Here is a 41,784-nt window from a genome sequence, read left to right as displayed (position 1 = left end):
ACCACCGATTTGTGAGACCATTTCAGGGAGCAGATTCTTTACCGCATAATACGGCAGGTAAATGAATCCAAGGGAAACACCGATCATAATTGTCACTATTGTCAGCAAGCTCGTGCCAACATCGCTATACGCGAGTGGGAGTTCTATGAGAAGTCGAAGCCAAACCGCTTGAATAAGCTTCAACACAATAAGAGTCCCAAACGCAACGACGCCGCTCTCTCCATATGGACGGATATAGCGATTACCAGACGCTAAGCAGACCGCAAACAGCGGCCATGCTGCAACAATCAAGAACGTCAACACCCACTGGACGAAGACGCATACAAGGCCAACAAATATAAGACCAGATTCAACCAGTGTGATGAACCCACCAACGAGCAATCCAAGGCCGAATTTAGCGATATTCTCCGGAGTCTGTATGAACGTGTTACCATCCGGAACAATGCCCGCTGCCAACTCGTTCGACAGGTGGAGAATGAGCGGGAGGACGACGAGCCCGCCAATAATCATTCCTACGGACTGCGCCATCTGGTGCAAATACTGCTCGCGCTCGCGTTGTGTTCCCGTGTTCCGTGACCATGCGTAAACCCACGAGACAAACATTGGCAGCGCGACAAGGGATGTCAGACCGCCATAAATCGTCCACACAGCATCCCACCATCCATCAGTGTTGTTCACTGGTGGCGAACTCGCGTTCGTAGCGTTAGTCGAGTTTCCCTGTGATCCCAATGCTGATTTATTTTCAATCAGAGACGACGTATTATTTGGAGAGGTTGTATTATTGATCGGAGTGGCCGAATTTGGGAACCATGTTGATGGTTTGAACGGTTCCCCTGGTGCAGGAAGCGAGAGCACAAACCCATGGAATGCATCAATTAAGTCAGAGACTCCATTAGTGGCGGAATCTACGATCCATTTGTAGATGTCTTTTGCCGCCTTGACTGGACCTGGTAGGTTGTAGATAGGATTTTCTTCATTTAATTCCCGTTGGTATTGTTTACGGCCTTCAACACCAGTTTTCTTGCCAGATTTACCAGACCTTATATAAGGCCTCATTTCGTTTTTAAAGACATTCGTTTTCTCGATTTCTGCACCGAGTAAGTTTTTTAAGGTTGGATTTTCAGTGCCATCGCCAGATAATGTATGGTGATTGACGACGTTATCCGCCGTCGTATGCCATGTTTTGGTCGTGTTGTTATGCTGGTAGACAATGGCAACTTTACTTTCATTTAATTTTTTCACATCCACATTGAATGGTAGCGGTGGATCACCCTTTTCGTAGGTTAGCCGCACATCTTCCACGACGGTCATCGGCTTAGCCGATGTCGAGTTGGTAGCAAATTGATTTGAAGATGAAACCTTGTTCGTTGTGTCTGACGCTACCATGGCTGCACTAACCGAAGAAACGGTGAGCAGTGCAACACAGAACGCGATAATAGCGATGCGACTAATGGGGGACGAATCAACCGATGGAATAGTTCGTTTCATGGTTCGTTAATGAATCAAATCCAAGTTTTGTTGCTTAGGAACAGTGCTTTTTATGAAAAGATCTGCACGACTGAGACACAATCGAGAAGATTGAATCCGAGTGCCGTGAGGAAATCTGGAGAGCTGGCGATGAAGACCGAACCGACGATCTTCTTAAAGGCAGATTGGTAATCGTTGCCTGCTGTCGCTCGCTTTTGCGAATCCTTCGAATTCCCCTTTTTAAATCCATTATAGAAATCGAATATCGAATAGTAAGCAAGCCCCAGTGCTAGCAATGCGATTATCATAGCAAGCAGATCACCGACTCCCGTACTGCATACCGCATCTCTCATTTGTGCGTTCGCTGGAGCCACCATCACCGAAAACGTCGCCATGAACACTGCTAGCGGCTGCAACTTACTCACCGAGATGGGTAGGGACCGGGCTTTACCTAGGACTTCGACAATTTGTTGTTGTACCATAGACAATACTCCCTTAATCGGTTTAACACCAAGCTCCATGTGATCTAAGTCATATCTAAACGGCAATATAATTTACGGTGTTACATAGACATTCGATTAAACATTGTACATAAGACCGTCTACAGAATGATTGCGCAATCACAACAACATAATCAGAGTTAAACTGTCCACCGATATCCGTATTAATATACACATGGCTTATTATAAACAAACTCAATAACGACGATATGGTAGATCTAAACGAAGCAGATCACGAAATACTAGATCATCTACAAAGGGGACGATGCACACAAGCTTACCTCGTTGATGAACTGGACTGGTCTCGGCAGCATATTCATAAACGGCTCCAGATCCTCAGTGCAGCTGGTTATATTACCAAGATACACGCCACATCAGCATTATATGAATTAATTAGCGATCCGAGAGTCACGGACTAATACCCATGAATCGCCTATTGCAGCTGTTCTGCTAAAAGAGTTCTCGACCGAGAGCATATCGTTCGATGCTGTAACGGCCATCACCGTTCACAATCAGAATAAGAAACGCAACGATATAGAGCAATCCGAGTTCTCCTCCATTCTGAATTGGAACAACTCCTTCAGGGATATGAGCAATGAGCTGGGCAATGATCATCTGACCGGTTGTGATGAGAGCAATGAGCCGAGTGAGCACTCCGACAGCAATAAGAAGACCTCCTAACAGTTCAATGACGCCAGCAAGCCCATACATTCCCATCAGCGGTGCGGTACCACCGCTCCCGTCTATGCCACCGAAAAGGCCAAACAACTTCTGAGCGCCGTGCTGCATGAACAGAGCTCCAACGAGCACGCGAAAGACGAAATAAATTGAGTCATCGAACGATTCTGCTACACGACCGATCGGTGCTGTCATCGTGAGAGCATACTCACCCCTGATATTCAATGGATTGGAAGTTGGCCGACTCAAATAGCAATAAAGTCCACCACTCTCTGTGGCAGTCAGATCACACACGGAAGAACACGAACAAGGCGACTCCGACGATAATGATCCCTCCTACGAAACCGACCATCACTGATTTGAGGGGCGAAGATTGTTCCGGCGATGATGCGGTTGTTTGAGATTTAGCGGGAGAAGTCGACTCGGTGGGTGAATCTATTGGTACCGGTGTCGAGGTTGGTGCTATTGTTGATGGCGGTGTCGACGTTGATACTGATGTTGTTGGTGGTGGTGTTGGAGGGGGATTCGAGACGAACACGCTCGCGTTTTGGCCGTTGATCGTGACGTGTGCCGACCCTGTGAGTGACAGCGAGTCGTTCATGATATTCCCCGTGAAGTAAAATGAATCTGCACGGTCGCTAACATTTCCACGAATCTGGCCCTTTGTCGCGGTGTCGTTCTGGTCGGCCAGTTCACCTTGACTGACTTTCCCTGTTGTGGCAAGCTGATAGCGGGTTGGTGGAGAAGAGTTGTTTTGCCGTGTGATCTGAATATGTTGCCCAGAAAGAACATCGGGTTCGATTTGCGTCCCGTCGAGACGAATCTGGATCTTATCATTCTGCGATTCAAAGCTCTCGATGAATCCAGTGTAGTGGACAACATCCCTTGAATCGTGCTTTGAGCCAACTGTTCCAGCTAGACGGTATTCTCGTGGAGCATAATCATCGGGTTCAGCACTCTTGACCGTGAGATTACCAGATGTTGTTACCACATACGAAACAGAACCAGATTCGTTGGTTGAGGAAATTATTAGCGTGTGTGTTTGAGGTGATTCCTCGACTGCCGACGAAACGGGCGCACCTGCGATCGGCGCGATCAGGAAACAAACAACACTCACAAGCACAAGCCAGTGTCTCATCAATGCGAGCCTCCAACAGGTGTAAGTTCTGTCCCGGTCAGAGGGTTGGCGCGTTTCGATTGTGAGGCAAGTGATGAAGTTTCCATTGTGTTGTTTGATGTCGAATTTGGAGTTGTGGTTGTATTCCCTGTTCTGGAGAGAATAGGTGGTGCTGTTAGCGAGAGCGAGATCGAGAGTCCTGTAGGTGACGGTTGGGTCGGAAAGATCTCTGGGTCCTTTATAAGCTGTTTCTGAAGGTCCTTGAGCCATTTGCGGCCCTTTTGGAGTGCTGCTTTATTTTGTCCATAGACGTTTTTATTGACACGGACCGCTGCTCCATCGGGATAAAATACAACCCCTTCCGGATCTCCAGAACTCGCACCCTCTTTTGGCTCAGCACACCAATTGTAGGCGAATCGAGCGTGCTGCTTCGGAATTCCTTGGATTGAGAACGCAGAGTTCGATGTGAGCTCGAAAACGTTGTGGTGGACATTTACATATTTTCCAGCAACCATCCCCTGCTTCGATCGACCAAGATCGTCGCGGTTCTCTCCCAAATAATGCATATCAAACGCGTGTTGGATTGCATTTGGACCGACGACATTGAACCGAGCTTCGTACCCGTTATTCGGATAGCCAAACCCCGCGATGGAGTGACGATTATAATCAAAATAATTCCACTCGATCAAATGCTGGCCATTGTACAGATCCATCGGATAGCCAAGACGATTCATCTGATTGTGATGCATCGAGTTGTGGTGGAACCATCCCTGTGTTTGAGTGTCTTTTGTCCCTGGGATGAACGCCGCGTTCGTCCATCCAAACACTTCGCAATTATCGACGATAATCGACCTGCCATAGGCTCGAAAACCAGTCACAGTGTAGTCATGAAGACTCCGCCCTTGAGCAACTGGATCGAAGTGATCAGTACGAGGCCCCTTCAAGCGGACTCCAGTCACTCGAAAATGGACTTTCGGACTCTTAGTGATGAATACGCCGTAATTTTGGCGATCGGTCGTTTTGATCAGCCCTCCTTTGCCGCCCTTCAAATTTCGATTACTGGCAATTGTGACGTTATTGGCGATTTTGATCTGACTTTCACCAGTCATATCGATTGTCGCATCGCCAGGAATCCAGATGGTCGTATTTGGCTGACCGACGGCGTTGATCAGTTTTGAGCGGGTTGTCACTTTCAGATCTGCCTGAGCAGGCGTGATTCGATTGCGTTGTGAGGCAAATGAGATCGGGTTGGCAGAGATTCGTTGCTGTTGACGCGCTTCCCGCTGTCGAGTTCCCATAAGGTATAAACAGCCGCTCATCCCCGTGCTTGCGCCGGTTGCGCCGACGGCTCCTAGTCCACGCATGACTGCTCGACGTGATAATTGACGGTTATCGCTATCGGAGATTGTCATGATAAACCACCTCCACCACCAAATGTCCATCCCACATGATTACGGAAGAGCACCAACCAGGAGTTCACTTCTTCGATATTGATGATCATATGGTCTTAATATTGTTCCACTCGACTAAAATATGTTCGTATAGCATCTATACGATTACGTACTCAGTATGATTACAAACGACAACACGTAGTCTTTTGTCCACATCCTAATTGTGAATGAATATGCAGCCCGTTACGATTCGCTTTGATGAGGACGAAATTGAGGATTTGGATGATGAAGCAGAGAATCGAGGATTTGCAAACCGGACAGAATATATCCGCTGGATTGTCCACAATCGCAACGGAATTTCCGAGAATGCAGCGGATGAGCTTCAAGATCACGAGCAACGACTCACACAAATCGAACAATTCATCGAAGAACTGCGAGACGAGTAGTTGAGCAACGATTAAGTGTGTCTATGCCAGTCATCGATATGGCGGGTCCTGGACTCCGCGTTCTCACGTGTTGGACCTGCCATTACTACAACTATCATCCTGCTGTGAGACACTTCTCGGAGTAGATTTGAAGCGGAGTCGGCGTCAAACGGTTGTTTTTCTGGCTGTGAGGCAGAAACGAAAATCAATCATTGCCGCGACAACCAATAGCCCTGCGACAATCAACAGGAATGCAGAGACCAACGATTGATCTCCAGGTGCCAGATAAGCAATTCCTGTGGCCTCCATGACAATCGCCGACACGTCACCGAAACGCGGGCTGATCTGGGTCAAGGATAAGTCGATCCCAAGCAGCCTGCATAGTTGCAGTATGGCCACGATGACGCCTGCGATTCCACATTTTATCAAGCCACTCCGTGCTCGGACTGAGACCGCTGGAGATGTCATTGGCATATTCGATCACTTGTCTTCGAATCAGTCCACATCATACAGACCAATAGCATATCATGCATTATATATCTTGTTTCCATTAGTTCTCAAATGTCGTTCTGGTGTGGGAACTATGGAAGCATAGACCGTTATTCGTGGAAACAAGAGCATTCCTTGTGTATCAGTCTATCAGACCAGTACACTTTTCTGACATGCAATTCAATGACATAGATATGGGAGATATGTATGAGGAGACTGGATTGATGGTCATCCTCTCAATAGGTGCAATCGGCTTAATTGGCATCTTTCGCTTCAAATCCGCAGTGGGAATAACAATCGAACAAGTAACTACCTTGCTCTGGGCAGCTCTTATCAGCGGGATTGTTGTCGGTGGAGGGATTTTCACCGTACTTTATAAATACGATAGGTGGACACAGGGTCTCGCGGCAGCCGTGGCGGGAGTTACGACCCCTCTCATCGGCTCAGGGATATGGCTGAATACCGGTCTCTCGATCGATTTGTCAATGATTAGTGGTGGTCTGCTGGCAGTGATAGGCCTCTATCTCGGACGTGCTGCACTTATAGTAGGTGTGAAATGGGTGGTCAAAAAAACAATGCGATCATCATCGCAACGATCGCTTTCGAGTGGATCGGCCAGCGCTAGACGAAAAACGACAGCAGACCACATAATAGACCATCATCAAACGGAGGACTCAGCATCTCCGACTAAACAGCAAAATCGGATTGAGGCAATGAAACGAGAACAAGAACGGATCAACCGTCGTAATCGAAAGAGATAGAGCGATGGTCTGGTCATCCAGATAGCTTCATTCGATTTCTTCTAACACTCCTCAATCGATGTGTGATAGCGATCTTAGAACCTTATGTAATAGAAGGTGGTCAGTGTGGATCCAAACACTACATAAGGCGATGCAAGAACGCGTCAACGCGTTCTCTCAAAATGATAGATTTAGACCAGAATCAATTGAAAAACGGTAGTTTGTGTCGGTAGTTGTAGCGATAGTGCAATTTAGCTGTCTCGATCAGTTCCGAGAGCGAGTTGATCGTTTTGCACTGGATGTTTTCCAACTTGTATGATATGAGCGCGTCTGTGGAGATGGCGAGTTTCACCTCTCCGTCTTTGATAAATTGACGTTTGCCGTCAACGTGTTTCGTTTCGTCACATTTGATCTGTTTTTCCCTCCGTTCGCCGTTGTCTTTCCAGACAACTTGATAGGTAATGTATTTGATCCGCATGATTCGATTTTGCGTGCCTATTGAATGAATCTTTCCGTTAAACGACTCTTTTCATCGTAAGGCAGGAGTGGAGCGTGCCGATCGCGCCGGAACCGAAGTCGATCACTTAACAGCTATCTCAGAAACATCTGGCAGGGCTTCGTGCTGGTTCTATGACTTACTCCGCCACACCACGGAGATCAATCGGGAGCCACTGTCGATCACACTCCTCAAACGCCTCACGGATCTTCTGGATGGTGAGATCGTCACTGAGTTCGTGTTCGTTCCACTGCCCTCCACCAGCACCCTTGTTCCGGTCAATCGTCCGCACAAAGCCGAACATAACCAATTTCGAGAGATGATTAAACATCCCCCGTTGGGTGAGTGGCTGTTTCCCACTATTATAGGCAGAAACCACGCGAGCGTATGCAGTGTGGACGGTTCGCGTCCGAGCAGGTGTGAGTCCTGCTTCATCGAGATGACCAATTGCTTTCAGAATGTTGAGTTTCTCCTCGTCCTGATCTGCGATGGATTCAACGATATTCCCGTACTCCAAATCCTCATCAGCCTGCCGGATATGAGGTGGTTCGATCTGCTCGGAGCTATTTTCCTCAGCAACCTCCGCAGAGCGACGAAGCAAACGGATTGCACGTCGAGCACTTCCCGAGGCTTCCTTGTAGGCGAGTGCCGAACACAGCGAGATTGTTTCTTGGGTGTACGCCTCCTCATAGAGAGCCTGTTCAGCCCGATCACGAAGAATCATCGCTAGCTCGTCTGCATCATAGGCTGGGAATTTTATCTCGGTCTCGCAGAGGCTGTCCTTCACCTTTGGCGAGAGCGTTTTTCGAAACGTGTAGTCGTTGCTGATCCCGATCACTCCTACTCGGACGGAGTCAAGATACCCTATGTCTCGTGAGCGAGGCAGCTCGTACAGAAGCGTATCGTCGGACTCGAGTTTGTCGATCTCGTCGAGGATGATCAACACGGTTCCCTCAAGCGCATCCAACTCCTCGTAAAGGATATCATAGACATCTTGTGGGGCATACCCCGTTGCGTTGATTCGGTTCCCTGACTCCCGAAGCCGATTAACGATCCCAACGGCGACCTGATAGGAGGAAGTGGTGTGATCGCCCGAGGTGAAGTTCTCACAGTTGATCCACAGAGCGGTCAGATCGATCTGGTCGCTCGCCGGTAGCTGCTCGTTCTTCTCTTCGAGATCGTGTTCGAGCACCTGGCGGAGATACTTCGTCACAGCGGTCTTTCCCACGCCTGTATCGCCGTAGAGGAACGCATTCTGTGGAGGACGGCCCTTGTAAATCGGCTTGAAGACGCTCGTATATTGGGACAGGACCTCATCACGGCAGAGAATCTGATCGGGGGTGTAGTCCTCTTCGAGGACTGTCGCATCCTTTATCAAATCAACGTCATCCGCGAATATCGAATCGACGTCGTCCATTCTAGTAAAACCCGACGTATCGACTTGCCTTATATTTTCCTGAGTTTCCTGAGTTTCCCGAGTTACCCACCTCTCACACAGCGGTTTTCCTGAGTTATTTACTCGAAACCGAGGTTGGATCGGATTGTGGTGACCTCTACACAGCGGTTTTCCTGAGTTAATCACGGGACGGAAGGACGATGGTTTCGGATCGAGTGCAGTCTTCAGGGTAGTGTATTATATCTATTGGTATAGGCAATAACTAACTAACACTAGGAAGACGAAAGTCGAAGACAGGTCCTTGATGAACAGCAGGTTTCCCGAGGTCTCAACCCGATCAGTGGGATCGTTTATAGTGTTCCGTTGGAAGCACGGTCTAGTTCGGTCGGTGTTCCACGCTAGTCTAGGAGATAACTCGGGAAAACCGCTGTGTGAGTGGTGGCTCACCATCGAGAGAGATTCATCAGCGGAATCGAGCTAGGAATAACTCAAGAAAACCGCTGTGTGAGTGGTGGTGAGGTCTCAGCAGCGTGGTCAGACGCCGAGCTGGGCCTGTCTCGTCGCTGGCTCGGTTCCGAACCGGCTCGTGAACTCAAACGGTCCCTCGATCCACTCACTCGGTCCCTGGAGGCTGCCACCACCCTCGACGCCAAGCAGCCGAGCGATCACGTCGCACCACGGTCGGAGCCATGACCAGCGCTCGATCACTGGCTCTAGGGACGGCGGCCACCCGACAAGCCCATCTGAGATCGCCTGATCGTCGAGCGCATCCTCAAAGAGTGCTCGCGCTTCCAGCAGGTCACAGACCACATCTCGAATCGAGCGAGACTGTGACTCGTCTTCTGGAGCCACGAGATGGGTCGGGCGGGGTGCGTCGTCATCACCACGTTCATCCCTGAACGGCAGTCGGAGCCGGTAGAACGTCGCCCTTCCCGCCCCACGATCGTCGATCTCCAGCAAGCCGAGCACTGTGAGATCGTCGCGGTGGGTCCGAATCGACTCTTCCGAAACGCCCGCTTTCTCGGCCCACTCACTGGTCGTTAATGGGGTGCTAGCCGTCAACTGAGCGTGTAGCAGCTTCGACCGAGCTGATTTCCGACGTGTTCCTTCCTCGTCCTCATCGAGCTCGGGGAGTAGGGATGCGGGATCGAGCGTGGCCAACGCGAAGCGCACCTCGTCGAGTGTGATCGTCCGGCGGCTCGGGTCGGTCTCGGCGGCCAAGCCCGAGAGTGCTGTCGCCGTCTGGTAGACGCTGCCGGTGAGGGCGTAGAGCAGTGCCGTCGCCGGACGGGTTGGCTCTAACTGCTTCATGTGACAGAGTCGTCTGGCCGTCTCTCGAACACTCTCTAAGCGAGTGGCCTGCCCGATCTGGATATCCGTGAAGAACGCCGCGAAATTCGCACCCTCGTCCTGAACATCCAGATTGGCATACGCTTCGAGATTCGATAGCTCAGACGCCATCCGGTCGATTCCTGGACCTCGCAACACCCACGAGCCGATGAGATCACCCGATGGATCGATGTCGTCAACGGCGGGTGCTCCGAGTGAGCCGTCCCGTTTGTCGGCACGCTCCTCATAGACGATCCGTGACATCGGATAATGCCCGTACCGTGACGTGATCGCCACCTGTGTTGCGAGTGTCTGCAAATGTGTCGAGCGATCCTCGTGGAAGTGGCGGCTGTATTCAGGGAACGTGAGTTCGCGGATCACATTCCACCCGAGGAGATCGTAGATGTGCGTAATCGTTCCGGCGAGACCCTGACCACGCCGACACACCGACCGAGCCAACTCGGGATCAAAGTCCTCCCCACTGCCGATGTCATCAACGTCGGAGAAGAGTGTCTTCATCGCCGAGATGAGTTGCTCCGGATAGTCCTCACCCGTCGCGGCTCGATCGGGCAGCCAGCCGAGTTGGCGTGCGGCTCGGAGGACCGCCGGACTCACTGCGTCATCCAGCAGTGAACCGAGGTCCTCGCCATCTGCACCGTCCAACCGTTCCGGCGTTAACAGCGTGTTGATGAGGCGTGGGTCGAGTAAGGCAGCGCACAACCGAGTCACTGTCCGAGCAGCCAGCGGCGACGGTTGGAGGGACACGACGATTTCCTGCTCGGCCTCATTATAGCCAACCTGGTAATCACCACAGTGATCACGAGTCGGAGCGGGTTCATCAGCGAGGGCAATGTCGAAATCATCCGACACAGCACTCGATACGGCGGTTTGCTGATCAAGCGACAACCACTCCCCAGCGGCAACAACGTCATCATCCACACCAGCAACGGCAAGCGGCTCTTCCTCACTCATTGCGCCATCCCCACCAACCCCCCTTCCCGTGCTTGCGCCGGTATACACGGTTCCGTGGGAGTGTTTTGGGGGGTCAGTTAGATCGGTCGAAGCAGCCGACTCAGCCGCTGAATCGTCGGTTTCAGCCGATGAAAATCCGTCGAGCACCGTTTGCACATCTTGAGCGTCCAGTTCCTGCTCGCGTCGGTCCAAGAAGCGTGAGCCCGCTGGGAGCAACTGGATATAGTTCGTCGTATTGAACTGATCCTTACTCACCAAACGATGTTCGATCAGCGTGCGCACTCGTTTACCGACCGCCGCCTCGGAGACGGAAAACACGGTATCAGCTTTGAGCACACCGTACGCGAGCCGTTCGCTGGATTCGTCTGCCAGTCGTTCGAGCACCGTGATGGCCGGGTGATCGAGGCCGAGGTCTGTGAGTGCAGCCTCGGCGACCTCCCGTGGTGCTGCGCCAGCCTGCTTCGCTGCGTCATGGTACGGCTGTGGGGCCTCAGTTACACAGCGGCTCGGCAGATCCGCCTCGTGCAAGCGCAGGAGCTTCTTCGGTGCCAGCGAACCATGACAGACGATTCGGATATCCATCCCTCGGCTCAGCTCAACGAGGAAGTCGAGCAATCGCACGCGTTGAATGCGCTTGTGCTCGAAAAAGTCGTGGGAGAGATGAACCGCAATACGTGGCGTCACGTCGCACGCAGCGAACAGTGCGACGGGGCCGTTGATGATGTCGTCACGCTCGGTATTGCCGAATGGCGTGCTCCCACCAAGCTGGCGAGTCACACGCAGGCTATCGAACCACGTCTCGTCTGTCGGTCGCTTCAATCCATCCAGAAGGTACTCTGCGTAACTCGGTGCCGGTGTGCTCGCAGGGGCCGTCACACCTCCGTCTTCGACGAGTGTCGCCCACGCCGACTGGTACGTTTCACCAGTCAGCGTGTGTAGCGCATCGCAAAAACGGGTCTGTAAGCGGTCGTTTTGCCAGAGGGACTTCCAGAGATCGGTCGCTCCAGTATCGGGCTCACGCACGCGCACGTCGACATCGGCAGGCAATGTCTCGGGTGTCGTCAACGTGAGATTCGACTCAGCGGCTGCTGTGCGCTCCTGAAAGGGGGTGACCTGCGTCGTGGCGGTCTCGGTGTTACTGGCTTCGACGATCTGCTTGCGTTCTCGCCTCCGGCGTTCGAGATAAGCTGCTGCCGCCTCCTGATACGGCTCGGATTGGTCGAGGTAGCGCTCGGCAGCAGGTGCGAACAACTCGCGCTGGCGGCGTCTCTGCCGTGCTGCGGCGTCATCAACAGCTGATCCGAATAGATCATCATACCGCGTCAGGTGTTCCTCCGCGCGCTCGGCGAGCTGGCCATAGTCGTCTTCGTCAGCGTAGGCGTCGTACTGTCCGGCGCGATCGGCAGCGATCCGCGCGCGTAACTCACAGGCGGCTTCCCACTCGTCGGCCTGTGCGAACGCCCGAAACCGGTCGGTCGCAAACGCTGAGCCACATTGTGGACAGGTGGCCGTGTCGTGCGTGTGGCGGTCTTCGATGATCCACAGCGCCCGACAGCCCTTCGTGAGACAGCCAACGACCGCAAAGCGAGCCTCGTTCATTGACCATCCAGAGTGAACCGCTTAGGCTCGCCTTGTTCGGGATTGAACAACACTAGCGAACTCTCAGTTTCTGGTTCGTGATGTCTGAAGAACGTATAGATCGCTTCTTCGACGACCTCCCACTGCGGAAGTGGTGGGGTGAAGGTCTCGATACGGCGCCAGGCTGTTTCGTCCTCTGCCCAGGCAACGAGGTGGTTGCGTTCCGTGTTGGGATCTCCCAGGAGGAACGCATAGACGTTCTGATCGGTGTTCTGTGCGAACACAAGCGTGATGAACATCTCGCATTGCTGGCTGAGGCTCTCCTTTTCGTGGTACGAGAGTGGCCGCTCGGGAAGTGAGTCGATCATACCGACCACCCCGCCACCTCGCGCATAGTTGGTCCGCTCGCACTGGCGGTCGGTTGCCCCGCTCTCTGGTAAATTTCGACATGTTCGCTGACGGTAAGCGTGTGATCGTACTGACTGAGCCAGTCGTCCACGACGAACTCGCAGGCTATGGCTTTGCAGGCTCTCGAATGGAAAATATTCGTCCTGCTAAAGTCGATTTCACGCCGTTCAAAGCGTGTTAATGCTGTCTGGCCGAAGCCTGAGTCTGCCCGCTCGAACGAGCGATGCGCTCGCTGTCCGATCGCTTTCTGTGCTCGTTCAGGAGCATCCCCACAGAAAGCGACGGTTTTCTTTCGCGCATCGTCTCGGGGAATGATGAGGTCAGAAAATTGCTCTCGAACGCGGTTAGCGGATGCAAGAGTTGGGAATTCGATTGTCTGAGGGTTCAGACATCGACCACGACCCGTCATCTGTCTCCCTCCGTGTGATCCCACGCTCCATAGAGAAGTTCAGCTTCAGAGACTTCCCTCTCCTCCCATGATTCTTTCTCAATCATGGAATAGCGGCGGTGATCGGCCCGTGTCGGTGGGTCATCACGGCCGCGAATCCACGAGACGCGATAGGCCCACGAGCGCGATCCCACGAGCCATATTTCGTCTGAATCGGTCGGAGGCGTTAGTCGGCGGATTTCCTCGCCCGGTTCGAAGGTGAATTGCTCGAGATCGTCGGCATCCTCGATGATGCACGCCCCGATCCCTCTGCGATTCTCGATTTCGACGGTCACGCTGACCACCTCTCAGTCGGCGCAGATCCATCGAGAGCGTGGTTTTGCCGTCGTTTTTCTTCAGAGTCGTCCCGAGCCGAACGACTAAGGTTTTCAGCGCTCAATTCATCATTCGTCGTCCACTGCTTTGATTCCATTGTCATGGATTGTCATGACAGGTGGCGACAATCGACGACGGCTGAACCACAGCACGTACAAAAACTAAGGGTGACGGGATCGTTCCGAGAGGCGAAAAGCCTTATAGGGCGGAACGAGATCGTTGATGTACGCGCTGTGGGGACAGCGCATCGTGGATTGCCCGGGGGTCCTGCCAGACTGTTGCCGGGTAATCCTCCCTTTTACGGGATGGAGATTATCGCGTTGAGAGATGCTTCTATGTCCTCGGTAATAAAACTATATCTCTACAGAGCAACCTGAGATTCCTCTACAAGGATCTAATGGGCTGAAGCCAATCGCTTACCATCTATCGCCCTGATCTAAGGACAATATGCTCCCGACAGCGTCATGGTTTCATCGTGCGGACAGATCAATATTGCGGTTCTATGGGGAGCACCAGCATGGAAAATTCGAGTGCGGTCCAGGGGCAGCGGGGAGAAACGTTTCGATCAGTGAGGGCCATGCCAACCGTAGAATCAAAGTATTGACAGAATCGGGGCTATTGGAACAGCGCAATCGAACCTATATTATTACTGATCTCGGTATGCGCTATGTTCGTGGGGAGATGGACGAGGAGGAACTAGAATCGTTGAATCCTGACACCGAAGAGTGATGTATCTAAGCTCCACTTGCATGTGATTTTTGTTGTTTGTGTGTGTGTGTGATTGGATAGATAATTATGACGAAGACAGGTCTTGAGGCGGTTGTGGATGTAATGATGAGTTCGGGACGGCACGATCTCGTGCTCTCGGTGGGCGGATCGGGTTCGCTTCTTGTTCCGTCGATGATCGATCCAGTGCTCACGCAGGTCGGCGTTTCGGAGGCCGAACAGGTGTTGTGTAGTGGAGGATTCAATATCTCGCAATTGACCGTCGTCGGCTTTGGTCTACTGTCGATGTACCTCATTCTGAAGGGATTAATTCGAATGATAGTCGGTCTTGACATCGTTGGAAAGCCTGAAATCGTCGGAAGTGACGGTATTCGACGGACGGATGCAGTCGATCCGTACGGTCGTCAGAAAGCAAAGGGCGGGGTTTACTCGATTGTCGCTGCAATTTTCCCCATTTTCTTCGTTCCCGTATTCCTGAACGTGATCGGTATTGATGTTGCGGGATGCTTACTTCCCTGACCTTGGTCCACTCCGTAGTAGCAGCTGAAGAGGCTTGTCGGTGGTAAACTAACAGGCTGAGAAGGGACAGCTTGCTATACTCGATAGTTAGAGTGTTCAGAATTAGAATGACGATGTCGGTTCTCAGTTCAAGTCGTAGCCGCGCGCGTCTAGGATGATATCCCCAATTTCTTCTGATGATTCGATTGCGAGCAGCAAGAGTGCATCATCGATTTCTCTTCCGTGAATCTCCCGTAAGCCGTTTTCTCGGAGATAGCTCTTAATCTCCCATTTTGCGTCAGCCCACTCCTCCCAACGATCTTCATGTGGGTAGATCGGTCCTTGCTCACTCTCGCTGAACGCAAACGGTGGGGCATGCTCATCATGCTTATGCTCCTCATCATACTGACTATCCTCAGCATCCTGAGGTTGCTCATCATGACAAGCATCCTCATCATGATCAGTGTCATTAGCATCCTCATCGTTGTCGATAGGCTCCTGAGGTTGCTTATTACCCTTATCACCCTCATCATAGTTAGTATCCTCAGTATCCTGAGGTTGCTCATCATCCTTATTTCCCTCCGCATCATCAGTATCCTTAGCTTTCTTATTCAGTTCCTCTGTCTCCTCTAACTGCGCGTTGATGTCTCCGAATGGGTCGTCATCGCTCATTGAGCCACCCCTCCGTTCTCGACGATATCAGCTAACTCGTCGAATCGCTTTAGTTGGTCGTTCTCGGGGTCGTACGCTGCGAGTGGCTTGCGCTCGCTGTATGCCTTCGAAATTTTATCGTCTTTCCGAATCCCTGGCTTCGGCAAGTCTCCGTTGAAGACTCCATTATCGACAGCTTCGAAATCGACACGCGAGAACTCGGGGAGCTTGTCCGCGAAGTCCCTGTTCAATCTCTCGACAAGCTTGCGGTCGTTGTTGTGGTGATCGATTCGAGCGTTGATTCTGTTGGGCACGATCGCAAGGATATCGAGCCCGATTTGTTTTCGCAATGGAGTGACTTGGCGCTCCATCATCCGCTGGAAACCTTCGACCGAGCCGCCGCCGCTCGTGAGTGGCACAATAAGATTTTGTGTTGCGACATGTGCATTGTTCGTAATCTTCCCCCGATATGCAGGGGGATCTGTGAGGATAAAATCGTAGTCCGTCCCGAGTAGTGGATCGACGACGTGGTTGCGCAGTCGAACGTCAGCAAAATTCGAGGATTCGACCAGTTTCTCAATCGTTTCCAGCCGTTTCGTCGATGGCAAGATATCGAATCCAAAATCTGTCTCGCAGATGACGTCTTGAGGTGATGCATCACCATCATCAAGGAGCACATCTCCGATATCATCGCTGTCTTCGTCCTTGTATTGCTCCCCGAATCCGAGACCTACACTCGCGTGGCCATTCGGTTCGAGATCGACGAATAGCACGTCGTGTCCGCGGGCTGCGAGGCGCTCTGTGACGTTGACTGATATCGTGCTCTTGCCTACTCCGCCTTTTAATATCGCACAATTCACCGCTCGTGGTTCGATGTTTTCGGACATGGTTAGGTTCCTTAGTCACCTTAGGTTACTTAGGTTGCTGAATATGATCATCATACTCATCATCCTTAGCTACCTTAGGCTGTATGATGGCCACGTATTGTTACCATTTAAAGATACCGGCTGCTCTCGGGCGTGGTGGTTTACGCCCTGTCGAAGTTCTAACAACGCGCACAAGCGACATGAATGTCGACTTCAAAGAATGACGACTATCGTGAGTCTTCAGAAAACAGGGATTGTGTGCGCCGATCAGCACGGAGCACGGTCGCTATTCCTCGGAAAGGATGGGTTGTTCGTTCTCGTCGAGTTCGCCCGCTTCCTCCTTTTCAATTGAGTGCTTGACGAGTTCCCATTCGAACTTTCCGAGGTGCTGTGCGGCTTCGCTGTCCATGTTTAACCGGAACATGGGCGAGTTTCCGGCCATGCGTGTCTTTTCGACCAGTCCCCACGCGCGGAGGTCATCAATGTGCTCGTAGAACGCGGTGCTGCCAATCCCAGCCTCCTCCATGATCTCCGTGGGGTTTAGGTCGCGGTCAGTCTCGCTCGTGAGCACCGCGAGGATGCGCACCCGTGCGGGTGTCCCTAGGACGCTCACGAGCGTCGTTCCGTCGGCGTACGTCGCTTCCTCCTCGGCTGCTGTCTGGCTCATACCACATCGTATTATCTCCGTCATCTTATACCTTTCGCAGAAAAGAATGGTACTGTCCGTTCAAACGGAAAGCTATAAGGGGATATGGTATGTAAGTGTAATTGGGGAGGCCCAAATGGCAACTGACGAAGAAATCAAGGTCAAAATCATGCGGAAGCTCGTCCGTGGTGGCTATGTCGGAAAGCGGAAAGTCACCGTGGACACGGCCAAGGGCTGGGTCGCCAGCCACGACGAAGGCCGAGCGGAAGAGCTAATCCGCGATTGGATCACCGAGCCAGGAAGCCCCCTCGAAGCCTATGGAGGTGGCGCACGCGACAACATCCGCCTCTCCTCCAAGGCCGAGGGGATGAGATGGCTCGAAGCACACGACGTTGACACAACGTTCTTGTAGGCCAACGTCGGGAATCCCCATTTTTTCGCCATCGGATAAGGCGAATATCTTTCCGCCGTTCGCAGCTTCGGTGGCGACCTAGTTAAAGCACCCGCGTAACCCGTTCTAAGTTGGGTGATTATTAACCCCGACAAGAGTACCGCTGTCATCCCTAGATTTCAGTCGTCAGAGATGGTGTGTCGAGACGTGTCGATAGTTCTTCCTGATCGGTTTTCTTCTCGCGTACGAGTGACGACTCTCAGGACTCGAGTTTTCAGAAAAATAGTCACTCGTCGTCAATCGTCACTCAGTGAGCTACTGCTGCTGCTGATCTCGGATTATATTTGCGAACTGTTCGTGGTTCCGGGTCCCTGGCAATCCGACGAGTCCTGATGCCCCTGTGGAGTCAATTTGGACGACTCCTTCATTCAGTAACCGACCCAGGATCGTTTCATCAGTCGTCAGACTGTGGATATCTTCGATTCGAGCTTCGGTCGTGGTACGCCGAATCCATCCATATTTCTTGTAGACTCGCTCATTGGTCACAACATACCGGCTATTCTTGCGTGACATGTACACATATCCACCGATGAGAGCGGCCAGCGCGACAATTGGGAGACTTTCCCCTAAATTGCCCGCCAGCATTCCTGGAATTCCGATCAATGCAAGGAAGGCGGTCGCTAGGAGTGGCTTCCACCATGTCAGATAACTTGGATGAATATTTTCGAGAACTACCTCTTCTTCGAGTAATGGTACCCCTTCGGTTGGGGCGGTGTGCGTGTCTGGTAACTGCGACATACACAGATACGTACGATTTTGTACCATATAATGATACGTCAAACAGATATATTTTCCTTATTTTTTATATTCTATGTATCTAGATATGTATAAAGATGAGTAAGTCATAGATATGATTTCAGTTGGTATGTAGATGTCACCTACCTCAGACAGGAGTACCGCTGTCATCCCCCTATTTTCAGTCGCAGAGAGGACACAAAGGAATTAGAATATCTTCTCCCTTTCTGTCTTTGTTTCAACTTCAATAACTCGCTCCCGTGGAATCCATTTCCTCTTAGTTACCTCTTTATTATCTTCTTCGTATTTGTCTGTAATGAATCTCCAGTGATCGTCAATATATTTGATCGTATCTGCTGTGACTTCGCTGCGGTCTCCGTCTGCATCCAAGTAAATAATCCGTCCCACACCTTTTACTATCAGAATAGTCTCACATACTACTTCTGCTATTCTTTCCCCTGCTCAAAAACTATAGTTTCTGAGCAGTCTGCTCAAAAGGGGGGTGGTTTTAAGTCATTGGCGGGGGTGCCACAAAGTAGGACGAATGAGTGGAACAACTGCACTCTATTGTCGAGTATCGACAGCCAAACAGGATCTTTCACGACAGCGAAAGATTACCAGCGAGTATGCGACCGATCGACTCGGTGTGGAGCCAGCCGATATCGAGATGTTCGTCGACAAGCAGACTGGAACGAACACCAACCGGGAGGGCTACAGCGAGCTGATGGCCGCGATCGAGGACGGGAAGATCTCGCAGGTGATCGCGTCGGAGGTCAGCCGGATCTCCCGATCGGTGCGTGACTTCTCCGCGACCGTCGAGCGGATCGTGGACGAGAACGGGGTGGGACTGCACATTCTCGACATGGGGATTGCGCTCGATCCTGAAGACAGTGATCCCTACACGCGTGCGTTTCTGACCGTGGCTGCGACCTTTGCGGAGTTAGAGGCAGAGATCAAACGCGAGAACGTCCGCGAGGGGATCGCTGCGGCGCGCGAGCAGGGGGAATGGCACGGGCGGCCACCGTTCGGGTTCGATGTCGGCTCGGAGGGCTATCTCACCCCGAACGAAGACTACGAGACAGCGCTCGTCATCCTCGACGAACTCGATAAAGGGGCGAGCAAGCGGAGTCTCGCGCGATCGACCGATGTTGCTCGGGGCACAATTCAGAAGATCGAAAAGAACCGAGAGCGGTACACAACCAGTGAGAGATCTGCTGAATGATCCACAATCCGTAAGCAGCTGCTTACTGAAGAGTGAGGAGATATAGCATGGTTTCACCACACGAAGCGTGGACGGACACGGAACTTGGGTATGAGTATGAGGGTATATCGGTCAAAGTGCTGCCCTCGTATATCGAATCTTGGGAAACGGGAATATACGCGAAAGACGGAGTTGATCGTGACAACGCGAACGCATTCAGTGTCCACTATGATGAGGGTGCATATGGGGTTGCGAGACAACTAGTAGCGTTTAGTGACGAACGGACAGCGTGGGAGTTCGCTAACCTGTTCACTCGGTATTCAGCGTATCGACACGAATCTCCAACGTCGCCAGATCCCGAATTTGCATATCAGGAGCTCACTCGGTCGGACCCACATGACCCACAAAGCCAGTGGACCTCGCCCGCTATCGTTGAGGATCTTAGTGCTCGTGAAGTGCTAGAGAAGATGGCCGCTCGATACGCGTTTCGAGTTGAGTGGTTGATCCGCGATATCGACACTGCTGACACGAACAGAGACAATATTTGACATCGGCTATTCTTTATTGGATTGACACACTCCTTCTACACCGTTTCCGATGGTGGTCTCTGCCTCGATCGGCACCGAGCGCTGGCGGATTTAGCCTTATGTAACCCGTGGCTACAACCCATCCACCATCTATTACATAAGGTTCGAAGAAAATCGCAGCCAGTCGAGGTGTTGGAATTCATATAGCGACATATGATGTATAGGGATCTTTGGAGGCATCAGAGATCGCGGGCCCAGAGCCACACTTCGAAGCGGAGAAGGTGCAACCGACCACGCTTAACCGTCTTTGACCACTCATCAGTGGCATGACTGATCTAATTCGAGTGGAGTTGGCCGAAGCGCTCCATGCTGCAACGTTGGGGGAAGGGGTAGCGTGCGATTATCACCAGCGTCCGAAGGAGATCTCGACGGATGACTCAGTATTGCTCGAAGCAATGCGACTCGTCGATCATCCACAGCTCCAGATCGAGGAGTGGCCAGAGGATTGGGTGATCGATGCTGCTCGGTGCGTCGATCACGCCGTCGACGAGATCGTAGCCCCAACACGAGGCTTCGAGGAGGCGTTGATCAGCGTGTCGCTCACGGTCTCGAATGGCGTTGTGAGCGTCTCGATGCCCTCTCCTGATGATGTCTCCGTGCTTGCCTTCTCGCCTGCAACTGACGGCACGCATCCGATACTGATCGATCAGCAGCTCGTCGACGCGAGACAACCGAACGACCACGGAATCTTTCGCTGGACGCGAATCGCTGGGATGTTAGCTGCTGAGCCACCCGAGCCGCTCCGCGGACACATCGAGAACTTGATCGAGGGCTCACGAGAGGTGCCAGAGACCGTCGAGGAGATAGTCTGAGAATCGCTAGTCGTCGAGCGTAAACGATTCGAGGAAACGGGTTGCAGCCTTGTCGACCGTTGATGTCCATTCAATTGAGGCTGGCTCGGCGGGTGTCTCGTCCGAATGCGGATCATCTGCCGGAGAAACCTTGAACCCACTTCTGACGAGGCATACTCGTTCTTTGTCTTTCCAGATCAGAATCAATCCTTTGCTCCGATATTTTGGACCATCCATCACAGGAAGATGCCTCACGTCAAGTCGAAGCGCTCGATGACCTTGGTACGTGGTTTCGGTCTCGTCATAATACTTGATCGGCATCCCTCCTGTGAGAAACGTTTTCCATTTCGATATGGACATATAATCCGCTTGTTCCTGAACCTGAACGAAGATGTCTCCTAGCGATTCTTCGTCCCTGATTGAGATGCTATTGCGCCTCTCGTCAACAGTCCACGGTTCAGGATATGAAATTTGATAACCGTATTCTTCGCTCGAATACGTTGTGAGCGGTTTCAGGGGGACTGGTAGGTTAGGAGTCGGCGTTTCCGTAGATGTGGGCGTTTCCGTTGCCGTGGGTGTCTCCGTTGCTGTTGGTGTTTCTGTTGCTGTGGGCGTCGATGTTGCTGTTGGTGTGACCGTTTCTGTGGGCGTTGATGTTGCTGTAGCTGTCGTCTGTTGCTCCGTTCCTGCCTTCGATCGTGTCGCAGTCGGCGACTCTGCTGAAGGATCATCTTGATTTAAACAGCCAGAGAGCACTGCTGTTCCAATAACAGAAGTCTGTCCTATTTTCATCAAAAACTGTCGTCTATCTTGACCCATTGATTCGATCTCATTTCACTACCCCATTTTTCCTATGAAATAATTTATTCATATTATAAGTTAGTATAAGAATCAGACCGACTCACAGCAATTTTATTAGAGAATCAACAGATGGTTGTTATAATGGAATCTTACCCTCGAATGCTTCTTTCCCGTCAAGAACCATCCGCTCGCGCACTCTCCACGTGTCTCTGATCTTCGAGGCGATCGAACACTCCCACTGCTGACGGCTCCGGTCGTATCGACGCTCGACGCGCCAGACCGTCCCAGTTTTGTCCGTCCATTCGACGACTGTCTCGCGCTCAGGAGGCATCCTCGATCACCTCGATCGAGATCTCAAGCTCGTCCTCAATCTGTTTCATCAACTCGTTAATCCGGTCTCGGCGGCAGGACGAACACGGAACTCCCTGAGACAGCCGCTCATTCATCTTTCGACGAAGCTCCTCATAATTCGGATTCTCCGTGAATCCGGTCCATGCTCCCTCACACTTTTCGAGGTAGTGGCCTTCACAGAGGCTGTACACCTCGGCCTGATCGATCCATAGCAGCGTTTCGGCCTCAGGGAGATCATCCTCGTCGAGGCGGTCTTCGGCGAGATCACGAAGGACCTCCCGCCGTTTAGAATCGACGGTCATCTCGATAATGACCTCGTCCGTCTCGTCCCGTTCGTCTGGAGGTGGGACTTCTGTCTCTTCCCCAAAAACATCCGGATAGCAGTCTTCTATCGGTAGATCGACCTTGATGATTTCATTCTCACTTGTCATCGGTATCTTCCGGACATAGTGGACAGTCGTCGAGCGGTCGGTCGTCGTGACGCCCTGATCGGTGGGCTTCCTTGTCTGCCTTCTCCATTGCGTTTAGGAGGCCGCTGATGTGTTTCCGATCTTCAGAGACCTCTACACGGATCTCGTGCGATCCGTCTGCGCTCTCGAATCGATTAGTGTCGTTCGAAGTCATGTCTCGAACACACCTATATCTACGAAACCCATGTGCATAAACCTTCTGTCTATACGCAGAAGGTGGCTATTCGTCGTTTTCGCTAGGAAGCCACCACACAACTGTCCGTGATCCGATATCTTCACGCCGCAAGGTACCGTTTCCGTTCTTATCGTCCAATTTCCCCAACTTCACGCGGGCAGTCTCGGTCGAACATCCCAATGCCTCCGCCACATCAGTAGTCGTGATGAATGGCCGTTCTTGCTGTCTAAGCACGTCTAAGACTCGCTCTGGCGTGACTGTCTCGACGTACTCGCCGCCTTCTGCGCGCTCTCTATCTTCGTCTGTCATACGGTCCCTACAAGACTCGAATACATAAACCTCCTGCTCACTGGCAGAAGGGAAAGTTTTATCACTATCTGCCTATAAGCAGAAGGTAGAGGAAGTCAGTAAGCGTGGTTCTCAGGAGAATTGGAGAATCGCGCCGGGGTGTAGTAGCACCCTGACGCTGGCTTTCTCGTGAAGCATGTCAACTACGAAAGCCACCTCCACCAACGGAGGCACGACAGAAGAGTTCTACGGACAAGACACCTGCGACGTTTCCAGCGGAGGTGCGGGCGTATGAACGATTTCCGCACTTGCGATAACCCAAACTGCGGCACTGATGGCGTCGAGTGGGTCAACGGACAATATCTGTGCTGGTCACACGCAGAAGAGGCGAAGCTATGAACGTCGAGCAGTTGGGGGAGGGAGAACCGGAGCTTGCGATTGTCGGAGCCGTCCACGGAGATGAACCGTGTGGCGTCCACGCGATCGAGACGCTCCTCGAAGCGGACCCAGCCCTCAAGCGGCCGGTCAAGTGCATCACCGTCAACGAGCGTGCGCTCAGACAAGGCGTGCGCTACATCGAGCGGGATTTGAACCGGGTGTTCCCCGGTGATCGGAGCAGCGAGACGTACGAACCACGGCTCGCGGCGGCACTCCTCACGGAACTAGAGGACTGTACGACCCTCTCGATGCATTCGACGCAATCGCATGAGCAACCGTTTGCTCTCGTCGAGAAGGCTGGACCTCTCGCAGATTGGATCTGTCCGCAGCTTTCGCTTGACGCGGTGATCGAGGTCGGTGACGAATTTCAGAGCGCACTCGTCGCTCACACCGACTGCATCATCGAAGTCGAGTGTGGGAAGCAAGGATCTGAACAAGCCGCAGAGAACGCCACACAGCTCGTCTGGGAATTTCTTAGCGCGACTGGAGCGCTAGCCGAACGGAACGCTCCAGCGGGCGCAGTGCCAGTCTTCGAACTGCAACAGCAGATCCCGAAACCAGCTGGCGACTCTTATGAGATCGACGACGACGTCGAGAATTTCGAACGTGTCGAGGAAGGAACCACGTTTGCAACCGTCGACGGTCGGGAAATCGTCGCTAGCGATTCGTTTTATCCAGTGCTCATGTCTGCGCATGGGTACGGCCAGCGCTTCGGATTCGCGGCTGAACAGCGTGACGTGCTCACACCAGCGAGACCGCGTGTCGCAGCGGGAGGTGACCGATGAGCAACGATGTGAAGGAGGTTCTGACCGAGGACGGTCGGCACGTGTTCTATAGCACCGACGAAGACACCGACGAACCCGCAGACACAGGCGAGTGGGTCGCCAGCGACACCACTGTCTCCGGCAGCGATCAACAGTGAACAAGTTCTAAGCGCGGTTGGAGCAGGAGGGTTCGACTCCCTTCCCGCGTTTGGGTGGCGTCCATCCAAACCGCCAGTGAACAACATGACGACAAGCGACAAAGCAGACGAAGCGGTCGAGCGCATCGTATCGACAGGTAACATTCCGACGATCGACGATGGATATGAAAGAGAGCGGATTGTCCGGGGGTTGGAGGACTACGCGACGTATCCAGATTCGTCTGACATCGTCGTTGAGCGGGCTAAGAAAGCCATCGAGCAACTCACAGGCACGAAAGAGCAATGACGAAACGTCCATCAGAACCGACGATTATCAAAGATTGCCCAGACTGCGGATCGGGGTACACGGTGATGGGACGTGGTCACATCAGATGTACAGATGTGGCTGGCGAACGGAGGTTGGTTAGGGATAGAGCCACCTCTCCGTAGTCAAACCCACCATCTCGCAAAGACCGATCGTTAACCAAGACTCTCATTCACGTGGGACAACTAACGAGATCTTCGTCGACGGGCGATCAAGATACCCTCGTGTCATATTCTTTAAAAATACGGCGATGAAACCCCGATTTTCAGCCGTTTCAGATCCATTTGCCCTGAGAGGCCGAGAGAGACCGCACAATCGATTTGATTTTTCCGAGGGCAGCGGCCCGGAGTTTGTAATCAAATGGATTCTAAGAGGTCGATTTCTGGGGTAAATGCCGGTTACGTCGATTTCGTTGTCCGATCACGACGGATCTGTGACGCGGACGTTAAAATCACGGAGAGATATCGATCAGAGTGGATGTCTGATCCGAGAACATTCTACCGAATCTCGCTTGAGTATGAAGTTGCCGAATCAATCGCTGAGCAGCTCCCTCCAGATTTTGCAGCAGAAACAGACATCGAGTCACTTGCGGATGATCGGTTTTTGATCGATGAACCAGATCTAGTGCTCTTCCCAACCGTCGCTGTTCCCACTGAGGTCGATCCATCGACGCTGGAATCCCGTCTCGCACCCGTTGATCTGACCAAACCAGCAGAGATTGGAATCACTCGTGATCAAGTCGAGCAGTTTGGTGATGAAACGCATGTCCTAGTAACGATCCGTCCGGAATTCAATATCAAAAGGTTGCAATCTGAAGTGATCGAATACGTTCGAAGCGTTGACGGAGAGGTTGTGAACGATATAATCCCGACTATTGCCCGTCGAGACATCCCAGAAGCATATCTTACGGTCAATGATCTGAGTGCTCCAACAGCTCGACCTCGACGTGGCCTCGATCGCATTAAAAACCGACTCGCCGATGCGCTTAGGTCAGATGGAAACGCTATGGTACCGTTTGGAATCATCAGGTCTCATGCCTTTGTCCGGGCTGATAACCCGCTATTGAGGGTTTCAAAAATCGACGCTCCACCCAGTCCGGCAATCCTTCCGTGAGGCATTCTCTCGTTTCGGTTTCGGCGATTCGATTCCGACCTTATGTAATCTGTGGAGGGGTGTGTTCGGGCGCATCATTACATAAGGCGGAAGGGATACCTAGGCTTTTCCGAGATATTCCGATGTGAGTTTGCCTTTTCTGTAGAAATATCGATATTTATACGGGCCATGTAGCTCGTCGTCGGTCATACAGCTGCATGTCTCGTCTCCACACGTGACCATTTCCTTGACGACTGTTCCGTTTTTGCTGCTCTCGTCCTCGACCGGCTCAGCTCCGTCAGGGAGGTCATCAGGGTCGACCGGTCGTTGCTGCCACTCGATCAGCTCCTCGGCGTACGCGATCATGTCGGTGAGCGTCTCGCCGTCTTGTTTCTGCATTCCTTCTTCGAGATACTTCGGGAGTGAATCGGGAGCAGTCGGTGAGTTTTCGCTCGTCATCCTCAACCTTATGTAACATTCCTTGCTCCATAAAGGCACCGATGTTACATAAGGCCAGAGGCAATCGATAGCCTCTGAATCCCGAAGCAAATGAGAAAGAAAGTGTGAATCGACTCTATCTTTCAGTCGTTTCTTGGGGCAGTTCCCTCAAAACCACAATCCATACAAACTATTTTAACTTCGGTTTCTCCTACCCTGCCGCTCACTTTATTTGACAGACAATCCGGACATATGTGACCAGTGAGCTTCATAGGATTTTCCTATGGTTGCAGTCATCTCTCTTGCAGACTTCAACAGACAGGTCCGTTTTATGGATGGTAAGGACGGTTTGATGGTTGCACGCCGGACACCACGTCGTGGCCATCAGTCGCTCACCTCCACGATCTCTGGCTCGCTAACAAGCGTGTATCTGCCGTCTGGATCGTTGACTATCCCAGGGAATGTCTCACAGCTGATCTGTCGTTTTCCGTCTCCGTCAGCTGGCTCAAGCCGTACACATGCGACTTCGGTCCCATCATCAGCGAGATCAACCGGCTCAACTCGCTGTTCGAGTTTCCAGAGGGTGCCGGTCTTGTCTGTGAAGATCTGCCCTTCTTTGAGTTCCGTCAGGATTGGCTGGCCACCGTCGGCCATAACTGGCTGATTGGTGGCTCCTGCGCGCTCCTTGCTGTCTCGTCGGGCTTTCTGGAAGCAAGGGAAGCAAGGGAACGCTCCTTCAGATTCTGGCTCACCGTCTTCGATCGAGATTGCATCAGCACCGGGGCAATCCTCATCTCCGTGTTCGCACTCAGTGACATCCGACATGAGCGTCTCTGGCGTCTCAACGAGGAGTACGTGGAGAATATGCTTACAGAACTCGGCTGTGTCGGCACAGGAGCAGAATCTCCCATCCGGTCCATCGAGATCGACGGCGTAGGTCGATCCCGATCCGGAGTGCACTCGATACGTTTCGTCGCCGTGTTCCCCCTTTTCTGCATGGAGGAACTCGCTCAGTGCGCGTCCGATACGCGCGTCAACTTGTCCGTTCGATCCCTCAGCTTTTTCTACTGGCGTGTTTGATGTCTGCATGGCTTCGATCACCTTTGAGAAGCCCGGTCGGACGTGCTCGAACACGTCCCGGCCAAACTATTCCTGACCGGCGTCCCGCGCTTCCTATTTACATCTATGTCTGCCACCCACTTATAACTTTTGGTACGTACAAAGCTACGTGCATTGCCACCTACCAAAGACTATAAGTGGATGGCTCTCATGGGTATAGATAGGAAGTACGGGACACCACGCAGAAAGTGGTCAGGTGCTCAGAACACCCAACCGGGCTTCTCAAAGGAACTAGAAACCCATGACGTACTCAACGACGACAGAAGAAAAAGGCGAGGAATCGAGCGAGAAACAGGTAACAGATGTCGATTTCAATGCTCTGGCCATCGCCGGAGCATGGGAAGCAACAGAAAGCGTCCCAGTTTGCGTTGCGGTTGCCATCACCAATGAATTCACAGAACACACTGTGACCGCACAAGATGGCGAAGAATCGGACGGTGACGTTGTGTTCAAGGATGCGAGAATTCTCTTCGAGGAAAAGGCAGTCGGCGTATGCCCGCGCGAGATAGCCGAACAACACGCACAGATGTATGTTGAACTCGACCGACGCGATAAAGTCCTCGCCATTACTCCCGCACAAATCTTCGAAAACCAGCCGTTCTAAGGGGGGGAGCTTGTCGGTCTTGCTTACATCTAAAGAGTAAACCGATAGTTGACTCTCTAGGACATGGATATCTACTAGGTCCTTCGTCGTCCGGAGAAATGTCCCTCGCTAGTGTCGGTTCGAATCGTTATTCGTTGTCGCTATATCGCTTCAGTGATTCAAACAGGTACACTTCCTTGAGTTCGCTGTCTACTTGGATGGGTATGTAACCCAACCAAGCTCACTCTAACCCGATGTGATCAGCTAAACCTCCTCAACTGAAATAACGTTGTAGCAGTATGCCCCGTTGTGGGGATGCTCGTCTCCGATGAACTCCGACCGGGCGCGCACCCGGTGGGTCGCAACAGCTTCATCAGCAACCCCTTCAGCAGGGGTGTGGAAGTCGCATACCTTCTTATTCTTCCAATCGACCAGCGTATCTCCCTCAATATCCACGAAAATCGTTAGTGGACTTGGCCAAAACTCGCCGTCTTCGGGACGGTCCTCACGATCGAGTGAGTAACATTCATCGCATGACGGCAACCCCATAGAGACTAGTCGTTCGATACGATTGACTATTTCTTCAACGTGTTCGTCGGCCAATTCCTCGCCTTTTTCTGCTGTCGTGTTTGATGTCTGCATGGCTTCGATCACCTTTGAGAAGCCCGGTCGGACGTGCTCGAACACGTCCCGGCCAATTCATTCCTGACCGGCGTCCCGTGCTTCCTATCTACAACCATGAGCGCTATCCACTTATAACTTTTGGCAGGTGGCAATGTACATAACTTTGTACGTACCAAAGATTATAAGTGGGTGGCTCTCATAGGTATAGATATGGCACCTGAGCCAGACGAGAACGAACAATTCGAGGGACGACTAACGCTTGATGACGTATTGGCTGCATTCGACTCGGTAAATGAGCCAGTAGTTGTGACAAGCGATATAGCGGAAGAGATTGGACGAAGCCGAGAAAGCGCACGCCAAAAGCTGACTCGGCTATTCGATCAAGGTCGTATTCAAAGGCGGAAGCATGGGAATATGATCGTCTGGTGGCGACTTCCACCGGAGGAGGCTGAAGAGCGTCCTGAGCGACGACTACAACGCCTGAGTAAGGAGTTAGATGAGCCAATTGTCGTTGGGGAGCAAGTGTTTGAGGATGGAGATGTCCATTCAGTTCCTGAGGGAGAGGTGACGCCCGATGAGTAGAAACGCCGAGAAGCTGGCGCAGAGTTGGGATTCTTATTACGACCAAGGGTTGCTATCTCCACTTTCGTCTAGCGATGCTGTAGCAGTGTTGCGCACGGGGAACAAGCACACAGTCTTGCTACCGGACGGGTCCGAGAAGATCGTTCAGGGAGACTCGTGCACGTGTGGTCACGACCGTGAAGACGAGAAGACTGGGATGGGGACCGAAGCCCGTCAGGGGTGGAAAAACCGGCTGGCTGCATCCTGTGATCATCAGACGGCGGCGCTCCAAGCCGTCGACGTTGGAGGCGCATGTTCCGAATGCGGAACGCTTGCAGTCGAGCACCGGAATCACACCGACAGCGTTGGGAATATCGTGATGACTTCGTTCTCGTGTGCGGGGTGTGGCGCGTCGAGGAGGGAACGATGAGTGAAACGTCCGCAGAGACGGTCGAAACTGTTGCCACCCGTCTGGCGGCTAGTGGGCAGAGCGTCACCATCTGGATAGAGGGAGACACAGGAGCTACTCCTCGGCAGGGCAATGCACTATGTGCGCGCGTTGTAGCACTGCTGAAGCGAGAAACGGGAGCGACGGATGTTGTCTATAATCCGGAGGAGAGCGAGACGATCCCTCACGATCACACAGTGGTCTATACGATGGACCCGACCGTAACAGATGATGACTGGTGGCCGGTGCTGGCTGCCCTCGCTGGCGGACGGACTGTGCAACCGAACGTTGTCATCCACGCGGTCGCCGTTCCGAGAGAGCTTAAATCACTCATCGACGTGCGGATGACGGTTCCCGAGAGTGGTGGCATTGGACCGATTGTTAGGCATCGAACGGACGATACATCGGGCAGCGTTATCCATGAAGAAGAGATGGCGGGATTTGTTGGACGAACTAATCCACCCCGCCATAGTGATCGAGGCAGTTCAAAACCGACGAGCGACGTATCGATCGAGTGGGTTGATCGCTCCGATGCAGAGTGTGCTTACGAGCAGTGTGAGAGATCGCTAGAGACCATCGCGCATATTCACGTAGACGGGAGTGGAGAGGCGTTTTGCTCGGGCTCTCATGCCAGAAAAGCGCATAGAGCCGATACCTAACGGCGCTCACGTTCGCATCGGTTAACGAACCACCCACCGATCGTGTAGCACATCAACAGAGAATCTTTCTCAGAGATCATCAAACCCGTAATCCTGCGTAGAAATCAATCATCGCAAGTCCAAATAACAGAACCACGGCAAGTCCTAGCCCTGAACCGATCAGGACAGACAGATCAGCAGGCGGCAGGGTGTGACCTATTCCTGTGGCTCCTGTTGCAGTCACTGGTTCGCCAGTATTCATGTTGATGGCAGAGGGCATAGACAGGTTTCCGAACCCCCCGTATAGCCGCTGAACAACCAGAATGACGGCCGCAACACCACATTTCTCAAATCCATCCCGTACTCGTTTTTCAGCCAATACTGGCATAGTCACGTTTTAACGTGGGGTTCGACTCGTTCTGCCAGCGCTAGGTATGGTTTCTGTCCGTCAAACTGGGGTATCTCCTCAATCTGCTCCCGGTAGTCGCTATCGGAGAAGGATCGGTACAGATCATCGAGCGTGTAGTCCTGGGAACCGTACTGCATTGCGCAGATCGTCTGTCGAGCGATTTTATCCATACGTGATCCCCAGAAGTCGTCTGCTGCGAGCTGATTAATCCACTCATCAACGGTTTTTGATTCCATTGTTTGATCCATCGTCTCGTTATATATCTAGTTCTCCTATACATTATACTTTTCCACCGTCTTAGCCGGGTTATTTTCTCATATATACTATTCGTCATCTTCGGATCCTCGTCCGCCTGCTGGATGAACTCGATTGTCGTGAACAACCGAAGGAATTGGTGAGCAGAGAATACCCGACCGGCCAATTCACTTAGGTAGGCCTTCGATGCCATCGAGAAGGTGGCAGCCTTGAGTCAACGTTACCCGAAGATACTGATATAATCGAATGCGTCCGATCGATAACGGCGGTTTTTACTCTTATTCTTGCTTTATATGTTGTCCACTATTCAACAGCGCTGTCTCCTGCGTCCGAATTCTATAGAGGATAATAACACCATCCAGGATAGCACCTCCAGCCACGGCTCCCGCTAGGATCGCCCCCCATGTTGATCCCGAAGGAGTGGCTACGATAATGATAATTCCGATAGCACCGATCCCCATCAGCAAGTACGATTTGAGGCGCGCTCGTTCAGTCATTAGACAACACCTTGCAATTCGACGTTTCGAACTCTCCAGTCATTCATAGCTTACATTGTCCGACGAAACCTTATCGTTCTGGGTCACAGGGATATTCTCTCTATCTCAGACAACGTACAACATAGGTTACTCATCAGGTTCGGTTTCTTCGACAGCCCAGCGAACGTTTTCCTCAATTTGATCAGCGACGTATTCGGCAATCGCACTATCAACATCGTGGAGTGTCGAGCTGCTACTCGATCCGCTGCTCGATCTAATGGCAGTGAGCGGATGCTGACTGCTCCATTGGGTCGTTCCGGTCTCCGTGGTTCCATGTCCGGGTTCATTCGACCGACTGCCAACATCACTCTCATCACCGGTTTGGTGTTGATCTGCAACCGCTTGAACAGCATCGGCAACTGTTTGCTGTTCAGCACTCCGGTCGGTATCAGTTGGCCGTCGATCTTGATACTCGCTGCTACCATCATCGCTCGCGCCATACCTCCCACCCATAGTTAGGCCACCTCCGCGTTTCTCATCTCAGCTGTAGCATCCGTCTCCAGAGAGTCAGAAACAGCCTCAGTGAACTCGTTCCACTGCTGTTGCATCTCGGTGACACTCTGTTTTGTGGGAGCCATGTCCGAACGCCATGCCGTCTGACCGGCAGCAGCAACGACCGATTCCGGTACTCGTCTCAGGTAATTCGGTGACAGCAACCCGATTAAGAAGACCTCACGATCCTGTTCGGTGTTGACTGCTTCGAGATCGGCCACGAGTTCGTCGATCCGAATCCCGTTTCCTCCTGTGAAATACTGTGTGGCGTAGAAAGCACAATAGTCAGTGAATCCTGCTCGATCGAATACCTCATAGCAGACGGCCCGCTCCTCCGGTGTAACGCCTTTCACCAATGGAATGAGTCGGATATCGCTATCATTGTCACGTAACTGACGCTGCATCCAGAGAAGCCCCTCCATGCAATGCAAAACATTCCGAGTCCGGTCAGCAACGTCCTGTCGCTCGTAGGTGGAATAGTCTGCTGGAATATGGAAGTCGGGGTTGAATGCCTGAATACGTTCGAGTTCGTGCTCCCACGAGACCAGATTCAACTTTGTGTCTCGGATGGTCGTCGTGGTGATCACGCTCGTCTCCGCAGAAAAGTACGAATCAGCGGTTTCACCACGGCTCAACAAGGCGCGCATATCGGTGTACTTCAGCAGTGCGTAGGATGGTTCAACAGCCTTGAGAAACGCGCTGTAGCTGTGATACGGCTCGACACTCGGGATTGCACCACGTGGATAGGAATCAGCCATTTCAGTCAATCTCTACCTCCTACTGTGTCTTTCTTTCACCTCAAAACATATAGAACTATCGAAACAGCGGCGAATGACGCTCGGTCCCGGTGTGAGACCATCGCTTGTCAGGTGTGTCGTAGAGAGGGGTCTTCAGGCCGGTCGTGTGCAGGCCTGTCTGTCGGTGTGACGCGTCACGCCTGTGTGTCGGCCTGTCGTCGCTCTTGTGGCTCCCCAGTGTGTTGCAACATCGGGATGTCAACAGTCGTTGCTCAACTTGGGTGTCCAGTATTTCGTGACATCTTCAATATGTATTTCCTCGCTTCATCTGGGTGTCCCTCTGCTGTCGTCACATCGGGATGTCAGCAGTCGTCGCTTTACCTGGGTGTCCAGTATTTCGTTTGGTTGGGGACCGGGCCTGGCGGTCGCATTGTGCCTCCCCAAAATCATCCACCTACCATGGGGGGAGGCCCCCGGATGCGGGTTCCTCGGGATTAGATAGTAACTAGAAATTACCGGAAGTTTTTTGCCTGTCTTAGGACTATTTTGGAGTATGGCAAGTGCGGCTAAGTCAGGGACCTTTGATCAACTAATTGAGAGAATTGAGGGTACACCACGTGCGAGAATTATTAATGGATTAAGGTTCTATGGTGGTGAACATAATGCTAAGGAGCTACGCCGAGACGGGGACATCCCATCAGGAATATATCATTTTGAAGAGCTAGAAAAGAAGGGGCTAATTGAGAAGACTGGTGAAGAGTTCGCCGGTCGAGGCGGCACCTCAGCAACGTATCGCCTCACTAACCGTGGGCAAAAGATCGCAGACGAATTAGCGGATTCCTCAGGGAGGGTGACAGCGGCAGAGCTAGAGGAGGAAGTTGAGGAGCTACAGAATGAGCTTGAGAGACTCGGAAAACTCTATAATCAGTTGGCAGACCACGTTGAGAAGATCGATGAGCGGACGTTAGACGAATAGCATCAGAAGCGCTCGAACTTTCGAGGTTCGTGTTCTGACGCTGTATCGTCGTCTATATCGTCATCGCTGTCTGTTCTCTCAGTTGTTTCCTCTTCATCAGAGCTATCTTCGTCGGAGCTATGATCACCGACCGTGCGACCTGTTTCCGACGATATCTCATCCTGTTCGTCGTCATCAACGTCCGTCTCCGGCAGGTCACACAGCGGGATATTGTCGCGGTCATGCCGGTAAAGTTTGAGATCCAACGGCGTCAGCAATTGTCTCTCGTCGTTCTCATCCACCTCAGCTTCGGGAACCACGATGATATCCCACTCAGCAGCTGTCGGATCTCCTCCATCGAATTCGAACTCGGGAATCACAGGTGGATAGATTCGACACTCTCCACCGGACGGGTATGCAGACGGGTCGTTGTAAATATCGGCAGCCGAGTCAAACCGGGCGTGCTCGGTGCCGTCTGAACCCCGCAAGACATACTGGCCGGTCTGCTCGTCTTGAACCCAGACGTTATTGTCACCCTTTGGTCCGAGCCGAGTCATCTTCTCGCCCTCTATACTGAGTGCCGATGTCTTGGTGTAGAACCGTCGTTCACCGTCCACGTCATGGTCTGTGTAACAGTACGGGGTGCCCTCGGAAAGCGTATTATAGACATCTTCAGCCGCCTCTGGACGACAAAGGAACAGACACCGCCGGTCAGCGTTATGAGCCGCCGCGAGGTTAGTTATCGTCTGTGACGGCTGTGTTTTTCCAGTCGAATGTTCAGCCTCGATGTACGCCTCATGATCGCCTGCAAGACGGTGAAGGTCTGGATGATTCTCACGGTACTTCATTACTCGCTCGGCAATGACGCTGCGATCTTCGATGCCGTCAAGATAGAGCTGATCATCGAGCGTGGCCAGTGCATCGGGCATACTGTCGGCATCTTGGTCTAGAATATCGATGAGAAAACCAAGTTGCGTGAGTGGAACGTAGGCATCTTTCATTGTCAGCTGGTGATCTTTTCCGCCAGCGGTTGGGCTATCCCCTACATTCATGTAACCAGTGTCGAGGGCTTTGACCTGCCTCTCGCCGTCTTGTTTGCGGTAACTTAGATAGTCGTCTGGAACATGTTGAAGCACCTTCAGCCACGCTTGGTTTGCATTGGTGAGTGAGCCACCACCAGGGAGATAGCGCCGCAGTCGATCGAGTAATGTGCTAATGGTAACAAAGCCATGAGGATTCCCTAGCCGGATGGACTCGTCATCGATTGCCTCAAGCGTGCGGTTACGCCACGCATCGTCGGTCATGTCGAGATCATCAAGGGTTTTCCCAGCGAATGGCCCGTCGCCAGTGATCTCGTAGAAATGCGAATTAGATCGGAGTTCCTCTGGCGACTCGGGAACATCGCCGTAGCGTTCGACCGAGCGGCGTTTCATTCCCTCCACATCAACCTCGTAGTCGTCTCCATAGACCTCTTGACGGGCATCTCGACTTGGCGGAAAAGCATCGACTTTGTACGAATAGGTCAGATCTTCGTCGTCATTCGTCTGATAGTAGGTTCGTAACCAGAACTTGAATCGCCCGAGACTAGTAAGGTCGTCCGTATCCGTGAGCGAGTGGTGTGACATGATATACTCCGCATCATCGTCACCTGTTCCGAATGAGATTGCTGTGTCGACCTGATTTTGGAGGGCATTTTTAAGCTTTCCATAGAGTTGGTTCGTAGGAGCCTGACAAGCCAGCACCATCCGGAAGTCTTCTCCGCCAGCGATCGAGAGCATTTCGTGAACGTCAGTAAGTGGGGAGACGGCCTTATCGAACTCATCCCAGATGAGATAAAAGCGGGGTGCGTCGTCAATAGTCTGCTTGGCAGTGTAGAACCGTCTGACCAACGGAGTCAACATGAATTTGATCTCGGATTCGCCGAGATGAGGATCTAACCGCAGCACGCAGACCTTTCCCTCGCGCACGAAATCCTGAATGCTTGCAGTCGGATTCCGGGCGCAGAGGAAGTTCCGCAGCCCCGCGTGCTGTGTGAGTAAATATGTTCTACCCGCAAGAGGTTCGAGATCACGATCCTCTTTTTCAGCAATTTGTTCAGCAGCATCCTTGATAAAGGGCATCCGCTCGTCGCTGATCAACGACGAAAATTCACCAACCCCAGCAGCGGTACTCACCGCTGCTGCGACGTCTAGCGGTGTGCACGTTAGCCCAGACTTCGCCAATCCATTGATGACCGTCCGAGTGACACGTTCCATTACCGAACCCCAGTATTTGTCTGAGCCGCCAGCTTGCGCGAACGATGCCGACCAATCGTCAGCAAGCGTCTGCACTGCCGATTCGAACGCGTTCGATCCCGGTTCGGCGTCCGATGGGAGTTCTAAAAGGTTGAACCGTACACGCTTGTCGAATGCATCGCCAGTATCGATGAATACGAAGTCCTCCTCAGGGCGATCCTCCGGCCACTCTTCGATAAAGTCGTCAACGTCGTTCTCTTTGTCTTTGAGAATGACCAACGCGCCGTAGTCCCGGTCGAACACTTGTGAAGCAAAATTCCCCAGAGAGGTGGTTTTGCCTCTGCGGGTCCCGCCGGTCACAAGCATGTGAGCATTCAGATATTCTTCGTAGACACCGACCTCGGTGCCATTGCGGCGACCGAATCCAAAATAGAACGGGTCCCCAGGTCCCGTATTGTCAAGCATCGCTACCTGTTTTTCCATGCGAGAAGGATCATCGGAGAGACCGACCGCGTCGAAGTCAAAGCGGGGAGTGCCGACTGGAACACCGTCACCAGGTCGGGAAAGCGACCACTGGAGTCTGTTCGTCGTGACATCCTCAAACCTTGGAACGTTCAGGAGACCTGCGGCCTCGGCCTGTGTCTTGACGATACCGGTGTCTTCCCACTCTCGTGCACAAGCCCGTGTGAACTGAGTCTGGAGCGCGTCACCAGTTATTGGCTGGGGGATGAATGATTGTTCCGAACGGAATTCGTAATAATTCCGGAACATCCCGGCAGTGCGTTGGACGCGCCGAGCGGCTTCGTTCGGATCATCAGAGACAGCAAAGATACGGATAAAGAGATGCCACGCTTTACCGTCCTGTTCCTCAAGCATCGTCGCCACGTCTTTGTCACGTTTCGAGGGAGGATGCTTGATGTGTTCTGGCTGCGACCACGGCAGAGGGCGATGTGCCTCGATCGTTGGTTGGCGGAGCTGGTAGGTCAACTCCTGAACGGAGGGGGTGCCTTCGATTGGCGTCCCGACCGCCCCGCTATCCCAGTCACGATCTCCACGTCCGTCCTCAAGTCCCTCACCGTTAGCAACTCCCTGCAACCAACTCCGGCGTGCTGGCTGAAACATCAACTGGACAGCGACATTGGCATCGGAGGTACTGGTGGCTATATCGGAGTTGAGTGCTGCCCCACTAGCGGTTGTGGGTGTTCCGACGATCTCTTTCAAAATTGCGCCTATCGGATCTGACCGAAATCCATCGAGTGCAACGTTGTTGATCGGGTAGAGCGTGTACCGCCGGAGAGCGAGCGTTGCTCCAGCAAGATATTCCCCTGGCGTGACTTCAAGCAATCCTGCCTCACGTGGTTTGATCTCGGAGGCCGGGTACTTATCATCTAGTTGACGGGCGAAGGTATCGTAATCGTTCGCAGAGGGTACGTACTGAAGTGTGAGAACGCGCTCGGAAGGACCAGTAGTGCCCGTCTGAACAGGTCCATAACGGATTTCGGCTGCATGAGCAGGCGAGACGTTCTCTGTGACCCCGAATGGGTGACGTAACGAGCGTGAAGTCCGCGTTTGGACCTTATGCAACGAGGTGAGCACTTCGTCCATCGCTTCGATGCCCCCGTTCGCTTGGTAGGGGCGCACAACGATGGCACGTTCGCCACCGGGAAGAGCATCCGTCGCGCTCGCTGCAAGTGATTCGGTAACCTGCATCGGCTGATAAGCATCTATACTGGCGGTGCTGCTGGATCGGAAACGGTTGAGAATACCCATTTGTCTATGATGTGCGGTAGTCGTTAGTCGTCACTGTGAGCGCCATTACGAGCGAGAGCGGCGTCATACCAGCCATCGATCCGGTCACCCGATGCGTTCGTGAGTGCCGCGAGTTTATGCGCATCAGTTGAGAGGAGATCATCCCGAGTCTCGATGCCGTAATCCGATAACTGGTTCGCGGTATTGGCGTCGAGGCCGTCGATTGTCGTGATTCCTGCCGATTGATGTTCGACCGCTTCGTCAACCTCGTCAATCTCTTCAACCACATTGTCGGTATCGCTAATAGCCTCCTCGATCGCGTCGGTGACTGGGGAGGTCTCAGCTCGACATTCAATCCATCCCTGAAGGTCATCAAATTGCACGAGATAGGTCGAATAGTCGTTGTTCCGTCCTGGGGTCAGATCATTCTTCACAGCACGAATCTGAGGAGGTTCCATCCCGAATTTGCTTAGTGTTTCTGGATCGGTCTTTGGGGAGTAAAACGCTTGCATGGTTGCAGATTGTTCGAGAATCATCTGGCGCTTATTCTCTTGTTTGTCACTCGTCCCCGACATGCTCTTAACGAATTCCTCAGGAGATTGTGAGATCGACCACATGGCTGCCTCATAGCGTGCCCACCGACGAGCAGCCGACTGCAACCAGTCGACCGTCTCCTCCGTCTGGTAGAGCACGTGCGCTTCATCGATAGCAAAGATAGTCTTACCAGGAGTTCGCTTGATCTTCTCACTGATCTGTGATAGCGCTAGCTGGAGACCGATCGACTTTGCGGCTTTTGACGATTGACTCAGGTCTGGCATACTCAGATAGGCCATTTGCACATCATCGTCAAGCAGTGCGGTCGTCCCATCGCCACGGAGATGGTCATATCGACCACCGTCCATCATTTCAATCAGACTGTTGAAGAGGGCATCAACGCGATCCACACGCGCCGCTCGCTCACCTTCAGTGCCGTGGAAAGTGTGTTCGCCAGGATTCTTCCGAATCTCATAGAGCACGTTGAAGAAGTCATCATAGGTTGGCGAGGAACGGTGATGAGTATCGAGATCATCTGTGATACCAGCACGTTGATACGTTTCGGAGACGGCATAGCGCAAGAACCCATAGAGATCCGAGTCAATCGTTGCTGTCTGGGATAAGCCGACCCGAATAATGCTCATCGTCAGCTCCGTAATGAAGTCAATCTGGGCCGTTAGCGGCGCAAGCTTATCGTTAGCCTTGCGCCGCCGTTTCTTGGAAACCGGTTCGATGTGCCATGGATTGATGGGGTCATTTGCCCCGAGTACGATCTGTTCGCCGCCACAGACCTCCGTCAGACCCACAAACTCAGATTCTGTGTCGGCGACTATGAGCGTTCGGTCATCACGTCCGAGGAACCAATCTCCGAGTCGGTCATTCACGTACGTTGTTTTTCCACTTCTGGAAATACCTGTGGTGAACAGATGCGATGCCGTCCCTCCTTCGAAAAGATTGGCAACAACGGGCCGTTTCGTGCGCGTATCTCGTCCCCAATAGAGGCCATTCGACTCTGAGAAATCGTCAACACCGAACGGGAAGATCGCTCCGAACGCACCAGACAGCGCTAGATGGCGGCGGTCGCCGGTCGCCTCTGAGGAGAACATATCGTGACCTGCTGGAGATGCACTGGCAATGGCCGCACGTTGATTCGTCCCGCTCGCCACCAACGAACATCCGGTTGGATCGGCTTCAAGTGTGTTCCTGAGATCATCGCAGGCGTTATCGAGAGTTTCCCGATCTCCCGCACGCACAGAAACATAGCCATTCAGATACCACGCGTTCACCGACGTAGCGTGAAGTTGATGATAGGCACTCTGATAAGCATCCTCGGCAGATCCGATCGAAAGCGCACCGAATGACGATTCCTCAGCGCGGTTGATGGTCTCGGCACCGATATCGATTCCCTTGTCTTCAATTGCGTTCACTGCTGCCGAGCGATTAATCGGCTCAGCGTGGATTCGAACATCGATGTCAATGCCAGAATACGTGTACAAATTCTCAAGGAACATTGGTCCAGGTCGAACTGGCCAATTAGAGATCCAGAAAGTCCGGCAAAACGTCCCTGCCATTTCGACGGTATCCTTATCGACATCAAAATGACCGTCGGAAAGCATTCGCTCAGTGGGAGTTACCCCATCGCCGTCGAGATCACGTTTAAATGCCTGTTCTAGTAGTGAGTCAGTCCCGCCAAAAGCGGGTGATCCGTCGCCAGCATCACCGATTGTTGTCCCTCGATTCGTCCAAAAAGCACGAAGGACCTCAATATGCTCAGCTGAATCAGCGCGAGTCAGTTCCACATCCTCAACGCGCCCAATCGCCTGCTTGACAGAATCAACACGCCGAGCGAGAACATCATCGAGTGGCTCACCACCGGCATCGGTATCCGCTTCCGAATCCGGATTTGACTGTGTGTCATTGCTGCCTGCTTCTCGATCGAAGAGAGAAATAATCTGCTCACGAATTTCTTCGATACGCGCGATTATACTGTTTTCCGGAGTCAGCACCTCTGATTCAGAAGGACTGGCTTCAACGACGGCATAGTGCCGCCATTCATTGCCATCGTGTTTCTCATCCTGATCACGCAACCACTCAGCAGTCTCCTCAACGATTTCACGCTGATCAGTCGTCAGATTGTTCTGGAGGCTATCGACACGTTGCTCGCGCTCGATCGCGTGTGGATCGCTCGTAGCTGGACGCGTCGTCGAGTAGATTCCCCACCACATCTCATTAGGGCCGAGGATATCATCGACACCATTCGTGAGCTGGCCAGACAACCGCTGCATCACTCGTGCTGGCCGTCGATCGATATTGACACCTTCAATCGGTCCAACCAATGCGAGCCGACTCCCATCATGACGCGCGTAACTACCATCATCACAGACATGCCGCACTCCATGGAGTGCAGCGAGCTTTGCTGCTTCGTCCCCCCACGGCAATTCACGCTTGAGACGACGATACGAGAGATAATCCTCGGCGAGGCCACGTGGCGTTAAATACCACGCTTCAGAGAGTTCCTCTTCTATATGGATACCGAACACGACGAGCAGTGTCGCACTAACAGCAAGGAGTCCTCCAGCGACGGTATGGGCACCGAGGAGGAACGCAAACAGAGCGGCGGTAATCCCGACTGCTGCGGGAATGTACGCTGTCCATTCTCGCATGGTCTTCCCCCGGATAGACATCGATGTGTCGACTTGTGGAAGAATTAATTGACGACTATCCTGTTCCGGTCGGTCGGTTGAATTGGTGTCAGTCATGGTTGTGCTCCTCCTTGTTCCTATAATCCTTTGACCGGCCACTCACCCACCGATGCGGTGATTTTTCGAAGTTCTTGAATGGCACCGACTCGAACCGAGGCGCTCCGGCTGGAACACCGTCACCAAAGGATGAACGTGACTCCGAGTTGGTTATTGATCTATCTTCTACAGCCTGTTGCGAATGGGTCTCAGCTGTGTGCTCCCCAGAACAGTGATCGCTTGTGTGTTTGTCGGTCATTATGAATCAATGTTGTCAGAGGTTTGCTTGAGGTCTATTCCTCGTCTTGTTGGTCTCGGACATGTTCACGTCGCTGTTCACGTCGCTGGTGGCGAGACCGATCAACGAGTCTGTCTTTCCCTGCTTTTCCACGCTGTTTTGCCTCATTCCAACCAGATTTCGCACTCTTCTTAACTTTTTCACGGAGTGGTTCGACCGGTTTCGTCGGTCGTCTTCTCCGGTTACCTGGCAGGGATGCTCGCCATGACTGCTTTGCACCTTCCCAGTGAGCTTTTGCAGTGCGTCGAGCCTCAACAGCCACTGCAACTGCCGTCCCAACTTTCCCAGCTGCTGATTCCGCTTTTCCAACGGCGGTTTCGGTGCCTTCGACAGCGGTTCCAACTGCTCCGTCCGGCGTCCGGCCTGTGCTTCCCGTCTCTGCGGTCGTGCGTCTTCGAGAGGTCATGTTGGTCGATCCCTCATCTGGGAAAGTCGAAGAATCATTTTGACGATAGGATCGTTGTCGAATATCAGAAACACGACGAGCACGACTCCGGGCACGAGTTCCACCTGATTGTTCGACGTGTCCACCGTCAGTTACAGTCGTCGAGGCTGCACCAGATCCTGGGCGCGTTCGTGTTCTCAAGTTTCGACCCGCTCTTGTCGACTGTCCACGGGTTTGAAAGTCACCACTGCCGTTCAAATCGTAGTTATCGAATTCATCGTGGTGGTATCGACGGCCAGCAGCTCTCGC

At 52.6% G+C, this 41,784-nt stretch carries 48 protein-coding genes; 19 read left to right on the top strand and 29 right to left on the bottom strand.

Features of this window, described 5'->3' with window-relative positions; translation table 11 throughout:
* A partial coding sequence (locus MW898_RS25230) for a TrbL/VirB6 family protein (protein WP_248911069.1) occupies window positions 1-1,488 on the bottom strand: 1,488 nt, incomplete at its 3' end.
* Between the two features lie 50 nt (window positions 1,489-1,538).
* A complete protein-coding gene (locus tag MW898_RS25225) occupies window positions 1,539-1,949 on the bottom strand; it encodes a hypothetical protein (protein WP_248911068.1) in 411 nt (136 codons plus the stop codon).
* 227 nt (window positions 1,950-2,176) lie between these two features.
* Here MW898_RS25225 and MW898_RS25220 point away from each other — a divergent pair, with 227 nt between their 5' ends.
* Window positions 2,177-2,386 carry a helix-turn-helix transcriptional regulator gene (locus MW898_RS25220; protein WP_248911067.1) on the top strand — a complete coding sequence of 70 codons (210 nt, stop codon included), beginning with the start codon at window positions 2,177-2,179 and terminating at the stop codon, window positions 2,384-2,386.
* 31 nt (window positions 2,387-2,417) lie between these two features.
* On the opposite strand, the gene MW898_RS25215 is transcribed toward MW898_RS25220, so the two are convergent.
* On the bottom strand, window positions 2,418-2,840 hold the full coding sequence (locus MW898_RS25215; RefSeq protein ID WP_248911066.1) for a DoxX family protein: 423 nt from the start codon (window positions 2,838-2,840) through the stop codon (window positions 2,418-2,420).
* A gap of 230 nt (window positions 2,841-3,070) precedes the next feature.
* Here MW898_RS25215 and MW898_RS25210 point away from each other — a divergent pair, with 230 nt between their 5' ends.
* Complete coding sequence (locus MW898_RS25210) at window positions 3,071-3,265, top strand: hypothetical protein (RefSeq protein WP_248911065.1); 195 nt, start codon at window positions 3,071-3,073, stop codon at window positions 3,263-3,265.
* Between the two features lie 517 nt (window positions 3,266-3,782).
* Here the strand turns inward: MW898_RS25210 and MW898_RS25205 are convergent.
* Window positions 3,783-5,174 carry a hypothetical protein gene (locus tag MW898_RS25205; RefSeq protein ID WP_248911064.1) on the bottom strand — a complete coding sequence of 464 codons (1,392 nt, stop codon included), beginning with the start codon at window positions 5,172-5,174 and terminating at the stop codon, window positions 3,783-3,785.
* Between the two features lie 212 nt (window positions 5,175-5,386).
* Here MW898_RS25205 and MW898_RS25200 point away from each other — a divergent pair, with 212 nt between their 5' ends.
* Both MW898_RS25200 and MW898_RS25195 read left to right on the top strand, forming a co-directional pair.
* Window positions 5,387-5,599: a hypothetical protein gene (locus MW898_RS25200; RefSeq protein ID WP_248911063.1), complete on the top strand. Its 213-nt coding sequence runs from the start codon at window positions 5,387-5,389 to the stop codon at window positions 5,597-5,599.
* 641 nt (window positions 5,600-6,240) lie between these two features.
* Complete coding sequence (locus tag MW898_RS25195) at window positions 6,241-6,828, top strand: hypothetical protein (protein WP_248911062.1); 588 nt, start codon at window positions 6,241-6,243, stop codon at window positions 6,826-6,828.
* A 181-nt stretch (window positions 6,829-7,009) separates the two neighbouring features.
* Here the strand turns inward: MW898_RS25195 and MW898_RS25190 are convergent, their stop codons facing one another.
* The 6 genes from MW898_RS25190 to MW898_RS25165 all read right to left on the bottom strand — a co-directional run bounded on the left by MW898_RS25190 (window position 7,010) and on the right by MW898_RS25165 (window position 13,709).
* On the bottom strand, window positions 7,010-7,285 hold the full coding sequence (locus tag MW898_RS25190) for a hypothetical protein (RefSeq protein ID WP_248911061.1): 276 nt from the start codon (window positions 7,283-7,285) through the stop codon (window positions 7,010-7,012).
* A gap of 157 nt (window positions 7,286-7,442) precedes the next feature.
* Entirely contained in the window at window positions 7,443-8,720 is a 1,278-nt protein-coding gene (locus MW898_RS25185) for a Cdc6/Cdc18 family protein (RefSeq protein ID WP_248911060.1), read from the bottom strand.
* Window positions 8,721-9,233: 513 nt separating this feature from the next.
* Complete coding sequence (locus MW898_RS25180) at window positions 9,234-12,599, bottom strand: DUF5817 domain-containing protein (protein WP_248911059.1); 3,366 nt, start codon at window positions 12,597-12,599, stop codon at window positions 9,234-9,236.
* Window positions 12,596-12,946, bottom strand: a complete 351-nt coding sequence (locus tag MW898_RS25175; protein ID WP_248911058.1) for a hypothetical protein — start codon at window positions 12,944-12,946, stop codon at window positions 12,596-12,598. The genes MW898_RS25180 and MW898_RS25175 overlap by 4 nt, the downstream gene beginning before the upstream one ends.
* Window positions 12,943-13,395, bottom strand: coding sequence for a hypothetical protein (locus MW898_RS25170; RefSeq protein ID WP_248911057.1), 453 nt, complete (start codon window positions 13,393-13,395; stop codon window positions 12,943-12,945). The genes MW898_RS25175 and MW898_RS25170 overlap by 4 nt, the downstream gene beginning before the upstream one ends.
* Window positions 13,392-13,709: a hypothetical protein gene (locus MW898_RS25165; protein ID WP_248911056.1), complete on the bottom strand. Its 318-nt coding sequence runs from the start codon at window positions 13,707-13,709 to the stop codon at window positions 13,392-13,394. Before MW898_RS25165 ends, MW898_RS25170 begins: the two co-directional genes overlap by 4 nt.
* Window positions 13,710-14,196: 487 nt before the next feature.
* On the opposite strand from MW898_RS25165, the gene MW898_RS25160 reads away from it, so the two are divergent.
* Both MW898_RS25160 and MW898_RS25155 read left to right on the top strand, forming a co-directional pair.
* The gene (locus MW898_RS25160) at window positions 14,197-14,478 is read left to right on the top strand and encodes a winged helix-turn-helix domain-containing protein (RefSeq protein ID WP_507237226.1); all 282 of its coding nucleotides are present in this window, start codon (window positions 14,197-14,199) and stop codon (window positions 14,476-14,478) included.
* Between the two features lie 66 nt (window positions 14,479-14,544).
* Entirely contained in the window at window positions 14,545-14,994 is a 450-nt protein-coding gene (locus MW898_RS25155) for a hypothetical protein (protein WP_248911054.1), read from the top strand.
* Between the two features lie 123 nt (window positions 14,995-15,117).
* On the opposite strand, the gene MW898_RS25150 is transcribed toward MW898_RS25155, so the two are convergent.
* From MW898_RS25150 to MW898_RS25140, 3 genes are all read right to left on the bottom strand, one after another.
* Window positions 15,118-15,645 carry a DUF7970 domain-containing protein gene (locus tag MW898_RS25150; protein ID WP_248911053.1) on the bottom strand — a complete coding sequence of 176 codons (528 nt, stop codon included), beginning with the start codon at window positions 15,643-15,645 and terminating at the stop codon, window positions 15,118-15,120.
* Window positions 15,642-16,511 (bottom strand): ParA family protein, encoded by an 870-nt coding sequence (locus tag MW898_RS25145; RefSeq protein WP_248911052.1) that lies wholly within the window; start codon window positions 16,509-16,511, stop codon window positions 15,642-15,644. Before MW898_RS25145 ends, MW898_RS25150 begins: the two co-directional genes overlap by 4 nt.
* A 265-nt stretch (window positions 16,512-16,776) precedes the next feature.
* Window positions 16,777-17,157 (bottom strand): winged helix-turn-helix domain-containing protein, encoded by a 381-nt coding sequence (locus tag MW898_RS25140; RefSeq protein ID WP_248911051.1) that lies wholly within the window; start codon window positions 17,155-17,157, stop codon window positions 16,777-16,779.
* A gap of 115 nt (window positions 17,158-17,272) precedes the next feature.
* Here MW898_RS25140 and MW898_RS25135 point away from each other — a divergent pair, with 115 nt between their 5' ends.
* A complete protein-coding gene (locus tag MW898_RS25135; RefSeq protein ID WP_248911050.1) occupies window positions 17,273-17,548 on the top strand; it encodes a hypothetical protein in 276 nt (91 codons plus the stop codon).
* 294 nt (window positions 17,549-17,842) lie between these two features.
* Here MW898_RS25135 and MW898_RS25130 read toward each other — a convergent pair whose 3' ends face one another.
* Together MW898_RS25130 and MW898_RS25125 are read right to left on the bottom strand one after the other, a co-directional pair.
* A complete protein-coding gene (locus tag MW898_RS25130) occupies window positions 17,843-18,325 on the bottom strand; it encodes a PH domain-containing protein (RefSeq protein WP_248911049.1) in 483 nt (160 codons plus the stop codon).
* A 204-nt stretch (window positions 18,326-18,529) separates the two neighbouring features.
* Window positions 18,530-18,730, bottom strand: coding sequence for a hypothetical protein (locus MW898_RS25125; RefSeq protein ID WP_248911048.1), 201 nt, complete (start codon window positions 18,728-18,730; stop codon window positions 18,530-18,532).
* 136 nt (window positions 18,731-18,866) lie between these two features.
* Between MW898_RS25125 and MW898_RS25120 the strand changes: the two genes are divergently transcribed.
* From MW898_RS25120 to MW898_RS25110, 3 genes are all read left to right on the top strand, one after another.
* On the top strand, window positions 18,867-19,544 hold the full coding sequence (locus MW898_RS25120; RefSeq protein ID WP_248911047.1) for a recombinase family protein: 678 nt from the start codon (window positions 18,867-18,869) through the stop codon (window positions 19,542-19,544).
* Window positions 19,545-19,591: 47 nt separating this feature from the next.
* Window positions 19,592-20,071 carry a hypothetical protein gene (locus MW898_RS25115; RefSeq protein ID WP_248911046.1) on the top strand — a complete coding sequence of 160 codons (480 nt, stop codon included), beginning with the start codon at window positions 19,592-19,594 and terminating at the stop codon, window positions 20,069-20,071.
* A gap of 305 nt (window positions 20,072-20,376) precedes the next feature.
* On the top strand, window positions 20,377-20,922 hold the full coding sequence (locus tag MW898_RS25110; RefSeq protein WP_248911045.1) for a hypothetical protein: 546 nt from the start codon (window positions 20,377-20,379) through the stop codon (window positions 20,920-20,922).
* Window positions 20,923-20,928: 6 nt separating this feature from the next.
* On the opposite strand, the gene MW898_RS25105 is transcribed toward MW898_RS25110, so the two are convergent.
* From MW898_RS25105 to MW898_RS25085, 5 genes are all read right to left on the bottom strand, one after another.
* Window positions 20,929-21,693 (bottom strand): hypothetical protein, encoded by a 765-nt coding sequence (locus MW898_RS25105; protein WP_248911044.1) that lies wholly within the window; start codon window positions 21,691-21,693, stop codon window positions 20,929-20,931.
* A 145-nt stretch (window positions 21,694-21,838) separates the two neighbouring features.
* Complete coding sequence (locus tag MW898_RS25100; protein WP_248911043.1) at window positions 21,839-22,033, bottom strand: hypothetical protein; 195 nt, start codon at window positions 22,031-22,033, stop codon at window positions 21,839-21,841.
* On the bottom strand, window positions 22,023-22,484 hold the full coding sequence (locus MW898_RS25095; RefSeq protein ID WP_248911042.1) for a hypothetical protein: 462 nt from the start codon (window positions 22,482-22,484) through the stop codon (window positions 22,023-22,025). The genes MW898_RS25100 and MW898_RS25095 overlap by 11 nt, the downstream gene beginning before the upstream one ends.
* Window positions 22,474-22,677, bottom strand: coding sequence for a hypothetical protein (locus tag MW898_RS25090; RefSeq protein WP_248911041.1), 204 nt, complete (start codon window positions 22,675-22,677; stop codon window positions 22,474-22,476). Before MW898_RS25090 ends, MW898_RS25095 begins: the two co-directional genes overlap by 11 nt.
* Window positions 22,678-22,743: 66 nt before the next feature.
* Window positions 22,744-23,007, bottom strand: coding sequence for a hypothetical protein (locus MW898_RS25085; RefSeq protein ID WP_248911040.1), 264 nt, complete (start codon window positions 23,005-23,007; stop codon window positions 22,744-22,746).
* A 374-nt stretch (window positions 23,008-23,381) separates the two neighbouring features.
* On the opposite strand from MW898_RS25085, the gene MW898_RS25080 reads away from it, so the two are divergent.
* From MW898_RS25080 to MW898_RS25065, 4 genes are all read left to right on the top strand, one after another.
* Window positions 23,382-24,209, top strand: coding sequence for a M14 family metallopeptidase (locus MW898_RS25080; protein WP_248911039.1), 828 nt, complete (start codon window positions 23,382-23,384; stop codon window positions 24,207-24,209).
* Entirely contained in the window at window positions 24,206-24,346 is a 141-nt protein-coding gene (locus tag MW898_RS25075) for a hypothetical protein (protein WP_248911038.1), read from the top strand. Before MW898_RS25080 ends, MW898_RS25075 begins: the two co-directional genes overlap by 4 nt.
* Before the next feature lie 85 nt (window positions 24,347-24,431).
* Window positions 24,432-24,632 (top strand): hypothetical protein, encoded by a 201-nt coding sequence (locus MW898_RS25070; protein WP_248911037.1) that lies wholly within the window; start codon window positions 24,432-24,434, stop codon window positions 24,630-24,632.
* Window positions 24,633-25,127: 495 nt separating this feature from the next.
* Window positions 25,128-25,763: a hypothetical protein gene (locus tag MW898_RS25065; RefSeq protein ID WP_248911036.1), complete on the top strand. Its 636-nt coding sequence runs from the start codon at window positions 25,128-25,130 to the stop codon at window positions 25,761-25,763.
* 99 nt (window positions 25,764-25,862) lie between these two features.
* On the opposite strand, the gene MW898_RS25060 is transcribed toward MW898_RS25065, so the two are convergent.
* Both MW898_RS25060 and MW898_RS25055 read right to left on the bottom strand, forming a co-directional pair.
* Window positions 25,863-26,201, bottom strand: a complete 339-nt coding sequence (locus MW898_RS25060; protein ID WP_248911035.1) for a DUF6788 family protein — start codon at window positions 26,199-26,201, stop codon at window positions 25,863-25,865.
* Between the two features lie 363 nt (window positions 26,202-26,564).
* Window positions 26,565-27,269, bottom strand: coding sequence for a hypothetical protein (locus MW898_RS25055; protein ID WP_248911034.1), 705 nt, complete (start codon window positions 27,267-27,269; stop codon window positions 26,565-26,567).
* A 271-nt stretch (window positions 27,270-27,540) separates the two neighbouring features.
* Between MW898_RS25055 and MW898_RS25050 the strand changes: the two genes are divergently transcribed.
* Window positions 27,541-27,903, top strand: coding sequence for a hypothetical protein (locus MW898_RS25050; RefSeq protein ID WP_248911033.1), 363 nt, complete (start codon window positions 27,541-27,543; stop codon window positions 27,901-27,903).
* Window positions 27,904-28,146: 243 nt separating this feature from the next.
* On the opposite strand, the gene MW898_RS25045 is transcribed toward MW898_RS25050, so the two are convergent.
* A complete protein-coding gene (locus MW898_RS25045; protein ID WP_248911032.1) occupies window positions 28,147-28,524 on the bottom strand; it encodes a hypothetical protein in 378 nt (125 codons plus the stop codon).
* A 192-nt stretch (window positions 28,525-28,716) separates the two neighbouring features.
* On the opposite strand from MW898_RS25045, the gene MW898_RS25040 reads away from it, so the two are divergent.
* Genes MW898_RS25040 through MW898_RS25030 form a run of 3 tightly spaced genes read left to right on the top strand, consistent with a single transcriptional unit; the run spans window position 28,717 to window position 30,174 of the window.
* Window positions 28,717-29,088, top strand: a complete 372-nt coding sequence (locus tag MW898_RS25040; protein ID WP_248911031.1) for a hypothetical protein — start codon at window positions 28,717-28,719, stop codon at window positions 29,086-29,088.
* Window positions 29,081-29,497 (top strand): hypothetical protein, encoded by a 417-nt coding sequence (locus tag MW898_RS25035; protein ID WP_248911030.1) that lies wholly within the window; start codon window positions 29,081-29,083, stop codon window positions 29,495-29,497. Before MW898_RS25040 ends, MW898_RS25035 begins: the two co-directional genes overlap by 8 nt.
* Window positions 29,494-30,174: a hypothetical protein gene (locus tag MW898_RS25030; RefSeq protein WP_248911029.1), complete on the top strand. Its 681-nt coding sequence runs from the start codon at window positions 29,494-29,496 to the stop codon at window positions 30,172-30,174. Before MW898_RS25035 ends, MW898_RS25030 begins: the two co-directional genes overlap by 4 nt.
* Before the next feature lie 369 nt (window positions 30,175-30,543).
* Here the strand turns inward: MW898_RS25030 and MW898_RS25025 are convergent, their stop codons facing one another.
* The 3 genes from MW898_RS25025 to MW898_RS25015 form a co-directional block, all read right to left on the bottom strand.
* The gene (locus MW898_RS25025; protein WP_248911028.1) at window positions 30,544-30,798 is read right to left on the bottom strand and encodes a hypothetical protein; all 255 of its coding nucleotides are present in this window, start codon (window positions 30,796-30,798) and stop codon (window positions 30,544-30,546) included.
* A gap of 642 nt (window positions 30,799-31,440) precedes the next feature.
* Window positions 31,441-31,806 (bottom strand): hypothetical protein, encoded by a 366-nt coding sequence (locus tag MW898_RS25020; RefSeq protein ID WP_248911027.1) that lies wholly within the window; start codon window positions 31,804-31,806, stop codon window positions 31,441-31,443.
* Window positions 31,807-31,808: 2 nt separating this feature from the next.
* Window positions 31,809-32,603, bottom strand: a complete 795-nt coding sequence (locus MW898_RS25015; RefSeq protein WP_248911026.1) for a hypothetical protein — start codon at window positions 32,601-32,603, stop codon at window positions 31,809-31,811.
* A 532-nt stretch (window positions 32,604-33,135) separates the two neighbouring features.
* Between MW898_RS25015 and MW898_RS25010 the strand changes: the two genes are divergently transcribed.
* A complete protein-coding gene (locus MW898_RS25010; protein ID WP_248911025.1) occupies window positions 33,136-33,558 on the top strand; it encodes a hypothetical protein in 423 nt (140 codons plus the stop codon).
* 2 nt (window positions 33,559-33,560) lie between these two features.
* Here MW898_RS25010 and MW898_RS25005 read toward each other — a convergent pair whose 3' ends face one another.
* From MW898_RS25005 to MW898_RS24995, 3 genes are all read right to left on the bottom strand, one after another.
* Window positions 33,561-37,481 carry a DUF8128 domain-containing protein gene (locus tag MW898_RS25005; protein ID WP_248911024.1) on the bottom strand — a complete coding sequence of 1,307 codons (3,921 nt, stop codon included), beginning with the start codon at window positions 37,479-37,481 and terminating at the stop codon, window positions 33,561-33,563.
* An 83-nt stretch (window positions 37,482-37,564) separates the two neighbouring features.
* Window positions 37,565-40,813, bottom strand: coding sequence for a VirB4 family type IV secretion system protein (locus MW898_RS25000; RefSeq protein ID WP_248911023.1), 3,249 nt, complete (start codon window positions 40,811-40,813; stop codon window positions 37,565-37,567).
* A gap of 272 nt (window positions 40,814-41,085) precedes the next feature.
* Window positions 41,086-41,784 (bottom strand): hypothetical protein (locus MW898_RS24995; RefSeq protein ID WP_248911022.1); only part of this gene is annotated, 699 nt, incomplete at its 5' end.

This window comes from Halocatena marina (assembly GCF_023276375.1).
Classification (GTDB): Archaea; Halobacteriota; Halobacteria; order Halobacteriales; family Haloarculaceae; genus Halocatena; species Halocatena marina.
This window is presented reverse-complemented; position numbering and strand designations above follow the sequence as displayed.

What these genes read in the sequence shown, in the direction of transcription:
- MW898_RS25225 (WP_248911068.1), bottom strand. Translation starts at nt 1,949, where the DNA reads ATGGTACAACAACAAATTGTCGAAGTCCTAGGTAAAGCCCGGTCCCTA.
- MW898_RS25220 (WP_248911067.1), top strand. Translation starts at nt 2,177, where the DNA reads ATGGTAGATCTAAACGAAGCAGATCACGAAATACTAGATCATCTACAA.
- MW898_RS25215 (WP_248911066.1), bottom strand. Translation starts at nt 2,840, where the DNA reads ATGACAGCACCGATCGGTCGTGTAGCAGAATCGTTCGATGACTCAATT.
- MW898_RS25205 (WP_248911064.1), bottom strand. Translation starts at nt 5,174, where the DNA reads ATGACAATCTCCGATAGCGATAACCGTCAATTATCACGTCGAGCAGTC.
- MW898_RS25200 (WP_248911063.1), top strand. Translation starts at nt 5,387, where the DNA reads ATGCAGCCCGTTACGATTCGCTTTGATGAGGACGAAATTGAGGATTTG.
- MW898_RS25195 (WP_248911062.1), top strand. Translation starts at nt 6,241, where the DNA reads ATGCAATTCAATGACATAGATATGGGAGATATGTATGAGGAGACTGGA.
- MW898_RS25190 (WP_248911061.1), bottom strand. Translation starts at nt 7,285, where the DNA reads ATGCGGATCAAATACATTACCTATCAAGTTGTCTGGAAAGACAACGGC.
- MW898_RS25185 (WP_248911060.1), bottom strand. Translation starts at nt 8,720, where the DNA reads ATGGACGACGTCGATTCGATATTCGCGGATGACGTTGATTTGATAAAG.
- MW898_RS25180 (WP_248911059.1), bottom strand. Translation starts at nt 12,599, where the DNA reads ATGAACGAGGCTCGCTTTGCGGTCGTTGGCTGTCTCACGAAGGGCTGT.
- MW898_RS25175 (WP_248911058.1), bottom strand. Translation starts at nt 12,946, where the DNA reads ATGATCGACTCACTTCCCGAGCGGCCACTCTCGTACCACGAAAAGGAG.
- MW898_RS25170 (WP_248911057.1), bottom strand. Translation starts at nt 13,395, where the DNA reads ATGACGGGTCGTGGTCGATGTCTGAACCCTCAGACAATCGAATTCCCA.
- MW898_RS25160 (WP_507237226.1), top strand. Translation starts at nt 14,197, where the DNA reads ATGCTCCCGACAGCGTCATGGTTTCATCGTGCGGACAGATCAATATTG.
- MW898_RS25155 (WP_248911054.1), top strand. Translation starts at nt 14,545, where the DNA reads ATGACGAAGACAGGTCTTGAGGCGGTTGTGGATGTAATGATGAGTTCG.
- MW898_RS25150 (WP_248911053.1), bottom strand. Translation starts at nt 15,645, where the DNA reads ATGAGCGATGACGACCCATTCGGAGACATCAACGCGCAGTTAGAGGAG.
- MW898_RS25145 (WP_248911052.1), bottom strand. Translation starts at nt 16,511, where the DNA reads ATGTCCGAAAACATCGAACCACGAGCGGTGAATTGTGCGATATTAAAA.
- MW898_RS25140 (WP_248911051.1), bottom strand. Translation starts at nt 17,157, where the DNA reads ATGAGCCAGACAGCAGCCGAGGAGGAAGCGACGTACGCCGACGGAACG.
- MW898_RS25135 (WP_248911050.1), top strand. Translation starts at nt 17,273, where the DNA reads ATGGCAACTGACGAAGAAATCAAGGTCAAAATCATGCGGAAGCTCGTC.
- MW898_RS25130 (WP_248911049.1), bottom strand. Translation starts at nt 18,325, where the DNA reads ATGTCGCAGTTACCAGACACGCACACCGCCCCAACCGAAGGGGTACCA.
- MW898_RS25120 (WP_248911047.1), top strand. Translation starts at nt 18,867, where the DNA reads ATGAGTGGAACAACTGCACTCTATTGTCGAGTATCGACAGCCAAACAG.
- MW898_RS25115 (WP_248911046.1), top strand. Translation starts at nt 19,592, where the DNA reads ATGGTTTCACCACACGAAGCGTGGACGGACACGGAACTTGGGTATGAG.
- MW898_RS25110 (WP_248911045.1), top strand. Translation starts at nt 20,377, where the DNA reads ATGACTGATCTAATTCGAGTGGAGTTGGCCGAAGCGCTCCATGCTGCA.
- MW898_RS25105 (WP_248911044.1), bottom strand. Translation starts at nt 21,693, where the DNA reads ATGAAAATAGGACAGACTTCTGTTATTGGAACAGCAGTGCTCTCTGGC.
- MW898_RS25100 (WP_248911043.1), bottom strand. Translation starts at nt 22,033, where the DNA reads ATGCCTCCTGAGCGCGAGACAGTCGTCGAATGGACGGACAAAACTGGG.
- MW898_RS25095 (WP_248911042.1), bottom strand. Translation starts at nt 22,484, where the DNA reads ATGACAAGTGAGAATGAAATCATCAAGGTCGATCTACCGATAGAAGAC.
- MW898_RS25090 (WP_248911041.1), bottom strand. Translation starts at nt 22,677, where the DNA reads ATGACTTCGAACGACACTAATCGATTCGAGAGCGCAGACGGATCGCAC.
- MW898_RS25085 (WP_248911040.1), bottom strand. Translation starts at nt 23,007, where the DNA reads ATGACAGACGAAGATAGAGAGCGCGCAGAAGGCGGCGAGTACGTCGAG.
- MW898_RS25080 (WP_248911039.1), top strand. Translation starts at nt 23,382, where the DNA reads ATGAACGTCGAGCAGTTGGGGGAGGGAGAACCGGAGCTTGCGATTGTC.
- MW898_RS25075 (WP_248911038.1), top strand. Translation starts at nt 24,206, where the DNA reads ATGAGCAACGATGTGAAGGAGGTTCTGACCGAGGACGGTCGGCACGTG.
- MW898_RS25070 (WP_248911037.1), top strand. Translation starts at nt 24,432, where the DNA reads ATGACGACAAGCGACAAAGCAGACGAAGCGGTCGAGCGCATCGTATCG.
- MW898_RS25065 (WP_248911036.1), top strand. Translation starts at nt 25,128, where the DNA reads ATGTCTGATCCGAGAACATTCTACCGAATCTCGCTTGAGTATGAAGTT.
- MW898_RS25060 (WP_248911035.1), bottom strand. Translation starts at nt 26,201, where the DNA reads ATGACGAGCGAAAACTCACCGACTGCTCCCGATTCACTCCCGAAGTAT.
- MW898_RS25055 (WP_248911034.1), bottom strand. Translation starts at nt 27,269, where the DNA reads ATGCAGACATCAAACACGCCAGTAGAAAAAGCTGAGGGATCGAACGGA.
- MW898_RS25050 (WP_248911033.1), top strand. Translation starts at nt 27,541, where the DNA reads ATGACGTACTCAACGACGACAGAAGAAAAAGGCGAGGAATCGAGCGAG.
- MW898_RS25045 (WP_248911032.1), bottom strand. Translation starts at nt 28,524, where the DNA reads ATGCAGACATCAAACACGACAGCAGAAAAAGGCGAGGAATTGGCCGAC.
- MW898_RS25040 (WP_248911031.1), top strand. Translation starts at nt 28,717, where the DNA reads ATGGCACCTGAGCCAGACGAGAACGAACAATTCGAGGGACGACTAACG.
- MW898_RS25035 (WP_248911030.1), top strand. Translation starts at nt 29,081, where the DNA reads ATGAGTAGAAACGCCGAGAAGCTGGCGCAGAGTTGGGATTCTTATTAC.
- MW898_RS25030 (WP_248911029.1), top strand. Translation starts at nt 29,494, where the DNA reads ATGAGTGAAACGTCCGCAGAGACGGTCGAAACTGTTGCCACCCGTCTG.
- MW898_RS25025 (WP_248911028.1), bottom strand. Translation starts at nt 30,798, where the DNA reads ATGGAATCAAAAACCGTTGATGAGTGGATTAATCAGCTCGCAGCAGAC.
- MW898_RS25020 (WP_248911027.1), bottom strand. Translation starts at nt 31,806, where the DNA reads ATGGGTGGGAGGTATGGCGCGAGCGATGATGGTAGCAGCGAGTATCAA.
- MW898_RS25015 (WP_248911026.1), bottom strand. Translation starts at nt 32,603, where the DNA reads ATGGCTGATTCCTATCCACGTGGTGCAATCCCGAGTGTCGAGCCGTAT.
- MW898_RS25010 (WP_248911025.1), top strand. Translation starts at nt 33,136, where the DNA reads ATGGCAAGTGCGGCTAAGTCAGGGACCTTTGATCAACTAATTGAGAGA.
- MW898_RS25005 (WP_248911024.1), bottom strand. Translation starts at nt 37,481, where the DNA reads ATGCAGGTTACCGAATCACTTGCAGCGAGCGCGACGGATGCTCTTCCC.
- MW898_RS25000 (WP_248911023.1), bottom strand. Translation starts at nt 40,813, where the DNA reads ATGACTGACACCAATTCAACCGACCGACCGGAACAGGATAGTCGTCAA.